Annotated in this window: 56 protein-coding genes and 1 riboswitch (2 of these 57 only partly in view); of the genes, 25 read left to right on the plus strand and 31 right to left on the minus strand. The window is 74.9% G+C overall.

Features of this window, described 5'->3' with window-relative positions; genetic code table 11:
• Positions 1-693, minus strand: partial view of an amidohydrolase gene (locus O2V63_RS11380; protein ID WP_269167633.1) — the 5' portion only. The gene continues 432 nt to the left of window position 1, outside the view; the window shows 693 of its 1,125 coding nt (coding positions 1-693); the start codon lies at positions 691-693; its stop codon lies off the left edge, out of view.
• 53 nt (positions 694-746) lie between these two features.
• Here O2V63_RS11380 and O2V63_RS11385 point away from each other — a divergent pair, with 53 nt between their 5' ends.
• On the plus strand, positions 747-1,622 hold the full coding sequence (locus O2V63_RS11385) for an oxidoreductase (RefSeq protein WP_269167634.1): 876 nt from the start codon (positions 747-749) through the stop codon (positions 1,620-1,622).
• Here the strand turns inward: O2V63_RS11385 and O2V63_RS11390 are convergent.
• Positions 1,597-2,760, minus strand: coding sequence for an MFS transporter (locus O2V63_RS11390; protein WP_269167635.1), 1,164 nt, complete (start codon positions 2,758-2,760; stop codon positions 1,597-1,599). The genes O2V63_RS11385 and O2V63_RS11390 overlap by 26 nt on opposite strands.
• 24 nt (positions 2,761-2,784) lie before the next feature.
• On the opposite strand from O2V63_RS11390, the gene O2V63_RS11395 reads away from it, so the two are divergent.
• The 3 genes from O2V63_RS11395 to O2V63_RS11405 all read left to right on the plus strand — a co-directional run bounded on the left by O2V63_RS11395 (position 2,785) and on the right by O2V63_RS11405 (position 5,891).
• On the plus strand, positions 2,785-3,390 hold the full coding sequence (locus tag O2V63_RS11395; protein ID WP_269167636.1) for a TetR/AcrR family transcriptional regulator: 606 nt from the start codon (positions 2,785-2,787) through the stop codon (positions 3,388-3,390).
• Between the two features lie 84 nt (positions 3,391-3,474).
• Positions 3,475-4,452 carry a YihY/virulence factor BrkB family protein gene (locus tag O2V63_RS11400; protein WP_269167637.1) on the plus strand — a complete coding sequence of 326 codons (978 nt, stop codon included), beginning with the start codon at positions 3,475-3,477 and terminating at the stop codon, positions 4,450-4,452.
• 44 nt (positions 4,453-4,496) lie between these two features.
• Positions 4,497-5,891, plus strand: a complete 1,395-nt coding sequence (locus O2V63_RS11405) for a glutamine synthetase family protein (RefSeq protein WP_269167638.1) — start codon at positions 4,497-4,499, stop codon at positions 5,889-5,891.
• Between the two features lie 84 nt (positions 5,892-5,975).
• Here O2V63_RS11405 and O2V63_RS11410 read toward each other — a convergent pair whose 3' ends face one another.
• Positions 5,976-6,533 carry an RNA polymerase sigma factor gene (locus O2V63_RS11410; protein WP_269167639.1) on the minus strand — a complete coding sequence of 186 codons (558 nt, stop codon included), beginning with the start codon at positions 6,531-6,533 and terminating at the stop codon, positions 5,976-5,978.
• Positions 6,530-7,375 (minus strand): hypothetical protein, encoded by an 846-nt coding sequence (locus tag O2V63_RS11415; protein ID WP_269167640.1) that lies wholly within the window; start codon positions 7,373-7,375, stop codon positions 6,530-6,532. The genes O2V63_RS11410 and O2V63_RS11415 overlap by 4 nt, the downstream gene beginning before the upstream one ends.
• A 349-nt stretch (positions 7,376-7,724) precedes the next feature.
• Here O2V63_RS11415 and O2V63_RS11420 point away from each other — a divergent pair, with 349 nt between their 5' ends.
• Both O2V63_RS11420 and O2V63_RS11425 read left to right on the plus strand, forming a co-directional pair.
• Positions 7,725-8,207: an Hsp20/alpha crystallin family protein gene (locus O2V63_RS11420; RefSeq protein ID WP_269163829.1), complete on the plus strand. Its 483-nt coding sequence runs from the start codon at positions 7,725-7,727 to the stop codon at positions 8,205-8,207.
• A gap of 65 nt (positions 8,208-8,272) precedes the next feature.
• Positions 8,273-8,617, plus strand: a complete 345-nt coding sequence (locus O2V63_RS11425; protein WP_166755593.1) for a helix-turn-helix domain-containing protein — start codon at positions 8,273-8,275, stop codon at positions 8,615-8,617.
• Between the two features lie 9 nt (positions 8,618-8,626).
• On the opposite strand, the gene O2V63_RS11430 is transcribed toward O2V63_RS11425, so the two are convergent.
• From O2V63_RS11430 to O2V63_RS11440, 3 genes are read right to left on the minus strand one after another with little or no spacing between them, the layout of a single operon-like run.
• Positions 8,627-9,565 carry a quinone oxidoreductase family protein gene (locus O2V63_RS11430; RefSeq protein ID WP_269167641.1) on the minus strand — a complete coding sequence of 313 codons (939 nt, stop codon included), beginning with the start codon at positions 9,563-9,565 and terminating at the stop codon, positions 8,627-8,629.
• A gap of 42 nt (positions 9,566-9,607) precedes the next feature.
• On the minus strand, positions 9,608-10,558 hold the full coding sequence (locus O2V63_RS11435) for a M56 family metallopeptidase (RefSeq protein WP_269167642.1): 951 nt from the start codon (positions 10,556-10,558) through the stop codon (positions 9,608-9,610).
• Positions 10,559-10,560: 2 nt separating this feature from the next.
• Positions 10,561-10,920: a BlaI/MecI/CopY family transcriptional regulator gene (locus O2V63_RS11440; RefSeq protein ID WP_269167643.1), complete on the minus strand. Its 360-nt coding sequence runs from the start codon at positions 10,918-10,920 to the stop codon at positions 10,561-10,563.
• A gap of 155 nt (positions 10,921-11,075) precedes the next feature.
• Here O2V63_RS11440 and O2V63_RS11445 point away from each other — a divergent pair, with 155 nt between their 5' ends.
• From O2V63_RS11445 to O2V63_RS11465, 5 genes are read left to right on the plus strand one after another with little or no spacing between them, the layout of a single operon-like run.
• Complete coding sequence (locus tag O2V63_RS11445; protein WP_269167644.1) at positions 11,076-12,641, plus strand: cytochrome ubiquinol oxidase subunit I; 1,566 nt, start codon at positions 11,076-11,078, stop codon at positions 12,639-12,641.
• A gap of 29 nt (positions 12,642-12,670) precedes the next feature.
• Positions 12,671-13,699 (plus strand): cytochrome d ubiquinol oxidase subunit II, encoded by a 1,029-nt coding sequence (gene cydB / locus O2V63_RS11450; RefSeq protein WP_269167645.1) that lies wholly within the window; start codon positions 12,671-12,673, stop codon positions 13,697-13,699.
• Positions 13,696-17,142 carry a thiol reductant ABC exporter subunit CydC gene (gene cydC / locus O2V63_RS11455; RefSeq protein WP_269167646.1) on the plus strand — a complete coding sequence of 1,149 codons (3,447 nt, stop codon included), beginning with the start codon at positions 13,696-13,698 and terminating at the stop codon, positions 17,140-17,142. The genes cydB and cydC overlap by 4 nt, the downstream gene beginning before the upstream one ends.
• 38 nt (positions 17,143-17,180) lie before the next feature.
• Positions 17,181-17,921 (plus strand): ANTAR domain-containing protein, encoded by a 741-nt coding sequence (locus O2V63_RS11460; RefSeq protein ID WP_269167647.1) that lies wholly within the window; start codon positions 17,181-17,183, stop codon positions 17,919-17,921.
• A gap of 30 nt (positions 17,922-17,951) precedes the next feature.
• On the plus strand, positions 17,952-18,329 hold the full coding sequence (locus O2V63_RS11465; protein ID WP_269167648.1) for a DUF1801 domain-containing protein: 378 nt from the start codon (positions 17,952-17,954) through the stop codon (positions 18,327-18,329).
• A gap of 6 nt (positions 18,330-18,335) precedes the next feature.
• On the opposite strand, the gene O2V63_RS11470 is transcribed toward O2V63_RS11465, so the two are convergent.
• Entirely contained in the window at positions 18,336-19,010 is a 675-nt protein-coding gene (locus O2V63_RS11470; protein ID WP_269167649.1) for a hypothetical protein, read from the minus strand.
• A gap of 19 nt (positions 19,011-19,029) precedes the next feature.
• Here O2V63_RS11470 and O2V63_RS11475 point away from each other — a divergent pair, with 19 nt between their 5' ends.
• Positions 19,030-19,299 (plus strand): hypothetical protein, encoded by a 270-nt coding sequence (locus O2V63_RS11475; RefSeq protein WP_036337054.1) that lies wholly within the window; start codon positions 19,030-19,032, stop codon positions 19,297-19,299.
• Between the two features lie 56 nt (positions 19,300-19,355).
• Here the strand turns inward: O2V63_RS11475 and eutC are convergent, their stop codons facing one another.
• The 4 genes from eutC to O2V63_RS11495 all read right to left on the minus strand — a co-directional run bounded on the left by eutC (position 19,356) and on the right by O2V63_RS11495 (position 24,518).
• Positions 19,356-20,129, minus strand: a complete 774-nt coding sequence (gene eutC, locus O2V63_RS11480) for an ethanolamine ammonia-lyase subunit EutC (protein ID WP_269167650.1) — start codon at positions 20,127-20,129, stop codon at positions 19,356-19,358.
• A complete protein-coding gene (locus O2V63_RS11485; RefSeq protein WP_269167651.1) occupies positions 20,126-21,538 on the minus strand; it encodes an ethanolamine ammonia-lyase subunit EutB in 1,413 nt (470 codons plus the stop codon). Before O2V63_RS11485 ends, eutC begins: the two co-directional genes overlap by 4 nt.
• Positions 21,535-22,998: an ethanolamine permease gene (eat, locus tag O2V63_RS11490; RefSeq protein WP_269167652.1), complete on the minus strand. Its 1,464-nt coding sequence runs from the start codon at positions 22,996-22,998 to the stop codon at positions 21,535-21,537. Before eat ends, O2V63_RS11485 begins: the two co-directional genes overlap by 4 nt.
• Positions 22,999-23,066: 68 nt before the next feature.
• Entirely contained in the window at positions 23,067-24,518 is a 1,452-nt protein-coding gene (locus O2V63_RS11495; protein ID WP_269167653.1) for an MFS transporter, read from the minus strand.
• A gap of 218 nt (positions 24,519-24,736) precedes the next feature.
• On the opposite strand from O2V63_RS11495, the gene O2V63_RS11500 reads away from it, so the two are divergent.
• Positions 24,737-25,696, plus strand: coding sequence for a hypothetical protein (locus O2V63_RS11500; RefSeq protein WP_269167654.1), 960 nt, complete (start codon positions 24,737-24,739; stop codon positions 25,694-25,696).
• A 4-nt stretch (positions 25,697-25,700) separates the two neighbouring features.
• Here the strand turns inward: O2V63_RS11500 and O2V63_RS11505 are convergent, their stop codons facing one another.
• From O2V63_RS11505 to O2V63_RS11550, 11 genes are all read right to left on the minus strand, one after another.
• Complete coding sequence (locus tag O2V63_RS11505) at positions 25,701-26,303, minus strand: TIGR03086 family metal-binding protein (protein WP_269167655.1); 603 nt, start codon at positions 26,301-26,303, stop codon at positions 25,701-25,703.
• Positions 26,304-26,335: 32 nt separating this feature from the next.
• Complete coding sequence (locus O2V63_RS11510; protein ID WP_269167656.1) at positions 26,336-26,983, minus strand: response regulator; 648 nt, start codon at positions 26,981-26,983, stop codon at positions 26,336-26,338.
• Entirely contained in the window at positions 26,980-28,218 is a 1,239-nt protein-coding gene (locus O2V63_RS11515; protein ID WP_269167657.1) for a sensor histidine kinase, read from the minus strand. Before O2V63_RS11515 ends, O2V63_RS11510 begins: the two co-directional genes overlap by 4 nt.
• Before the next feature lie 77 nt (positions 28,219-28,295).
• Positions 28,296-29,498 carry a hypothetical protein gene (locus O2V63_RS11520; protein WP_269167658.1) on the minus strand — a complete coding sequence of 401 codons (1,203 nt, stop codon included), beginning with the start codon at positions 29,496-29,498 and terminating at the stop codon, positions 28,296-28,298.
• A gap of 185 nt (positions 29,499-29,683) precedes the next feature.
• The gene (locus O2V63_RS11525; protein ID WP_269167659.1) at positions 29,684-30,097 is read right to left on the minus strand and encodes a hypothetical protein; all 414 of its coding nucleotides are present in this window, start codon (positions 30,095-30,097) and stop codon (positions 29,684-29,686) included.
• On the minus strand, positions 30,094-30,240 hold the full coding sequence (locus tag O2V63_RS11530) for a hypothetical protein (RefSeq protein WP_036337061.1): 147 nt from the start codon (positions 30,238-30,240) through the stop codon (positions 30,094-30,096). The genes O2V63_RS11525 and O2V63_RS11530 overlap by 4 nt, the downstream gene beginning before the upstream one ends.
• A 20-nt stretch (positions 30,241-30,260) precedes the next feature.
• Positions 30,261-31,250, minus strand: coding sequence for a siderophore-interacting protein (locus tag O2V63_RS11535; protein ID WP_269167660.1), 990 nt, complete (start codon positions 31,248-31,250; stop codon positions 30,261-30,263).
• Between the two features lie 258 nt (positions 31,251-31,508).
• Positions 31,509-31,886: a hypothetical protein gene (locus tag O2V63_RS20845; RefSeq protein ID WP_442929020.1), complete on the minus strand. Its 378-nt coding sequence runs from the start codon at positions 31,884-31,886 to the stop codon at positions 31,509-31,511.
• Positions 31,814-35,275: a TM0106 family RecB-like putative nuclease gene (locus tag O2V63_RS11540; protein ID WP_269167661.1), complete on the minus strand. Its 3,462-nt coding sequence runs from the start codon at positions 35,273-35,275 to the stop codon at positions 31,814-31,816. Before O2V63_RS11540 ends, O2V63_RS20845 begins: the two co-directional genes overlap by 73 nt.
• Before the next feature lie 105 nt (positions 35,276-35,380).
• On the minus strand, positions 35,381-36,190 hold the full coding sequence (gene phaZ / locus O2V63_RS11545; protein WP_269167662.1) for a poly(3-hydroxyalkanoate) depolymerase: 810 nt from the start codon (positions 36,188-36,190) through the stop codon (positions 35,381-35,383).
• A complete protein-coding gene (locus O2V63_RS11550; RefSeq protein ID WP_269167663.1) occupies positions 36,187-37,953 on the minus strand; it encodes a PHA/PHB synthase family protein in 1,767 nt (588 codons plus the stop codon). Before O2V63_RS11550 ends, phaZ begins: the two co-directional genes overlap by 4 nt.
• Before the next feature lie 364 nt (positions 37,954-38,317).
• Here O2V63_RS11550 and O2V63_RS11555 point away from each other — a divergent pair, with 364 nt between their 5' ends.
• Positions 38,318-39,433, plus strand: a complete 1,116-nt coding sequence (locus tag O2V63_RS11555; protein ID WP_269167664.1) for a LacI family DNA-binding transcriptional regulator — start codon at positions 38,318-38,320, stop codon at positions 39,431-39,433.
• Here O2V63_RS11555 and O2V63_RS11560 read toward each other — a convergent pair.
• The 3 genes from O2V63_RS11560 to O2V63_RS11570 form a co-directional block, all read right to left on the minus strand.
• Entirely contained in the window at positions 39,385-40,359 is a 975-nt protein-coding gene (locus O2V63_RS11560) for an iron-siderophore ABC transporter substrate-binding protein (RefSeq protein ID WP_269167665.1), read from the minus strand. The genes O2V63_RS11555 and O2V63_RS11560 overlap by 49 nt on opposite strands.
• 125 nt (positions 40,360-40,484) lie before the next feature.
• Positions 40,485-41,702 carry an acetyl-CoA C-acetyltransferase gene (locus O2V63_RS11565; protein WP_269167666.1) on the minus strand — a complete coding sequence of 406 codons (1,218 nt, stop codon included), beginning with the start codon at positions 41,700-41,702 and terminating at the stop codon, positions 40,485-40,487.
• Between the two features lie 126 nt (positions 41,703-41,828).
• A complete protein-coding gene (locus O2V63_RS11570; RefSeq protein WP_269167667.1) occupies positions 41,829-42,614 on the minus strand; it encodes an SDR family NAD(P)-dependent oxidoreductase in 786 nt (261 codons plus the stop codon).
• A gap of 158 nt (positions 42,615-42,772) precedes the next feature.
• On the opposite strand from O2V63_RS11570, the gene O2V63_RS11575 reads away from it, so the two are divergent.
• The 3 genes from O2V63_RS11575 to O2V63_RS11585 all read left to right on the plus strand — a co-directional run bounded on the left by O2V63_RS11575 (position 42,773) and on the right by O2V63_RS11585 (position 45,428).
• Positions 42,773-42,997, plus strand: a complete 225-nt coding sequence (locus O2V63_RS11575; RefSeq protein ID WP_269167668.1) for a hypothetical protein — start codon at positions 42,773-42,775, stop codon at positions 42,995-42,997.
• Positions 42,998-43,001: 4 nt separating this feature from the next.
• Positions 43,002-43,111: riboswitch (TPP riboswitch) on the plus strand.
• Positions 43,102-44,112, plus strand: coding sequence for an alcohol dehydrogenase catalytic domain-containing protein (locus O2V63_RS11580; protein WP_269167669.1), 1,011 nt, complete (start codon positions 43,102-43,104; stop codon positions 44,110-44,112). It overlaps the preceding riboswitch by 10 nt.
• A 44-nt stretch (positions 44,113-44,156) precedes the next feature.
• Complete coding sequence (locus O2V63_RS11585; protein ID WP_269167670.1) at positions 44,157-45,428, plus strand: MFS transporter; 1,272 nt, start codon at positions 44,157-44,159, stop codon at positions 45,426-45,428.
• A 7-nt stretch (positions 45,429-45,435) separates the two neighbouring features.
• On the opposite strand, the gene O2V63_RS11590 is transcribed toward O2V63_RS11585, so the two are convergent.
• Together O2V63_RS11590 and O2V63_RS11595 are read right to left on the minus strand one after the other, a co-directional pair.
• A complete protein-coding gene (locus O2V63_RS11590) occupies positions 45,436-46,335 on the minus strand; it encodes a potassium channel family protein (protein WP_269167671.1) in 900 nt (299 codons plus the stop codon).
• A 42-nt stretch (positions 46,336-46,377) separates the two neighbouring features.
• Positions 46,378-47,070: a maleylpyruvate isomerase family mycothiol-dependent enzyme gene (locus O2V63_RS11595; RefSeq protein ID WP_269167672.1), complete on the minus strand. Its 693-nt coding sequence runs from the start codon at positions 47,068-47,070 to the stop codon at positions 46,378-46,380.
• 129 nt (positions 47,071-47,199) lie between these two features.
• Between O2V63_RS11595 and O2V63_RS11600 the strand changes: the two genes are divergently transcribed.
• Positions 47,200-47,487 (plus strand): UBP-type zinc finger domain-containing protein, encoded by a 288-nt coding sequence (locus O2V63_RS11600; protein WP_269167673.1) that lies wholly within the window; start codon positions 47,200-47,202, stop codon positions 47,485-47,487.
• Here the strand turns inward: O2V63_RS11600 and larA are convergent.
• Positions 47,484-48,755, minus strand: a complete 1,272-nt coding sequence (larA, locus tag O2V63_RS11605; protein WP_269167674.1) for a nickel-dependent lactate racemase — start codon at positions 48,753-48,755, stop codon at positions 47,484-47,486. The genes O2V63_RS11600 and larA overlap by 4 nt on opposite strands.
• Positions 48,756-48,852: 97 nt before the next feature.
• On the opposite strand from larA, the gene O2V63_RS11610 reads away from it, so the two are divergent.
• Together O2V63_RS11610 and O2V63_RS11615 are read left to right on the plus strand one after the other, a co-directional pair.
• Positions 48,853-49,224, plus strand: coding sequence for a PaaI family thioesterase (locus tag O2V63_RS11610; RefSeq protein ID WP_269167675.1), 372 nt, complete (start codon positions 48,853-48,855; stop codon positions 49,222-49,224).
• Between the two features lie 29 nt (positions 49,225-49,253).
• A complete protein-coding gene (locus O2V63_RS11615; protein WP_269167676.1) occupies positions 49,254-50,231 on the plus strand; it encodes a phosphotriesterase family protein in 978 nt (325 codons plus the stop codon).
• A gap of 4 nt (positions 50,232-50,235) precedes the next feature.
• Here O2V63_RS11615 and O2V63_RS11620 read toward each other — a convergent pair whose 3' ends face one another.
• Both O2V63_RS11620 and O2V63_RS11625 read right to left on the minus strand, forming a co-directional pair.
• Positions 50,236-50,694 (minus strand): hypothetical protein, encoded by a 459-nt coding sequence (locus tag O2V63_RS11620; protein WP_269167677.1) that lies wholly within the window; start codon positions 50,692-50,694, stop codon positions 50,236-50,238.
• 148 nt (positions 50,695-50,842) lie between these two features.
• Complete coding sequence (locus tag O2V63_RS11625) at positions 50,843-51,781, minus strand: ferritin-like domain-containing protein (protein ID WP_269167678.1); 939 nt, start codon at positions 51,779-51,781, stop codon at positions 50,843-50,845.
• Between the two features lie 213 nt (positions 51,782-51,994).
• Here O2V63_RS11625 and O2V63_RS11630 point away from each other — a divergent pair, with 213 nt between their 5' ends.
• From O2V63_RS11630 to O2V63_RS11650, 5 genes are all read left to right on the plus strand, one after another.
• On the plus strand, positions 51,995-52,804 hold the full coding sequence (locus O2V63_RS11630; protein ID WP_269167679.1) for a TetR/AcrR family transcriptional regulator: 810 nt from the start codon (positions 51,995-51,997) through the stop codon (positions 52,802-52,804).
• 147 nt (positions 52,805-52,951) lie between these two features.
• A complete protein-coding gene (locus O2V63_RS11635; RefSeq protein WP_269167680.1) occupies positions 52,952-53,752 on the plus strand; it encodes a PRC and DUF2382 domain-containing protein in 801 nt (266 codons plus the stop codon).
• 169 nt (positions 53,753-53,921) lie between these two features.
• Complete coding sequence (locus tag O2V63_RS11640; protein WP_269167681.1) at positions 53,922-54,593, plus strand: hypothetical protein; 672 nt, start codon at positions 53,922-53,924, stop codon at positions 54,591-54,593.
• A gap of 219 nt (positions 54,594-54,812) precedes the next feature.
• Entirely contained in the window at positions 54,813-55,052 is a 240-nt protein-coding gene (locus O2V63_RS11645; RefSeq protein WP_269167682.1) for a hypothetical protein, read from the plus strand.
• Between the two features lie 134 nt (positions 55,053-55,186).
• Positions 55,187-55,389, plus strand: partial view of a DUF4011 domain-containing protein gene (locus O2V63_RS11650; RefSeq protein ID WP_269167683.1) — the 5' portion only. Its footprint extends 5,839 nt past the window's final position; only the first 203 of its 6,042 coding nucleotides appear in the window; the start codon lies at positions 55,187-55,189; its stop codon lies off the right edge, out of view.

A 55,389-nucleotide genomic window follows, 5' to 3' on the forward strand; every position in this document is an offset into this window, starting at 1 on the left:
GTACCCGACGTGGAACTGCACGGGCATCCCGAGGTCGATGCCGGACCAGACCAGGAAACGGTGCAGCACCGGGTCGGCGACCCGGAACGGGCTCCCACCGGCCAGCAGCCGGTCGGCGGCCCGCGCCACCTCGGTGTCGTCCGGCCGGGCGCCCTCCAGGGCCAGCCCCACCCGGTAGGCGGCGATCGACTTCACCCCGGCGGCCTCGGCGGTGCGGGCGGCCAGCCGGGTGCGGAACCGCGCGGGGAAGTCCCCGGCCGCGCCGCCGGCGGCGAGCACCTCCTCGGCGAGCGCCTCCAGCCGCACGATCTCCCGAGCCTGCCCCCCGGCCAGGGTGGCCAGCTCGGCCGGGGAGGTGATCGGCTCGGGCAGGTACCCGGTGTCGACCAGGAACGTGGCGGTGCCGGTCGCCGCGAGCATCCGGCGGTTCACCTCGTCGGCGCCGAGCTCGGCGCGGCGGTCGAGGTACTCCTCGGCCGGGGCGTGCGCGGGCAGGTCGAGCACCGGTGGGCACCACCGGCGGACGGCGAGGCCGACCTGGGAGTCGAACAGCGAGCCACCGAGCGCGCTCGGCCCGGCCGCCTCGGTCAGCATCGACTCGAACCCGGCCCGGTTGAGATCCCGGCGGACCAGGCCGTGGCAGTGGTGGTCGACCAGCGGCAGGCCGGCCAGGTCGGGGTCCAGGTCGCTCACCGGGCCAGTCTGGACCGCGCGCCGGCCGGGCGCCGCCTGCCTACAGTCGGGGCATGCCCTCCTGGAGCACCGCGGACATCCCCTCCCAGACCGGTCGCACCGTCGTGGTGACCGGCGCGAACAGCGGCCTGGGCCTGGAGACCGCCCGGGCCCTGGCCGTGGCCGGGGCCCGCGTGGTGCTGGCCGTGCGGGACACCGCCCGCGGCACCCAGGCTGCGGCGAACCTGCCGGGTGAGGTGGAGGTGCGCCGGCTCGACCTGGCCGACCTCGCCTCGGTGCGCGAGTTCGCCGCGGGGTGGACCGGCGACCTCGACGTCCTGGTCAACAACGCCGGCATCATGCAGGTGCCGGCCGGGCGCACCGCCGATGGCTTCGAGCTGCAGTTCGGCACCAACCACCTCGGTCACTTCGCGCTGACCGACCTGCTGCTGCCGCACGTGACCGACCGGGTGGTCACGGTCTCCTCGATGCTGCACCGGTCGGGGCAGATCGTGCTCGACGACCTCAACTGGGAGCGCCGGACGTACTCGGCCACCGGCGCCTACGGGCAGTCCAAGCTGGCCAACCTGCTGTTCACCCTGGAGCTGCAGCGCCGGCTGACCGCGGCGGGCTCGACGGTGCGCGCCCTCGCGGCACACCCGGGCTGGGCAGCCACCAACCTGCAGGGCCGAACGGGCAACCGGGTGAAGGACGCCGCGATGGCGGTCGCCAACCGCGCACTGGCCACCAGCGCCCAGCAGGGCGCGCTGCCGACGCTGTTCGCCGCCGTCGCCGACCTGCCGGGTGGGAGCTTCGCCGGGCCGGACGGCACCACCATGCGGGGTGCGCCGACGCTGGCCGGCCGCAGCCCCGCCGCCTCGGACCCGGTGATGGCCGGCCGGCTGTGGGCTGCGTCCGTCGAGCTCACCGGCGTCGACTCCCCGGCCTGAGCACCGCCCGTTCCGCGGCCGGCGCCGCCGCGAGGACCAGGGCCGCGGCCACCACGAAGGCGGTCCGGGTGCTCGTCGCATCCGCGACGGCGCCGAGCACCAGGGCACCGGCGGCCTGGCCCACGGTGAGGCCGATGAACAGCACCGCCGCGGCCTGCGGCGCTGCGGCGGGCAGCCGGTGAGCACCCCAGACGATGAGCACGCCGCTGAGCGCGACGAACGCGGCACCGAACCCGGCGAGCGCGAGCGCCACGACGGCGGGTGAACCGGGCAGGACGGCGAGTGCCAGGGTGGCGGCCGCCGCGGTCCCGGCCGAGCACGCCCAGGCCCGGCGCAGCCCGACCCGCAGCACCAGGTCGCCGCTGAGCCCACCGATCAGGCCGGCACCGCCGAGCACGCACCAGAGCAGCCCGGTGGTGCCGGCGGACAGCCCGCCGGCGACGGTCATCAGGTCCCGCCCGAAGGTCCACACGGCGGCGCCGCCCGCGCCCGCCAGTCCGGCGGCGACCAGGGGCCGGACGAGGTCGCGCAACGGCGCCTCGGGGCGGGCCTCCGGGACGGTGGGCCAGCGGCTGTTCCGGTCGGCCCACGCGGTGACCAGCACGGCCACGAGGGCGAACCCGGCCCACGCCGCCCGCCACGCGTCCGGCACGGCGAGCACGAGCAGCCCACCGACGACGACGCCGGCCCCGGTGCCGCTGTTGACCAGGGCCTGGGCGCGCGGCTGCACCTCCGGCCGCACGGTCGAGGCCACGGCAGCGACCAGTGCCGGGCTGGCCGCCCCGGCTCCGCTGCCCGCGACGAGCGCCCCGACCGCCAGGGCCGGGACCGACCAGGAGGCAGCCACGAGCAGCGAGCCCAGGGCAGCGGTACCGCCGGCCAGCCACAGTGCCTGTCGCGCGCGGGCGCGCCCGGCCAGTCGCTGGCTGACATGGGCGGCGAGGCAGTACGCCAGATAGCTGGCCGCCGCGATGGCCCCCGCGGTGCCCGGGGAGAGCCCGAAGGCGGCACGGAACTGCGGCAGGTAGAGGCCGAAGCCGTAGCGGGCCAGCCCGTAGGTGACGGCGATGACCGCCAGCCCGGGCACGACCAGAGCGGCCGACCGGTACTGCGACGGTGACTGTAACGATCGTTTCATCATAACGAGCGTTACAGTAGACGCATGACCCCACGTCCCGCGACCCAGCCGGCTCGCGAGCGGTTGCTCACCGCCGCCGGCGAGCTCTTCTACGAGTCCGGCATCGCCGCGACCGGGGTCGACGCGGTGCTCGCCCGCGCACAGGTCGCCCCGGCGACGATGTACGCGCACTTCGCCGGCAAGGACGGGCTGGTGGCGGCCTACCTGGAGCAGCGGTACGAGGTGTGGGGCCGGACCTGGGACGAGGTGCTCGCCGAGCGCACCGACCCGGTCGACCGGCTGCTGTCGCTCTTCGACGCCGTGGTCCGGTACCGCGAACGCGAGGGCAGCAGGCGCGGGTGCGGGTTCCTCGCCGCGGCAACCGAACTACCGGCCGACCACCCGGGCCAGGCGTGGTTGCAGGCGGACTCCCGGCTGCTGACCGACCGACTGCGGGAGCTGTCCGTCGCCGCCGACCTGACCGACCCGGACGAGGCCGCCGCCACCCTGATGCTCTGCTACGACGGCGCACTGGCCCGCTCGGCGCGGGAGTGGACCACCCCGGAGCTCCACGCGGGAGACGCGATCCAGCGAGCCCGCGAGCTCGCCGCCGCCTGGCTCGCGATGCGCGGGCACACCCCGGCGAGCTGAGCCACGCCGTCACCTCGTGGCCGGGGTGCACGCACGGCCGACTTCGCGTGGTGCGCAACCAGGATGCCGTGATCCACTGCCGCGGTGTCCGTTGTCGAGAAGCTCGACCGGCTGCAGCGCCGGCGCCGCGCGGCTGGGTTCCCCATCGCCGTCATCTACAAGTACGTCGACGACTCCGGCCCCTACCTCGCCGCGCTGATCACCTACTACGCCTTCGTCTCGCTGTTCCCGCTGCTGCTGCTGTTCTCGACCATCCTGAGCAACGTCCTGGTGAACGACCCCGAGCTGCAGCAGCAGCTGCTCGAGTCGGCAGTGAGCCAGTTCCCCGTGGTCGGCCAGCAGATCGGGGAGCCACGGGGCCTCAGCGGCGGCGTGCTCGGGGTGGTCGTCGGCATCCTGGGCTCGCTGTACGGGGCCCTCGGAGTCGCCCAGGCGATCCAGTACGCGATGAACACCGCCTGGGCAGTGCCGCGCAACAGCCGGCCGAACCCGTTCCTGGCCCGCGGCCTCAGCCTGCTGCTGGTCGCGACCGCCGGGCTCGCGGTGATCGGGACGACGGCGTTGGCGACCTTCACCGCCGGCCACGCCGGCTCGATGGGCGGGACGTCCCGGGTCCTGACCGTCGTCGGGTCGGTGCTGATCAACGCCGCCGTCTTCGTGTTCGCCTTCCGACTGGCCACCGCCCGACCCCTGACGATCCGCCAGGTGCTCCCGGGGGCGTTCATCGCCGCCGTGCTGTGGCAGCTGCTGCAGACCTTCGGGGTCACCTACGTCAGCCGGGTCATGACCACGGCGAGCGCCACCAACGGCGTCTTCGCCCTGGTCCTCGGCCTGCTCGCGTTCCTGTACCTGGCCGCGGTGGTCGGCGTCCTGTGCGTGGAGATCAACGTGGTGCGGGTCAACCGGCTCTGGCCGCGGGCACTGCTCACCCCGTTCACCGACGACGTCGACCTCACCCCCGGCGACCGGCGCAGCTACACCGGCATGGCCAAGGCCCAGCGGACCAAGGGCTTCGAGACGGTGCACGTCTCCTTCGACCCACCCGACCGCAGCACGGACTGAGCACAGCACGGACCGAGCGCGACCCGACCGACACCGGAGGGCACATGGAACTGCACGAGCGGGACGAGCGACGGGCCGCGGCCGAGGCGGTGCTGGACGACCTGGCGAGTGCGGGGGTGGTCGGCGTCGTCCTGCCCTGGGTCGACACCAGCGGCATCACCCGGATGAAGTCCGTGCCGCTGGCGAAGCTGCCCAGCGCCGCCCAGTGGGGCGCGGGCATGAGCCAGGTCTTCGACGGCTTCCTGGTCGACGACTCCATCGTCGCGGGCACCCACGCCGGCAGTGCGATCGGCGACCTGCGGCTGCACCCCGACCTGTCCGGACTCCGGGTGCTTGCCGCTCAGGACGGCTGGGCGTGGGCGCCGGTCGACCGGTACACGCAGGACGGCGCACCGCACGTGCAGTGCTCGCGTTCGCTGCTGCGCCGGCTGGTCGGTGAGCTCGCCGAGGAGGGGCTGAGCGTGCAGGCCGCCATCGAGGTCGAGTGGGCGCTCGGCGAGGGTGCGGGGCCACCTGGCTCCGACCCCCGCACCTTCCGGCCGGCGCTCGCCGGGCCCGCCTACGGCATGACCCGGCACATCGAGGTCTCCGACTACGCGCGGGACCTGCTGGAGGCACTGGAGGCCCAGGGTGTCGCGGTCGACCAGTTCCACCCGGAGTACGCCGCCGGTCAGCTGGAGGTGTCGGTGGCCGCGCAGGACCCGGTCGCCGCCGCCGACACCTCGCTCCTGGTGCGCAGCACCATCCAGGCGGTCAGCATCGCGCACGGGCTGCGCGCGTCGTTCTCCCCCAAGGTGACCGCCGACGGGGTGGGCAACGGCGGCCACGTGCACCTGTCGCTGTGGCGCGGGACGGAGAACCTGATGAACGGCGGGCCCGGGACCTTCGGGTTGACCGAGGACGGCGAGGGGTTCACGGCCGGGATGCTCGCCCACCTGCCCGCGCTGCTCGCCGTCGGCTGCCCGAGCGTCGCCTCCTACCTGCGCCTGGTGCCCTCGCACTGGGCCGGCGCCTACGCCGTGTGGGGTCTGGAGAACCGGGAGGCCGCCGTCCGCTTCGTCACCGGGCCGAGCGGCAACCGACAGGCCGCGGCCAACGTCGAGGTCAAGTGCGTCGACAGCGCGGCCAACCCGTACCTGCTGCTGGCCGGGCTGCTCGCCGCCGGCCAGGCGGGACTGCGGGCCGGCTCCGTCCTCCCCGACCCGGTCGCCATCGACCCCGGCACGCTGACCCAGGAGGGACGACGGGAGGCGGGGATCGTCGCACTGCCGACCTCGCTGGAGGAGGCGGTGACCGCCTTCGAGGGGGACGGCGTGCTCCTCACCGCCTTCGGTCCGGAGCTGGCGACCACGATCGCCGAGGTGCGGCGAGGGGAGATCGCCCTCTTCGCGGGGACGTCGCCGGAAGAGCTCACCGCCGCCGTCCGCTGGCAGTACTGAGGGTCACCCGCCCAGTTGATCATCGGCGAACGGCTGCCCCCTGCGGCGGGTCGGGCAGCCACTCGCCGATGATCGACCTGATCGTCAGGCCCGGACCGATCCGGTGGTCAGCGGTGCAGGCACGGCAGGCGACCCGCCGTCCGGGTCGTCGAGCAACTCCTGCAAGCGCGGGTGGCGGGCCAGCCGGCTGCGGGCCCGGTGCAGTCGCACCCGCGCCGTCCCCGCAGTGATGCCGACGACGCTCGCGGCCTCCGCCGGGCTCAGCCCCTCCCAGGTCGTCAGCGTGACCAGCTCCCGATCCAGGTCGCTGAGGGTCTCCAGGACCAGCCGCACCACCTCGGCCCGCCGGTCGTCGGACGTCGGGCCGCTCGGGTGTTGCTCCTCGAGGACGTCAGCCCCCGACTCGGCCGACCGCAGGACGGCGCGGTGATGGGCAGCGATCAGTCGCCGGGCCACCCCGTACAGCCACAGCCGGCGCTCGCCCCCGGAAGGCAGGTCGGTACGACGCCGCCAGGCGATCAGGTAGACCTCGGCGAGCAGGTCGGCGGCGTCCTCGGCCGGCGCACGCCGGGTCAGGTAGCCCAGCAACGGTGCGCGGGTGTCGAGGAACAGCGTCTCGAACTGCGCCTGCTCGTCGCTCATCGCACACCGTGGTAGCGGTAGCCGGGGTCCGCGTCGATGACCGGCAGGACGTCGTAGGAGCACGCGTGGGATTCCGCCACCGTGTCCAGCACGGCCTGGCGATCCCCCGAATCAGCGGCTTCGGCGAGCGGACGGAGCCACCACCGGTAGGAGGTGGACCGATCTGGCGCCGAGTCCGCCGGGCGGGGCTCGCCGTGGTCCTCCGCGAAGGTGAGAAAGGGCTCCCAGGACACCGCGTCGGCGAGCACCTCCGCCGTCGCCGCGCGCGCCGCGGCGTCACCGGTGTCGTCGGCGGCCACCCACGCATCGGCCCACGTGCAGACCGCGGCGCCGGCGATCGACGAGCGCAGATGGCTCTCCGTGATGGCTGCGCCGGGTTCCGCACGACCGTGGAAGTCCAGCGCCAGGCCGCGCTGGGCTTCGTAGCCGGGTGCGAAGGCGATGTCGGCGGTGACCTCCTCGACCACCTGCCGCAGATCCGCGCCTCCTCGGTCGAGCATCTCGCCCGACCCCCCGGCCCCCACCTCCCAGCCGGTCAGCTCCTCGCCGGTCCTGGTCGAGAGGAACTCGGCTGCTGCCGCGGTGCCACCGCCGGCCACCGCGACGACCAGCGCTGCGGTCGCCAGGCGGGTCGCCCGGCGCCGACGGCGGGCGGCCACCTGCCGGTCACCGATCAGCGCCAGTCGTCGCTGCTGCAGGTCGTCGCCGGTAGACGTGCCGGCACGCATCGCCGTCTGCACCCTCGACCACGCCTCGGCGAAGAGCTGCTCGTCGTTCCCCGGGTCCTCCGCCGCGGCGGAGCGCAGCAGTGCGTCCAGCCGCCCGTCGTCCTGGTGGTTCATCCTGTCGCCCTCCGGATCGGGGTCCGCGGTGCGCGACCCTCTCACCGCAGACATGTCCGGGCGTTACAACCGACCGAAACCCTGTGGCCCTCGGGTCGAACGCCGCGACACGTGCGCACTGCACGTGGTCCGGACGCATTGCACGGTCTGCAGCCCTTGCAGAGCGACCACAAGCCGTGCACTGCGACCTCACCCGGCCAGATCTTCAGCGGCCGCTGGAAGATTTTTGCAGCGGCTGCGTTCACTCTCCTGCGCAGCCGAGGTAATCTCCACTTGCCGCTGGAGGTTCGTCAGAGGCGGCGACATCAGAAGACCGAACCAGCACGACATCCGGAGGTACACAGCCATGATGCTGACTTCCTACGACCCCTTCGCCGCGACGTCCGCCGCCTTCCGCGCGCTGGACCAGCTGACCGGCCGATCCGGCACGACCACCGCCCGCCCGCTGGCCGGCATGCCGATGGACGCCTACCGGGTGGGCGACAACTTCGTGGCCCACTTCGACCTGCCCGGCGTCGACCCCGGCTCGATCGACCTGTCGGTCGAGGGCACCACGCTGACCATCAGCGCCGAGCGGTCGGTGCCGCAGATCGAGGGCGCGCAGTGGCAGGTCGCCGAGCGTCCGTTCGGCAGCTACACCCGGCAGCTGGTCCTCGGCCGCAGCCTGGACACCGACCGGCTCGAGGCGAGCTACCACGACGGCGTGCTCACGGTGAGCATCCCGGTCGCCGAGAAGGCCAAGGCCCGCAAGATCACGGTGACCCGCGCGGACACCCCGGCCGCGGTGGAGGCGCACACCATCGAGGGTGAGCAGCCCTCCGTCGAGAGCTGATCGACAGCAACCCGGGAGGGGCGGGACCCAGCGGTCCCGCCCCTCCGGCGTCTTCCGGAGGACCCATGAGCACCGACCCGCTCCAGCCCCTGGACGACCCCGACCACCCGGTGCTCACCATGAGCCAGGCGGCCGACCTGCTCGGCGTCCAGGCGGCCTTCCTGCGCAGCCTGGACTCCTCCGGCGTGCTGCACCCGCACCGCTCCCCCGGCGGGCACCGGCGCTACTCCCGGCACCAGCTCCAGCTGGCCGCCCGGGTGCGGGTGCTCCTCGACGACGGCCACCTGCTCGGCTCGGCCCAGGTCATCGTGCAGCTGCAGGACGACCTGGCCGAGGCCGTCGCCGACGCCGAGCACGCCCGCGACGAACGGGACGCCGTCCGTCAGGAGCTCCGCGACCGGCGCCGCTGAGCCGGTGGATCAGGGCTCGAGCACCAGCTTGCGGTGGGCGAAGGAGGTCTGCCGCTGCCAGACCGCGGCCACGTCGGCCAACGGTGCCCGCTCGACCTCCACGGCGATCCGGCCGTCGGCGGCGTGCCCGGTGAGCTCGGCCCAGCCCCGGGCGACGACGTCCTGCGGCACGTGCCGGGTCGTGTAGCCGAGCAGGTCGACCATCGCCTCCCGGAAGCCGCCCGCGACCACCTCCGCCGCCGGCGCCGCCGAGTGCCCGATCTGCACGTGCCGCATCCCCATCCGGGCAGCCGCCATGGCCGCCAGCGCAGGCTGACCCCAGACCGGGTCGATGGTCACGTCGACCCCGCCACCGGCCGCATCCCGGATCCGCTCGCCGAGTGCTGCGGTGGACTCGTCGCCGGTGAGCTCGACGGTGGCGTCGGCACCCAGGTCGGTCAGCCGCCGGAGCGACTCGGCGTCCCGGGCAGCCGCGACCACCCGGCCGGCACCGAGCACCTTCGCCGCCTGGACGGCGATCGTGCCGAGCACCCCGCTGGCCCCCAGCACGAGCACCGTCTCCCCCGGCTGCAGCCGGGCCCGCCACTGCAGCGGCAGCCACGCTGCCAGCCCGGCGATGCCGAGGGCGACCGCGAGCCCGTCGTCGAGCCCCTCGGGCACGTCGAACAGCGAGTCGGCCGGTACCAGCGTGCGCTGCGCCATCGAGCCGAACGGAGCGACGCAGCCGTTGAAGTACACCCGCCGGCCCTCGACCGTGCCGACGCCCTCGCGCCCGGCGACGGACGGGAACGGTGGCTTGGTGACGAAGGCGCCGGCGGCGATGGCGACGTCGACCGGGTTGACCCCGGCGACCCGGACGTCCACCACCACCTGCCCGGGGCCGGCGGCGGGCTCGTCGAACGAGTCGAAGGTGGGGGTGCCGGGCTCGGTGAGCACTGCTGCGTCCATCGAGCTGACGCTAGGCGAGCGGAGGCCGCTGCGCGCTCCGGCTCAGAGCAGCGCGGGGAGCAGCAACAGCAGGGTGGGCACCAGGAGCAGGGCGACCGCGCTGGCGAGTGCGGCCCAGCGGGCCCGGGTGGGCAGCGGGTCCGCTGGTGCGAGCAGCCGGCGCACCCGGACCGCGACCGGTCCCCCGGTGACCGCGAGCGCCCCCTCCGGCACCTGGCCCCCTGCCCCACCGGCGGCGGCCACGATCGCGACGGCGAGGGTCCGCCGCGGGTCCGGCCCGGAGAGCGAGCGCAGGGCGACGTCGTCGGCGCGCATCTCGACCAGGTCGCGCACCCCGTCGTGCGCCCGGTCGGCCGCCGGCAGCACCGGCAGCGCCGCCCGCCAGGCGACGAAGGGCAGCAGCAGCAGGTGGTGGTGCTCGCGCAGGTGCGCCCGTTCGTGGGCCACGACGGCGTCCAGCTGCGCACCGTCCAGCTCGGCCACCATGCCGGAGGAGAGCACCAGCAACGGGCGCGCCCCGGGGATGCAGAACGCCACCGGTGCGGGGTGGTCGAGCAGCAGCGTCTCCTCCGCCGACGCCCGCTCCCCCGACGACGCGCCGGGCCGGACGAGCAGTTCCAGCAGCGCGCGGTGCCGCCGCCGGGTGCGCGCGGTGCGGACGCCGGAGAGCGCGAGCACCCCCAGCAGCTCCAGCGTCAGCACCGCGGCGAGGGTCTGGGCGACCCAGTGGTCACCGCGCACCGGTTCGGCGCTGGGCTGCCGGGTCACCCAGTGCCACCACGCCTCGGGGAGCGAGTGCCCCCAGGGCGCGAGCCCGTGCACCAGCAGCGCGCCGATGATCGCCAGGCCACCGGCCAGGCCGATCGCCTGCCAGCAGACCAGGGCCGCGAGCGGGTCACGCCGGGGCCAGCGGGCCCGGGCCAGCGCGGCCGGCACCGGCCAGGCGAGGAGCGCGGCGAGGACGCCGAGCGCCAGGGCGGTCGCCGGGAGCACGCTCAGCGAACGCCGGTGGCGTCCGGACCGGCCGCTGTGCCGCCGCCGAGCAGTTCACGGAGCATGGCGGCGTCCTCGGCGTCGACGCTGCCGACGAACCGGGCCAGCGCTGCTTGCCGGTCACCCGCCTGGCCGAGCACCTCGTGCATGAGCTCGGCCGCGTGCGCCTCGCGCGTGGCCCGGGGGGCGAAGCGCCGGGGGCGCCGGTCGTCGTGGACGACGAAGCCCTTCTGCTCCAGCCGGCTGAGCACGGTGTGCACCGTGGTCAGCGCGAGCCCGCGGTCGGCCAGCTCGGCCTGCAGTTCGGGCGCGCTGATCGGACCGGCGGCCGCCCACAGCCGGTCCATGAGTGTGCGCTCCAACTCACCAAGTGAGGCCATTGGTCCCTCCTCTGTCCGGTGTCTCACAGCCGATGGTCTCTGCGGGTCGTAGACGAGAAGTTCTACGAAGCGTAGAAATGAGTTCTACGACATGTAGAAGACTACGCGCCGTCGTAGGAGACAGGGAGGCAACAGTCGTGGACGTCCTGGACGTAGCGCGCTGGCAGTTCGGGATCACCACCGTCTACCACTTCATGATGGTCCCGCTGACCATCGGGCTCGGGATCCTGCTGGTGGTCATGCACACGATGTGGGTGCGCACCGACAACCCCGAGTGGCTGCGGATGACCCGGTTCTGGGGTCGCATCTACCTGATCAACTTCGTCCTCGGGGTGGCCACCGGGCTGGTCCAGGAGTTCCAGTTCGGGCTCGCCTGGAGCGAGTACAGCCGGTTCGTCGGCGACGTCTTCGGGTCGCTGCTCGCCCTCGAGGCCCTGCTGGCCTTCTTCCTCGAGTCGACCTTCCTCGGCCTGTGGATCTTCGGCTGGGGCCGGATCCCGAAGAAGGTGCACCTCGCCGCGCTCTGGGCGGCGGTGATCGGCTCGATCGTCAGCGCGTACTTCATCATCGCGGCCAACTCGTGGATGCAGCACCCGGTCGGGGTCGTGACCAACGACGCCACCGGGCGGCCCGAGCAGGTCGACTTCCTCGCCGTCCTGACCAACAACACCGCGATCGCCGCGTTCAGCCACACCATCGTCGGCGCGCTGATGGTCGCCGCCGCACTGCTGGTCGGCATCGGCCTGTGGCACCTGCGCAAGCGTCGGCTGGCCGGTCTCTCCCCCGAGGACGTCGACCACAGCGTGTGGCGCCGCTCGGTGCGGATCGGCGGGTTCGCCTCCCTCATCGCGTTCGTGCTCGTCGCGGTCACCGGCGACTACCAGGCCAAGCTGATGTACCAGCAGCAGCCGCTGAAGATGTCCTCGGCCGAGGCGCTCTGCGAGACCGAGGCGCCGGCGCCGTTCTCGGTCTTCGCCTTCGGCAAGCTCGGCAGCAACGAGTGCGACGACGTCCACTCCTGGACCGTCCCGGCGCTGCTCTCCTACCTGGCGCACGGTGACTTCGAGACCGCGGTGCCCGGTGTCAACCAGCTGCAGGAGGAGTACGCGGCGGCCTACGGGGCGACCTACCCCGACGACCCGTCCTTCGGCGACAAGGCCGGCGAGCCGATCGACTACACGCCGCTGCTGGCGGTCACCTACTGGAACTTCCGGCTGATGATCGGCATGGGCATGGTCTCGGCCGGCGTGGCCGCCTACGCCCTGTGGGCGACCCGGCGCGGCCGGGTGCCGACGTCGAGGATCGGGGTCTACGGCTCGCTGCTCGCGGTGGGCGCACCGTTCGTCGCCAACGCCTCGGGGTGGATCTTCACCGAGATGGGCCGTCAGCCCTTCGTCGTCTACCCGAACCCCGACGTGCCGCGCGAGGAGCAGGTCTACTTCTTCACCGCCCAGGCCGTCTCCCCCGGCGTCAGCGCGGCCGAGGTCTGGACCTCGCTGATCGCCCTGACGCTGGTCTACGGCGCCCTGGCCGTGGTGGAGCTCTGGCTGATCGTCAACTTCGTCCGCCGCGGGGTCACCACCAGCGACGGCGCCCCGACCCCGGGCCACACCCCCGACGGCGACCCCGACGCCGACGTCACCCCGGGCAGCGCGAGCACCCGCCGGGCCGACGACGACGACGTCCTGTCCTTCGCCTACTGACCGGCCCTGAGACCGAGAGAGACACTTCCATGGACCTGCAGACACTCTGGTTCGCCGCGGTCGCCGTGCTCTGGACCGGCTTCCTGCTGCTCGAGGGCTTCGACTTCGGCGTCGCCGCCCTGCTGCCCGTGATCGGGCGCCGCCCGGCCGACCGGCACCTGATGCTCCGGTCGATCGGCCCGCTGTGGGACGGCAACGAGGTCTGGCTGATCACCGCGGCCGGCGCCGTCTTCGCCGCCTTCCCCGGCTGGTACGCCACCTGGCTGCCGGCGCTGTACCTGCCGTTCGTGCTGGTGCTGTTCGGCCTGATCATCCGGGCCGTCGCCTTCGAGTGGCGGCACTCGCACCACACCGAGCAGTGGGACAGCACGTGGACCAACGTCATCGTCACCGGATCGCTCATCGCCGCCCTGGGGGTCGGCGCGGCGCTGGGCGGCACCACGCTGGGCCTGCCGATCGACGGCGACGGCATCCGGGTCGGCGGCGCGTTCGCCGGCGTCACCTGGTCCGCACTGCTGGGCGGGGTCGCCGTGCTGGCCTACTCGATGGTGCACGGCGCCGTCTTCCTGGCGCTGAAGACCGAGGGCCCGGTGCGGCTGGCCGCGCGCGCCTTCGCCCGCCGCTGGTCGCTGGTCGCAGCGGTGCCGCTGCTGGCCTGGGCCGGGCTGGTGCAGCTGCGCGAGGGCACCGCCGTCACCGCGGTGCTGTGGCTGGTCGCCGCACTGGCGGTGCTGGTCGCCTGGGCGAGCATCCGGGTCGACCGGGAGGGACCGGCCTTCAGCGCCTGGGCGGTCGTCATGCTCGCCTCGGCGGCGACGATCTTCGGCGCCGTGTACCCGGTGGTCGTCGTCTCCTCCATCGACCCGGCCTTCGACGTCACCATCGCCGAGGCCTCGGTCAGCGACTACACGCTGACCGTGATGACCTGGGCGGCCGGCATCGGGCTGCCGATCGTGCTGGGCTACCAGGCCTGGACCTACTGGGTGTTCCGCAAGCGGCTCACCGCCGACCCGGAGACCCCGCACGCCGACGCCACCGAGGAGCAGGTGCGCGCATGACCCCGCGTCCCAGGAGGGGCCAAAGTCGCGATTTTGGCCCCACGGATGGGCGGGGGCCGCTGGGGGCGCTCGCCGGGGTGCCCGGGCTGACCGGGGCGCTGGTGCGGGCCGCGGTGGCCGCGCTCGGGCAGACGGTCGGCGTGGTCCTGCTCGCGGCCGGGCTCGCCCGGGCGGTGGCGGACGTCGCCGACGGCGTCACCCCGGGGACGTCGCTGCTCGTGGCGCTGCTCGGCGTCGGGATCCGGGCCGCCGCCGGCGGACTGGGCAGCGTGCTGGCCACCCGGGATGCCCGGCGGGCCGAGGACACCCTGCGCCGCCGGCTGCTCACCCGGTTGCTGGCCGGCGAGGGTGAGGCGGTCGCGGCCGCCGGCGGCACCGGGCCGGCCGCGGTGCTCGCCAGCACCCGGCTGCACGACCTGGGTCCGGCGCTGGCCACCTACCTGCCGGCGATCGCACAGACGATCGTCGTCCCTCCGGTGCTGCTGGTGGTGCTGGGCCTGACCGACTGGCTCTCCGCGCTGCTGGTGGCGCTCACCCTGCCGCTGGTGCCGCTGTTCATGGCGCTGGTCGGGCTGCACACCCGGGACCGGACCGTCGAGGCGGCCCGGGCGCTGGACCGGATCGCCGGGCACGTCGCCGAGCTGGTCCGCGGCCTGCCGGTGCTGGTCGGGCTGGGCCGCGCCGCCGACCAGCTGTCCGCCCTGGCCGAGCTCGGCGAGACCCACCGCCGGCGCACGCTGGCCACCCTCCGGATCGCCTTCCTCTCCTCGCTGGTGCTGGAGGTGCTCGCCACCCTGTCGGTCGCGCTGGTCGCGGTGACCGTCGGCGTGCGGCTGGTGCACGGGGACATGGGCCTGGACGTCGGCCTGCTCGCCCTGCTGCTCGCCCCCGAGGCGTTCGCGCCGCTGCGGGCACTGGGCGCGGCGCACCACGCCTCCGAGGACGCCGCCGAGGCCGCCGCCGCCGCCCGCGCCGTGCTCGCCGCCCCCGCCCCCCGGCCGGTGCTGGCCGCTCCGCCCGCCGGGCAGCTGCGCGGGGTCACCGTCGACGGCCTCACCGTCTCCTTCCCCGGCCGCGGCCGGCCGGCCGTCGACGGCGCCTCGTTCGAGGTGGCGCCGGGCGAGCTGGTGGCCCTGCGCGGGCCGAGCGGGTCGGGCAAGTCCACCGTGCTCGCCGTGCTGACCGGCCAGCTCCTCGACGGGGCCACCGCGCAGGTCGACGGCGTGGTGCTGGCGCCTGCGGACGTCGCCGTCGTCCCGCAGTTCCCGCACACCGTCGCCGACACCGTGCTCGACGAGCTGCGCCGGCACGCCGGCGACGTCCCCGACGAATGGGCCACCGACCTGGCCGACACCGCGCTGGCCTGGCTCGACGCCGGGCACCTGCGCGAGCGCGCCTGCCGCACCCTCTCCCCCGGCGAGCTGCAGCGGGTCGCGCTGGCCCGGGCGCTCGTCCGGGTGCAGCGCGGGGCCCGGGTGCTGCTGCTGGACGAGCCGACGGCGTCGCTGGACGCGGCGAGCACCGCCCTGGTCGCCGAGCTGCTGGTCCGCCTGCGCGGCTCGCTCTGCACCGTGCTGGTCACGCACTCCCCCGCGCTCGCCGCGCTCGCCGACCGCGCCGTCGACCTCCCCGGCCCCGACGCCCTGCCGCCGCTCACCAGCGTCCCGGCGCCCGAGCGCACCGGCAGCACCCAGGACGCCGGCGCCCCGCTCCCCGCCGCCGTCGCCGAGCCGGGCGCCGCTCCCGAGGCGGACCGTGGCACGGTCGGTCTCAACTGGCCGCGGCGGGCGGTGGTGCGGGCGGTCGCCACCGGCTCGGCGTCGGCTGCGTCGGCGGTGGCGCTGATCGCGGTCTCGGGCTGGCTGATCGTCCGGGCCGCCGAGCAGCCGCCGATCCTCACCCTGCTGGTGGCCACGGCCGGGGTGCGCGGCTTCGGGCTGGCCCGCGCCGCACTCCGCTGGCTGGAGCGGCTGGCCGGTCACGACGCCGCCTTCCGGCTGGCGTCGACCACCCGGCTGCAGGTGTGGCGCGCGCTGGTCGCGCAGGGCCCGGCCGCCGACCGCACCCCCGGCCGGGCCCTGGCCCGGGTCGTCGGGGACGTCGGCCTGCTGCAGGACCTCTCCGTCCGGGTGGTCACCCCGCCCCTGGTCTCCGGCATCGTCCTGGTCGGGACGACGGCGGTGCTGGCCCTGCTCGACCCGCGGGCCGGCGCACTGGTCGCCGCGCTCGTCGGGGTCGCGGTGCTGGGCGTGCTCGGCGTGCACCGCTGGGCCGACCGGGGCGGCGCACGGCACGCCGCAGAGCTGCGCACGGTGACCCTGCGGGAGACCAGCGCAGCCCTCGAGGCCGCCGGGGACCTGCGGGCGCACGGCCTCACCGGCGAGGCCGTCGACCGGCTCGACCGGCTGGGCCGCCGGCAGGGTCGCGCGGCCCAGGTCGGGGCCACCGCCACGGCGCTGGGCGACGCACTCGCGGTGCTGTCCACCGGTGCCGCCGCCGTCGGTGCGCTGGCCGTCGCAGCCGTCGGCGTCCGCGCCGGGGAGCTCTCCGCACCCACCGCCGCCGTCCTGGCGCTGGCGCCCCTGGCGCTGCTGGAGTCGCTCATCGCACTCGGCGCCGCGCGGCGGCACCGGCTGGCCTGGCACGACGCGCGGGCCCGGGTCGAGTCCGTGCTCGCCGAGCCGGTGGCCGCCGACCCGGCGCCGGCCGAGCGGATGGCCCCGCCGCGGCCGGTGCGCGAACTGGCGCTGGAGCACCTCACCGCCGGCTGGCCCGGACGCCCGGCGGTGCTGCGCGACCTGGACGCCGTCGCCACCGCCGGGTCCGACTGGCTGGTGGTCACCGGCCCGTCCGGGTCGGGCAAGTCGACGCTGCTGTCGGTGCTGATGGCCTCGCTGCGCCCCGCGGCCGGCGCCTACGTCCTCGGCGACGGACGCCGCCCGGTGCCGGCCGACCGGCTGACCCGGGCCGACGTGCAGGGCACGATCGCCTGGTGCCCGCAGGAGGCACACGTCTTCGACGCTCCGCTGCGGGCCAACCTCGCGCTGGCCCGCCCCCGCGGCGAACTGGCCGGAGCCGACGGCGAGGAGGCGATGCGCCGGGCCCTGACCGACGCCGGGCTCGGTGCGCTGCTGGCCACCCTGCCCGCGGGGCTGGACACCCCGGTCGGGGCGGGCGGCACCTCGCTGTCCGGTGGCGAGCGGCGGCGGCTGGCGGTGGCGCGGGCGCTGCTGGCCGACCGGGACGTCGTGCTGCTGGACGAGCCGACCGCCCACCTGGACCCGCCGACGGCCGCCGCCCTGGTGGCCGACCTGCGCCGGGCGCTGGCGGGCCGGCTGGTCGTCTGCGTGACCCACGACCCGGCGGTGGCCGAGGAGCACGACAGCGTCCTGCGGCTGGACGGGGCGGTCCCCGAGCACGCGCCGGCACCGGCGCGCCGCTGACCGGTTTGCCGCGGCTCCCGCTGCGGCACGTCTCCGGCATGCCCCTGGCCCAGCGCTTCGCCGCCGCGGCCGCGGCGGAGGCGGCCGCGGCAGAGGACGACGAGGGACACCTGCTCCCCGACCAGCTGGCCCGGGCCACCGTCCAGGTGCTCGCGATCGACGGTGCCGGTCTCAGCGTGCTGACCGGCACCCGGGGCCGCTGCCCCCTGGGCGCGAGCTCACCGGAGGCCGGCCGGGCCGAGCGGCTGCAGTTCACCGTGGGCACCGGCCCCTGCCTGCTGGCACATGCCTCCGGTGAACCGGTGTTCGCCGCCGAGCAGGACCTCCGCCGACAGTGGCCGGAGTTCGCCGACGTGCTGGTGGCCACCACCCCCTACCGCGGCGTCGTGTCCCTGCCGATCCCGAACGCACTGGCCGGCGCCGGTGCGCTGGACCTCTTCCTCGTCGACCCCGACGACGTCCTGCGGCTGGACGTGTTCGACGCCCTCGCCATCGGCCACCTGGTGTCCGGCGCGCTCAGCGACGCCGTCGCGTGGTCGGCGCGGTCGGGCGCCGCGGGCCCGAACTGGCTGTACAGCCCGGCCGCGGTGCGCCGTGCCGCCGTCTGGCGCGCGGTCGGGTCGCTCAGCGCGTCGCTGGACGTCGATGCGGCAACCGCGCTGGCCGTGCTGCGCGCGCACGCCTGGGCCACGGGCCGCTCGGTCGACTCGGTGGCGGCGGACCTGGTGAGCGGCCGGCTGGTGACCGCCGACGTCCTCGGGCGGCCCGGCGGAACCTGACCGGACCCGCGGATGAGGCACGCTGGGCACATGGCGCAGAACCCGACGGTCGAGGAGTTCCTCGCCACCCTGGACCACCCGCGCGCCGACGACGTCCGCCGGATCCGCGCGGCGATCATGGCCTCGGACGCCGAGCTCACCGAACACGTGAAGTGGCGGGCGCCGAGCTTCTGCGCCCGGGGGGTGGACCGGGTGACCTTCCGGCTGTTCCCGGCCGACCACCTGCAGCTGGTCTTCCACCGCGGCGCGAAGCCCCAGGAGACCGCGGGCTTCGAGTTCGGTGACGACACCGGGCTGCTGCGCTGGGCCGACACCGACCGCGCCGTGCTGTCACTGGGCGACTCCGCCGACGTGACCGCCAAGCTGGACGCGATCGTGGCGCTCGTGGAGCGCTGGGTCCGGGTCTGAGCCGGCTCAGTCGCAGGGCGGCCCCGCCGGGACGTCCACCTGGATCTCCGGGCCCAGCTCCGCGTCGACCAGCGGCAGGTCGTCACCGGACCAGAAGCTGCCCGGGTCGTAGGCGTTGAGCGGCCGGTTCTTCAGCAGCAGGCCCATCGCGGTGTAGGTGGTGGCGACCAGCTCGGCGCAGAAGACCGTGTCGTTCGTCTGGTGCCGGCGCAGCTTGCCGTTGACCCAGCCGTGGGCCAGGTGCCGGGTGGTGGGGAACGGCTTGCCGTCGAGCCGGGCGATGGTGCGCAGCACGGCGTCCTCCATCTCCCGGGGCACCCCGCCGTCGTCGGCCGGGCCGACCAGCTGGCGCAGCCAGGCCTGCTGGCCGTAGCGCTTCTTCCAGACGCAGACCGCATCCGACAGGTCGTGCAGCTGGACCCCGCGCTGATGGCGGCCGGACCACACGTCGGCCAGGGAGTGCCCCAGTTCGGCGTGCCAGAGCAGCGGCGGGAGGTCCTCGATGACGACGGCCATGCCGACGTGGTTGACCGGGGCGTTGGTGACGGTCTGGATGGCCCGGTCGGCCACCGACCCACCTCGGAAGACCCAGACGTCGCCGGTCCGGGTGAGCTCGACGGCGTCGTGCAGCGGCAGGACGCGGGCGGACGAGGTGCGGAACCCAGCGCGAGAGTGAGCCACACCACTACCGTAACGGCTCATGCGCCTCTCGAAGCTGCTCGGAGTCGCCGGGATCGTCGGCGTTGCCGCGACCGGCACCGTCCTGCTCCGCCACGAACGCCACCGCCGGGCCTACTCGCCCGAGGAGGTGCGCGCCCGGCTGCAGGGCCGGGTGGCGGAGGTCGCGACCGCCGACGCCGACCCGGACCTCGTCCCCGACTGGCCGGCCGAGGTCGAGCGGCCGCAGCGCCACCCGATGGAGGCGCTGCTCAGCACGGTGATGCGGGTCGGCCCCCTCCGCCGCTTCTGACGGCCCTCTCAGGGGCCCGCCCCGAGCTTGCGGGGGGTGGGGGGAGAGAGGGTCCTTCAGCCCGCGCCCGGCGGGAGCGTCGTCCCCTCGTCCTTGAGCACGACCCCGGAGGCCCCCAGCTGGCGGGACGCCTGGAGCAGCCCGGCCAGGGTGTCGGCGGCCTGGGCGTAGCCGAGGCCGTGCGGTGGCCGCACGTTGGAGATGCAGTTGCGCTCGGAGTCCGCCCGACCGGGCCGCGGGCCGTGGGTCAGGTAGAGGCCGAGGCTGTCGGCGGAGCTCAGCCCCGGCCGCTCCCCCACCAGGACGACGACGATCCCCGCACCCAGCGCCTCGCCCACCGGGTCGCCGAGGGCCACCCGGGCCTGGTGGGCGAGGACCAGCGGGGCGACCGACCAGCCGGGCAGCCGGGCCAGCACGGCGGCCACGGTGCCGGCCGCGTGCTCATGCACCGCCCGCGGGGACAGACCGTCGGCGAGCACCAGCGCCAGGTCGTGCGTGCCGCCGGGCAACCGGGTGTCCGGGGCCAGCCGCCGCCCCAGGTCCGGCCGCTGCAGGTAGGTGGTCCGGTCCGGTGCCTGGCTGTGCACCTCCAGCACGTCGAGCCCGACCCCGGCCTCGGTCAGCGCCGTCCGCACCCGGTCCGGGTCCAGCGCGGTGTGCACCGCGTCGCGGGCGGCCGCGTGCGCGGCGCGGAACTCCAGCTCCCGGGACGTCGGCAGCCCGTCACCGGCCCGGCCCAGCGCGACCCGCGCCCGGGTGGCGTCCCGCAACACCGCCCACGGGTCGTCCGAGGGGCCAAAGTCGCGATCTTGGCCCTGGACGTCGGTCATGGGCGGGCGGCGGCGAGGAGGGCGCGGGCCGCGGGCGCCTCGGGGGTCAGCTCGCGGACGTGGCCGGCGTCGTCGAGCAGGTCCATCGTCGTCAGCCACGCCTCGAACTCCGGCGCCGGCCGCAGGTCCAGCACCGAGCGGGCGGTGAGGACGTCGGTGAAGGACAGCGACTGGTAGTGCAGCATCACGTCGTCCGACCCCGGGACGGCGATGACGAACGAGCAGCCCGCCGCGCCGAGCAACAGCGTGAGGACGTCGGTGTCGTCGCCGTCGACGTCGGTGTGGTTCGTGTAGCAGACGTCCACGCCCATCGGCAGGCCCAGCAGCTTGCCGCAGAAGTGGTCCTCCAGCCCGGCCCGGATCACCTGCTTGCCGTCGTAGAGGTACTCCGGCCCGATGAACCCGACGACGGTGTTGACCAGCAGCGGGTCGAAGTGCCGGGCCACCCCGTAGGCGCGGCACTCCAGCGTCTGCTGGTCGACCGGGCCGTCGACGCCGTGGTGCGCGTCGGCCGACAGCGCCGAGCCCTGCCCGGTCTCGAAGTAGGTGACGTTGTCCCCCACCGTCCCCCGGCGCAGTTCCAGTGCCCCGGCGCGCGCCTCGGCGAGCAGGTCGAGGGTGACGCCGAAGCCACGGTTGCCGGCCTGGGTCCCGGCGACGGACTGGAAGACCAGGTCGACCGGCGCACCGGCCTCCAGCGCCCGCAGCGTCGTCGTCACGTGGGCCAGCACGCAGGACTGGGTGGGGATCTCGTACCGGCTGATCACCGCGTCGACCAGCTCCAGCAGCGCGATGGTCTGCGCCGGGGAGTCGGTGGCCGGGTTGATCCCGATGACGGCGTCGCCGCTGCCGTGCAGCAGCCCGTCCAGGATCGCCGCGGTCACCCCGACGGCGTCGTCGGTGGGGTGGTTGGGCTGCAGCCGGGAGGCCAGCCGGCCGGGCAGCCCGAGCGTGCTGCGCAGGCCGGTGACCACCCGGGTCCGGCGGGCGACCGCGACCAGGTCCGCGTTGCGCATCACCTTGGAGACGGCGGCGGCCATCTCCGGGGTGAGCCCGCGGGCCAGGCCGGAGATCGCCGCCTCGTCCCGCTCGGCGGCACGCGCCAGCAGCCAGTCGCGGAACTCCCCCACCGTCAGTGCGGAGACGGGCGCGAAGGCAGCCGGGTCGTGGGTGTCCAGGATCAGCCGGGTGACGTCGTCCTCGTCGTAGCCGACCACCGGCTCGGTGAGGAAGGTGGCCAGCGGGACGTCGGCCAGCACGTGCTGGGCGGCGACCCGCTGGGCCTGCGACTCCGCGGCGACCCCGGCGAGCACGTCGCCGGAGCGGGCCGGCGTCGCCTTCGCCAGCACCTCGGTCAGCGAGCGGAACTCGTGGGTGTGCCCGCCCAGCGTCGTCCGGCGAACCGTCATCGCACGTCCTCCTCCGCGGCGGCCAGCAGCGCGAACTCCTCCTCCGGTGCCGACGCGACCAGGTGGTGACGGCTGTAGAGGGCGAAGTAGCCGAGGAACACCGCGTAGGCGACCAGCGTCCACGCCGCGGCGACGGGGTCGACCAGGAAGGTCGCCAGCACTGCGGCGGCGGCCAGCACCAGGGCCACGCCGGTGGTGACCGTCCCGCCGGGCGTGCGGTAGGGCCGGTGCAGCTCCGGCTCCCGGCGGCGCAGCACGATGTGGCTGACCATCATGAGCACGTAGGAGACCGTCGCGCCGAAGACCGCCATGTTCAGCAGCATCGCGCCCTGCCCGGTCAGCGAGAGGGCGAAGCCGATGGCACCGGGGACCAGCAGGGCCAGCACCGGCGCCTTGCGGGAGTTGGTCACCGACAGGGCCCGCGGCAGGTAGCCGGCGCGGGACAGCGCGAAGGTCTGCCGGGAGTAGGCGTAGATGATCGAGAAGAAGCTGGCGACCAGGCCGACCAGCCCGGCGTAGTTGATCACCGTGGTCAGGCCGCTGGACGCCCCGGCCACCTCCAGCGCCTCCACCGGCGGGTTGCCGCTGGCCGCCATGGTCTCCGCGCCGCCGGCACCGGCGGTGAAGACCAGCATCAGCACCGCCAGCACGAGCAGCAGGCCCATCGCGGCGACGATCCCGCGGGGCATGGACCGGGCCGGGTCGCGCGCCTCCTCCGAGGCCAGCGGCACGCACTCCACGGCGAGGAAGAACCAGATGGCGAACGGGAACGCCGCCCAGACGCCCATCAGCCCGAACGGCAGGAACTCCGAGGCGCCGGCGGCGTCGGTGGGCGCGATGTCGGTCAGGTTGGCCGCGTCGAAGGCAGGCACGGCTCCGACCAGGTAGAGCACCAGGCCGGCGACGGCGACCGCGGCGATCACCAGCATCACCTTCAGCGCCTCACCGACGCCGAGCAGGTGGATGCCGATGAACAGGGCGTACGCGGCGAGGTACACCCACCAGCCGTCGGTGATGCCGAACAGGCCGAGCGACTGGACGTAGGCGCCGATGAAGGTGGCGATCGCCGCGGGGGCGATCGCGTACTCGATCAGCACCGCCACCCCGGTCGCGTAGCCACCCCAGGGGCCCAGCGCCCGGCGGGCGAAGGTGTAGCCGCCGCCCGCGGTCGGCAGCGCCGAGCCCAGCTCGGCCAGGCCGAAGACCATCGCCGAGTACATGACCGCCATCAGGACGACGGCGATGAGCAGTCCGCCGAACCCGCCTTCGGCCAGCCCGAAGTTCCAGCCGGCGTAGTCGCCGGAGATGACCGCGGCGACACCGAGCCCGGCGAGCAGGACCCAGCCGGCGGTCCCGCCGCGGAGCTGCCGCTTCGCCAGGTAGCCGGCGTCGACCGTCTCCGCCTCGACCCCCCGCCCCGGTCCGTGCGATGCGCGGGCGGGTGCGGGTTCGACGGTCATCTGCGGTCCTCCGGCTCGTGGCCCCTGGGATCAGGCGGGAGCCAGCGTGTTCCCCTCGCCTCCGCCGGTCAACGGGGTGCGACGTCCTGGAACACGTTGTTCACACCCGGCCGGCTCGCGTGCTCCCAGCCCGCCTCCAGCAGCTGGAGGTCACGGACGTAGCTGCAGGCACCGACGTGCGCGCGGGCCGCTGCGGGGCGCAGCACCACACCGACCGGGCGCAGCACGACCGCCACCGGACGCCGGCCGAAGAGCACCGGCTGGGTCCAACCCCGCCGGGGCAGCGGCGGGCGCCGCACCTGCTCGCCCTCGATGCCGAGCACCAGCACCGCGGCCAGCACCGCCATCAGCGCCACCGTGCCCAGCGCGGTGGGCAGCCCGGCGTGCTCGGCGAGGAAGCCGATCACCGGCGGGCCACCGAGCAGGCCGGTGTACCCGACCGTGGTGGACAGCGCGACGCCCGAGGGCCCGCCGAGCGCACCGGCCCGGGCGATCGCCAGCGGGAAGACGTTGGCCAGCCCGAGCCCGACGAGCACGAAGCCGGCCAGGGCGACCGGCAGCGACGTCGTCGTCACCGCGGCCAGCGCACCGGCCGCGGCCAGCAACGAGCCGCCGACCAGCAGCCGCCGCTCGCCCAGGGCGAGCACCAGCCGCCCGCCGGCCAGCCGACCGGCGGCCATCGCCGAGGAGAAGCCGGCGTACCCGGCGGCCGCCAGGGCGGGGGCGGCGGCCAGCTGCTCGCGCAGGTGCAGCGCACCCCAGTCACTGAGCGCGCCCTCGCCGTAGGCGGTCGCCCCGGCCACCGCACCCAGCAACACCAGGACGCCGGTGGGACGGGCGCCGCGCGTGTCCTCGGCGGCCGGCCCCCGCGGGTCGGCCGTCGGCTCCGGCCGGTCGCCGCGGACGAGTACCGGCCCGGCCCAGGCCATCGCGACCAGCCCGACGATCGCCACGCCGGCCAGGTGTGGGGCGACCCCCGTCACGGCCGAGGCCAGCCCGCCGACGAGGGCACCGACCAGACCACCACCGCTGAAGGCGGCGTGCAGCCCGGACAGCAACGGCCGCCCGGCGCGCGCCTCGACCTGCACCCCGACGCTGTTGGCGGCGACGTTCACCGCACCGGTGACGGCGCCGAACAGGAACAGCCCGGCACACAGCGCCGGGAGGGTGCCGGCCAGCCCGGGCAGGACGGCGCTGAGGCTGGCGGCGACGCCGGCCAGCGCCGCCACCCGCCCGGTGCCGAACCGGGTGCACAGCGCACCGGTGACCTGCATGCAGGCGAGCGCACCGAGCGACAGGCACAGCAGCGCGACGCCCAGGGCGGTGTGGCCAGCGCCCGTGGCGGCGCTGACGTCGGGCACCCGGGCGGCCCAGCTGCCGAAGACGAAGCCGTCGAGACCGAACAGGACGGCGACGGCCACCCGCAGCCGGCGCAGCGAGGGCGGGGTGGACGAGGAGACGGCCCGGGCGAGCACCGAACGGAGCAGCCCCGGGGCACGGGAGGGCACAGAGATGACCATGGGAGACCTTCAGGGAGTGGACGCGCAGCACCGCGGAACGGCTGGCGGGGGTCGGGGAGCACACGACCTCGGGCGCTGTCTCCCACGGTGCCACTCGGATGTGCACGATGCGTGTCCATCCGGGGTCCACCCGGGGTGAGAGCGCCCACGGTGTCGTACCGCACGTCCCGGCCGCCTCTGCGGTTGCCGGAGCGGCGCGGGAGAACGAGGGTCAGGGCATGACCGGGACCTTCGCTCGTGGGCTGCTCGCCGGCGCCGCCGGCACCACTGCCCTCAACGCCCTCACCTACGCCGACATGCTGCGCCGCGGCCGTCCGGCCAGCACCGTGCCGGGCCAGACCGCCGCCGCGCTCGCCGACGCCGCCGGGGTGGAGGTGCCGGGCAGGGGCGCGGAGCGGCAGGCCCGGACCACCGGCCTCGGTGCGCTCCTGGGGATCGGCAACGGCCTGGGCGTCGGCCTGCTGGCCAGCCTGGCCCGTGCAGGCGGGGTGCGGATGCCCGGGCCGGTCGGTGCGGTCGTCGTCGGTGCCGCGTCGATGGCGGCCACCGACGGGCCGACGGCGGCGCTGGGCGTGACCGATCCGCGCACCTGGGCGTCCTCGGACTGGGCGGCCGACGCGGTGCCCCACCTCGCCTACGGTGCGGCCGTGCAGGCGGTCGTCTCCGCGCTGCCGACGCGGGAGGAGCGGGTCCTCGTCAAGCAGCGCGCCTCGGCCGGGCTGGTCGCCCGCTCGCTGCTGCTCGGCACGGCGGCCGGGTGCCGCAGCTCCCTCGGGCTCGCCGCGCCGACCCTCACCGCCGCCGACACCGGCGTCGTCAAGAAGCTGGGCTCCTTGCTCTCCGTGGGCGGCGAGGTCTACGCCGACAAGCAGCCGGGCATCCCGGCACGGACCAGCCCCGCGGTCCTCCCCTCGCGCCTGGCCAGCGGGGCCGGCGGCGCCGGGCTCCTCGCCCGGCGTCAGGGGCAGAACGCCGCGCTGCCGGTGCTGGCCGGCGCCGCCGGTGCCGCGGCCGGCTCCTTCGGCGGCCTGGCCTGGCGGCGCTGGGCAGCGGACCTGATGCCGGACTGGCAGGCCGCGCTGATCGAGGACGGCGTGGCCGTCGTCCTGGCGCTGTCCGCCTGCCTGCCCGGCCGGCGGCGCTCGACCAGGCTGCGCGTGGTCAAGATGGCCGACTGACCGGTCAGGCCCGCCAGCCGGGGTCCCGGCCGGCGAGCCCGAGCGCCCGGTCGAAGGCGGGGGCGTCGGCCGGCACGGGCACCGCGGGCCCGTACCAGCCGCCGTCCCGGCCCATCGGCACCAGCGGCTCGACCGCCGCCAGCACCGCCTCCCCCAGCCCGGCCGGGACGTCGTAGCGGGCGCCGATCGCCCGGGCCAGGTCCCAGCCGTGCAGGGCGAACTCGGCGAGCATCAGCGGGCCGACGACCTCGGCGGGCATCGGCGTCGTGCCGAGCAGCGTCTCGCCCTGCCACGCGGCACGGTCGGCCCATGTGTCGGCCGCGGTGTCCAGCTCGACGGGGACGGCAGCGGCCCACTGCTCCACCGGCACACCGTCCAGGAACGGCGCCGGCCGCAGGCTGCTCCCGTCCTGCTCCAGCGGCATGCCGGTCGCCGACCGCTGGGACAGCAGGGCGGCCCACGCCAGGTGGTCGACCAGGGCGCGGACGTCGTAGTCGCCGCACGGCGTGGGCGCGGTGAGCTGCTCGGGGCGGACGGCGACCAGCGCGGTGGCGGCCAGGCCCGAGGCGGCGCGTACCGCGGCGGGCGGGCTGAGGAGCGAGGTCATGGAGGCAGCCTGCACCCTGGCCGCCCGGTGACTCAGCCGGGGACGAAGCCCGAGCGGTAGGCCAGCACCACGGCCTGCGTCCGATCCCGGGCCCCGGTCTTGGCGAGCACCCCGGCGACGTGGGTGCGCACCGTCTCCACGCCCAGGAACAGCTGCCCGGCGATCTCGGCGTTGTTCAGCCCCTGGGCCATCAGCCCGAGCACCTCGCGTTCCCGCTCCGTCAGCCGCGCCAGCCCCGGCACAGCCACCGGGTCGGCGGCGCGCACGTGCCGGCGGGCCAGTTCCCGGACGGCGTCGGGGAACAGCAGCGACTCCCCGCGGGCCACCGTCCGGATGCCGTGCAGCAGCTCCTCCGGCGTCGACCGCTTGAGCAGGAACCCGTCGGCGCCGGCAGCCAGTGCGTCGAAGACGTGGTCGTCGTTGGAGAAGGTGGTGAGCACCAGCACCCGGGCGGGTGAGCCGGCCCGCACCAGCGCCCGGGTGGCGGCGATCCCGTCCAGCCGGGGCATCCGCACGTCCATCAGGACGACGTCCGGCGAGGTGCGCCCGACGAGGTCCAGCACGTCGGCGCCATCCCCGGCCTCCCCGACCACCGACAGGTCCGGCTCAGCGCCGATCACCGCGGCCAGGCCGCGGCGGATCATCGGCTCGTCGTCTACCAGCACCACCCGGACGGTCACCGGACCGCGCTCCGGGCATGGACCGGCAGCCGGACGGCGAGCTGCCACCGGCCGTCGGCGGCGACGCCGGCCCGCACCTCGCCCCGGAGGTCACGCACCCGTTCCCGCACGCCGCGCAGTCCACGCCCACCGCCGGACCCGGCGGCCGCGGCGCCCGGCCCGGTGTTGGCCAGCACCAGCTCCAGGTCGTCGCCGGCGGCGTCGACCACCAGCCGGCAGGCGGTGCCCGGGGCGTATCGCAGCACGTTGGTCAGCCCCTCCTGCACGATCCGGTAGGCCTCCCGGGAGACCAGCGCCGGCAGGCTCTCGACCGCACCGCGTACCTCCACCGAGACCACTGCGCCGGCTGCCCGGGCGGTGCCGACCAGCTCGGCCAGGTCGCGCAGGTCCGGGGCCGGGGCGACGTCGGCGGCGGCCTGTTCCTCCTCGCGCAGCAGGCCGAGCACGTGGTCCAGGTCGACCAGCGCCCGCCGCGTGGCGTCCTCCGTCGCCCGGATGGCCTCCTCTGCGGCCACCGGGTCGCGGGTGAGCAACCGGCGGGCGGCGCCGGCCTGCACGCTGGCCAGGCTCAGCGCGTGCCCGACGCTGTCGTGCAGCTCGCGGGCCAGCCGGTCCCGGCCGGTCAGCACCGACACCGACGCCTCGGCCGCAGCCAGCCGTTCGGCCGTGGAGCCGGCCAGCAGCCGGGGGGCGACCGCGGCCAGGCCCCGGCCGAGGAGCTCCCCGCCGGCCACGACGAGCGCCAGCAGGCCGGCGGCCAGCACGACCCGGGCCGGCCACGCAGCGGGCACGGCCATCCCCAGCAGGTCCTCCGCCCCCGCGCCGCCCGGCACGGCCACCAGCACCACCGCCGACGGCACACCGATGACCAGCAGGGCACCGGCGACCGTGCCGGCCAGCACGTGCAGGGCCAGCAACAGCGCGGTGCGGGCTCGCTGCGGCGCGGTGGTCGACGGCCCGGGGCGGTGGGTGAACCCACGGGCCAGCAGCCCACCGACCGCGACCGCCTCCACCGGCCGGACCTCGGCGAGCGCGCCGACCGCCACGACCGGGGCGGCCACCAACAGCGCCACGAGCACCCCGATCAGCACCGGAGGCAGGCCGGACGTGACGATCACCTGCACCGGCCAGGCCAGCACGATCCCGACCGCCACCCCGATGGCCCCGCCCAGCAGCAGGTAGAGCCAGCGGTGCAGCGACTGGGCCACCGTCCGCCGAACCACCTCTCGAGCCACGACGCCATCCTCTCCGGCCGGACAAGACCCCGACGACGCCCGCGCCACCCGATCGGCGCGGGCGTCGAGGGCGCCGGTCAGTCGCGCACCGACAGCGCCGGCTCGCCCTGCCCGCAGGTGGCGCACGTGCCCCGGCGCCGGAGCGCGTAGCCGGTCACCGCCGCGGCCAGCGCCAGTCCCCAGGGGAGCGTCGGGAAGACCAGCACGAGAGCAGCGTCGCCCAGGTCGCCGGCCAGCAGCTGCTCCACCGCCATCGCCAGGAACGCCGGGCTGGCTGCCAGCAGGGCCACGGCGACCACCCCGCCGGCCAGCACGGGGACCCGCACCGGCACCGGGCGGCCGCGCAACCCGGGCACCCAGCGCGGCCAGACCTCACCCCACGGCCGGATCAGCCCGAGCGTGAGCACCGCCCCGCCGAGCGCGGCGAAGCCGAGGCCCAGCCCGAACAACCGCAGCTGCGGCTCCAGCACCCCATCAGTGGGCATGCCCAGCGGCCACGGGGTCAGCCAGGTCATCCGCAGCAGGGCGTACGGCAGCGGACCGGCCACGGCGATCCAGGTGGCCACTGTCCCCCAGCGCCGGGCCGCGGCCGGCAGGGTCCACGCGGCAGCGGGGCGCCCGCAGACCGCGCACCGGCCGGTCGCCGACCGTCGCAGCAGCATCGCGGTGGTCCCCCAGATCGTGGCGCCGGCCAGCAGCAGCGCCAGGTGCAGGTGCGGCATCGCGTGCTCGGCGAAGCCGGAGCCCAGCTCGCCGGCGAGGTCGGTGACCGTGCCCGGCCGCAGCAGCCCGGCGGCCACACCGGCGGCGACCAGCGCAGCCACCCCGATCAGCCACGGCCGGGTGCGCCGGTCCCGCGCCGCCCCGACGGTGAAGACCGCCAGGAAGGTGACCGGGCCGACGATCGCGGCCAGGTAGCCCAGCAGCACCAGCGAGCCGAGGTCAGCGGCGAGCCCGCCGAGGACCGCCGCCTGCACCGCCATGGCGGCCACCAGCAGGGGCGACCCGTCCCGCCGGCGGGACAGCCGGACGAGGAGCAGGCCGGCGCCGGAGAGGACCAGCAGGGTCCACGCCGTGGACGTGCGATCGAGCAGGGAGAGCACGCCGTACCGCTCGTCGGCGTCCAGTCCGGGCCAGCTGCCCGGGTCCAGCAGCCAGCGCAGGGCCAGCAGGGCGTGCAGCACGCTCCAACCGACGCCGGCGGCCAGCAGCCGGCGGACGGTGGGCGTGCCGTGGCCGACCGCATGGGCTGGGGCGGCGGGTGCAGGGTCGAGGGTCACGGTGGACCTCCGGATCAGCGGCCCGGGTGGGTCCCGGGGTCGCCGTCCAGCGTCGTGAGCGCGCTGGGCCACCGGCTCCCCCGCTCGGGGGACGTGCCTCCGCCGTGCGGGTGGCCCAACCGTGCGGGTGGCTCAGCCGTGCGGGTGGCTCAGCCGTGCGGGTGGCTCAGCCCTCGGCGGGTGGCTCAGCCCTCGGCGGGGTCGGCCGCTCGGTCGGCCGCGGCCAGCAGCCAGCCGGGCCCGGTGGTCCGGGCGACGGCGGGGAGCCGGTCGCGCAGCCCGCGGTCGGCGGTGACCACCAGCAGGTCGTCGTCGCCGTCGGCGAGGTCGGCGGCGGTCTCGGCCAGCGCGTCGTCGCCACTGCCGGGCGCCCGGACCACCCGCAGGCCGGCGGGGGCCGCGACGTCCCGGGCCTTCCCCTCGACCACCGCGACCAGTGCGGTCACCGGTACCGGCTCGCCGTCGGGCCCGGTCAGCTCCCGGCCGGGCAGGGCGGCGAGCCGCTCCAGCAGCCGGGCGGTGGCGCCGGCCCGGTCGCGCCACCAGCCGTCGGGCCGGGCACCCACGGTGTTGGCGACGTCGACCAGCAGGGTCGTCATCGTCGGCGGGACGCACCGAGCACTGCGGTGGCGACGAAGAAGAGCAGGCCGACGATGGCCAGCCAGAACAGGCCCTCCACGATCACGCCGACCACGGTCACGGCGACCCAGACGAGGAGCAGCAGGAGCAGGAGACGGAGCACGGGTCCGACCGTAGCGGGGGTCAGCTGCCCTCGGCTGCGCCCAGCCGCCAGTAGCCCATGAACGCCACCGAGGTGCGGGGCACGCCGAGGTCGCGGACCAGGCGGCGGCGCAGCTTCTTGACCATGCCCGCCTCCCCGGCCAGCCAGGCGTAACAGCCGTCGGCGCCGCCCTCGTCCGGCACCTCCCAGAGGACGCCGCCCTCCAGGTCGACGTCCTCGACCTCCTGCCCGGCGGTGCGGGCGGCCACGCCGAGCTCGCAGAGGGCGGCGTGCACCGCCGTGCCGAGCGCCTCGCCGGGGGCCCGGCTGCCGCGGACGAGCCAGCGGACCTCCACCCCCGGCGGCACGGCGAGCGACAGCACATCGCGGGCCTCGGGGACCTCGAGCACGGCGATGGCGCGTCGGCCGGCGGGCAGCCCCTCCACGATCGCGCTGATCGCCGGGACAGCGGTCTCGTCCCCGGCGAGGAACAGGGGGCCATCGGCCGGTGGGGCCCACTCGACCCCCCAGGGCCGGCCGGACCCGCCCCGGCCGGGGCGGGGCCGGTCGGGGCCCAGCACGACGATGGGGTCGCCCGGGACGGCGGCGGCGGCCCAGCTGGCGGCCGGGCCGGAGTGGCCCTCCTGGACCCCGTGCAGCACCACGTCGACGTCCAGCTCCCCGAGCTCCGGGCGGGCGGCGCGCACGGTGTAGGTGCGCAGGTAGGGGCGGCGCTCGTCCGGGAGCGCGCAGTAGTCCTGGTACCAGGTCGGGCCGTCGGTGAGCAGGTCGGTGACCGGGGCACCGTCCCGGGAGAGCACCAGCTTGATCCGCTGGTCGTCACCGGCCGCACCGAAGCCGGTGAACTCCGGGCCGCGGAGGGTGAGCCGCAGGAAGGTCGGGCTCAGCCGCTGGACGCGCCCCACGGTGGCGCTGAAGAAGCGGTAGCTCGGCGCGGCGACCGCCGGTTGCGGCTCGGTGAGGTTCTCGAGTACCGCCGTCCCGGCACGTCCGGTCACCGCCGTGGTCATCGCTGCTCCCGCGCTCGTCGTGACCGGCTCGTGCGCAACCGGACGATGGTGAGGCTAGCCTAACCAGACCATCGAGGGAATCCCCGGAGCAGGAACGGCGGCCCGGAACGGCTCATCGACCGTGCGCTGCCCGCCCCAGCACCGCACAGATCGCGTCGGCCACCGACTCCGGGTCCTCGTGCTCCCAGAAGCGCAGCACCCGCCATCCCAGACCGGTCAGCACCGCGTCGGTGCGCCGATCACGGGCGACGTTGGCGGTCAGCTTCGCCGCCCATCGGCCTCTCTGCAGGGGCCCGCCGCGAGCTTGCGAGCGGTGGGGGGCAGAGAGGTCCTTCGACCGTCGATGAAGACGACGAGGCGCCGGCCCTTCCACACCAGGTCGCCTCGTGCCCGGGTCGCGCCACAGGGCCGGACGTCGACCCGGTAGCGGACCCCGCGGGCGTGCAGCCGCCGCCGGACGGCGAGCTCCGGCGCGGTGTCCCGCCTCCCCTGCCGGCGGAACCGGGCCCGCACCGGAGCCGACGAGGCGTCCGGGGCGCGCCGGAGGTCGACCGCCGCCGTGTTCACACCTGGGCGACAGCCGGGGCCGGCGGTGCGGACCGGGCCGCCGCGGTGGCGATCTCGACCAGCCGGCACAGGCCGTTGACCAGCCGCAGCTGCTCCGGGGTCTGCACCGGCGAGGTGAGCAGAGCCGGGCTGCCCACGAGGTAGGCGACGGTCTTCGCCCGGGACAGCGCGACGTTCAGCCGGTGCCGGTCGAGCAGGAAGTCCAGCCGCCGGGGCACGTGGGCACCACTGGAGGCGGCCAGGGAGAAGACCGCCACCGCCGCCTCCCGGCCCTGGAACTTGTCCACCGTGCCGACCTCCACCTCACCCAGCCCGACCGCGGCGAGTGCGCTGCGCACCTGGTTGACCTGCGCGTTGTACGGGGTGACGACCAGGACGTCGGCCGGCCCCATGACCCGCTCGACCCCGCCGGTCCGCCAGCTCCGGCCCATCAGCCCGGCGACGAGCTCGGCGACGACGGCCGCCTCCTCCAGGGACGCCGAGCCGTTGCCCTCGTGCACCACCGGCACCCAACCGATCCCGGCCGGCGCCGCCCACCGGGCCGGGGCGTCGAGCTCGTTGCCGGCCGTGACCGGCGCCGGCTGCAGCTCCCCGCCGTAGGACAGCCCGGAGACCACCCGGCACAGCGCCGGTGCCATCCGCCAGCTGCGGTCCAGGAACACCCCCCGGTCGGCGGGGAGCACCTCCTGCTCGCCGAGCACGTGCTGCAGTGCGGAGACGTCCGCGCCGTCGGGGTGGATCCCCCGGCCCGGCTGGCGGAGCTGCTGGGGGTCGCCGAGCAGCACCAGGCTGGCCGCGGCCCGGCTCACCGCCAGGGTGTTGGCCAGGGACAGCTGCCCGGCTTCGTCGACCACCAGCACGTCCAGCCGGCCGGCCAGCTCCGGGCGGGCGAACAGCCACGAGGTGCCGGCCACCAGGTCGACGTCGCCGCCGTCGAGTGCGTCGACGACCTGCCCGTTGGAGCCGACGCACTGCACGTCGACGTCGCCGCACCGCTGCAGCTCGTCGGCCTTCTGCAGCGCCCGGACCGGCACCGCGGCCTCGCGGGCGGCCGCCATCACCGCATCGAGCAGGTTGCCGATCACCTTGTGGCTGGAGGCGGTCACCCCCACCCGCTTGCCGGCGCGGATCAGGTCGACGACGGCCCGTGCCCCGGTGTAGGTCTTGCCGGCTCCCGGCGGGCCCTGGACCGCGAGCACCCCGCCGTCGAGCAGTCCGGCCAGCCGGCGCACCGCGGCCGCCGACTCCTCTCCCGGCTCGCGCTGCGGCGCCGCGGCGAGCAGCCGCGGCGGTCGGCGCAGCAACAGGTCACGGGCCGACCGCGCAGGCCCGGGGGCGTCGATGCCGCTGACCGCGACCTGCTCACCGAGGTCGGTGAGCGCGGCCCGGAACAGCTTGTCGCTCGGTGGCGAGGTGGGCAGCAGCCCGGTCGGGTGCTCGAGTGCGGCGGCCGCGCCGCGCGCCAGCACCACCCAGCCGGCGGTCGGGTCGATGTCGACGACCGAGCTGGTCAGCCGCTTCCCGTCCGGGTCGGGCAACAGGTGCTCGTACCGGCTGCCGGCCGACACCTTGGTCTCCTGCGGCGGGAAGCGGTAGCGCCAGTGCTGCGACCGCTGGGCCGCTCCGACCAGCTCGGGTGCCTCCAGCGGGCCCAGGGCCGGGGTCTCCCGCTCCAGGTCGTCGGCCGCGAGGTCGCGCAGCCGGAAGTACTCCCACCAGGCCGAGCGGGCCTCCCGGGCGTGCCACCCCAGCTGCTGGGCCAGCAGCCAGGTGGCCTCCTGTTCCGGGGTCCGGTCGGTGTCGGGCAGCCCGGCGGTCAGCCGGAGCTCCAGCTCCTCGCGCAGCTCCTGGGCCGCGGCGTTCTCGGCGGAGCCGTCCGGGTCGCCGTCCTCCGGCCGGCCCAGCCGCGCGCCCGAGGCGAGCAGCTCGGTGCGCCGGGCCTCCAGCCAGTCGCGCAGCTCCCGGGTGGAGACGCAGTCGTCGCGGTTGTAGGCCTCGATCTGGTCGAGCAGCGCCTGGTCACGGGTGGCGAGCCAGCGCTCGAAGGCGACGATGCTCTCCCCGGCGTCCGACACGTCGGCGCCGTGCGTGCGGGTGTGCCCGCGGTAGTAGTCCTCCACCTGCTTGATCGAGTACGACTCCTTGCTCAGCCGCAGCCCCTGGCGCACCACGGCGTAGAGGTCGACGAGGACGTCGGCCCGCAGCAGCCGGTCGACCTCGGCCTCCCGGGTCTGCAACCGGCCCGACAGCGTCTTGAGCCGGGTCGGCTCGTAGGGCGCGTAGTGGAAGACGTGCATCGCCGGGTCGGCGGCGTGGGCCGTGGTCAGGTGGTCGACCAGCGCCTCGAACGCGAGACGTTCGGCAGCGGACTGGTCGTCAGCGGCCGGGTCGCAGCCCCAGAAGGCGGTGAACTCCCCGGCGGTGTCCAGGACCCCCCACAGGTACTCCAGCCCGGCGTCGCCGGCGAACGGATCGCCCTCGATGTCGAAGAACAGGTCGCCGGCGCTCGGCGGCGGCAGCAGTTCGAAGCCGCGCCCCGGCTCGCGCGGCAGGAACTCGTAGCTCGGCAGCCCGGACTCGCGCTCCTGCACCTGCAGTCGCGCCTGCTGGGTGAGCCGCTCCCGCGAGCTGCGGCCGATGGCGTCGGGCAGCTCGTCGGGGGCGCGGGTGGCCAGCGCGGTGACGGTCGGGACACCGGCCTCGACCAGCGCGGTCGCGTGGTCGCGGCGCATGAAGGCCACGAGGGACAGCGAGTCCTCCTCGCGCCAGCGCGCCGTGCAGGTCTCCCGCCAGGGGCAGACGCCGCAGTGCGCGTTCGGATACGGCGGCGCCAGCTCCCCGTCGGCGAGCCGGGACAGGAACCGGGTGCGGGCGGCCCGGGTGTAGGCCTCCGCGTCGGAGTACCGGAAGACCAGTTCCTGCTGGTCGCCGGTGACCACGGTGAGCAGCTCGGGCGGCACGCCCTGCAGCCCGGCCAGGAGGTCGCCGTACAGCGCCATCTGCAGCAGGGCCGGCACCTTGATCCGGCGGGCGAGCTTGGTGTCGGCGACGTCGTAGGCCCAGGCCCCCAGGTCGCTGACCCGGTCGGTGCGCTTGAGCAGGAAGTCGGCGTGCCCGCGCCAGGTGCCGTCGAAGAAGGTGGCCTGGTAGACGACGTCCGCGCCGGCGCGCATCGCGGCGAGCGTCTCGTCCTGGGCGCGACGCAGCCCGGCGGCGTCCTTGCCCGACGGCCCGGTGACCTCCACGACGGACAGGCCCCGGTCGCGCAGCCGCTGCACGTGCCGCTCCTCGTGCGCCATGCCGTGGGCGGCGACCAGCTCGGTCATCGGGTCGACCGCCGGCGGGCGGCTGCGGGAGCCGCGGGCGACCTCGAGGGAGAGCCGGGTGAGGTGCTCGCACTCGATGAAGCCGGTCAGGTCACTGGCACTGACCACCAGCGCGCCGTCGGACTCGTACACCGTTGCCCCCGTCCCCTCCCCCGGGTGGAGGAGCTGCCGCGACCGTACGGCGGGGGTACGACACGTCGGCGGAGGCGCCGACCAGACCCGGTCCCAGCCGCCGGGTCAGCTGAGGAAGCGGTCCACGACCGGCGCCAGCTCCGGGGCCTCGGTGACCAGGGCGAGGTGTCCGCCGCGGTAGAGGTGCAGCTCCGCACCCGGGATCATCCGGACCATCAGGCGGGGGTTCACCTCGGGGATGATCGGGTCGTCGTCCCCGGCCAGGACCAGCGTCGGCTGCTGGATCAGCCGGAGCAGCGGCAAGCTCGTCCAGCCGGCGCCGGCGGCCAGCTGGTAGTAGTAGCCGCGCCGCGGACCCAGTCGCGACCGGGCGTGCAGCGCCTCGGCGGCACGCTCGGGGTGCTGCCGCATCGTGCCGCCGTAGATCTCCCCCGCGATGTCGCGGGCGTAGTCAGGGTCGCGGTGCCGCCGCGGGGTGAGCATCTTGGACAGCACCCGTGGGTGCGCCGGCACCATGAGCGATCCCGTCCCGGTGGCGGCCAGCACCAGCCGCCGACAACGCCGCCGGTGCTGCACGGCGAACTGCTGTGCCAGACCGCCACCCCAGGAGAAGCCGAGGACGTCGACGGCCTCCCGGTGGCCCAACTTGGTGAGCAGCCCTGCGACGACCGGTGCGAACGTCATCATCGTGTAGGGCATGACCGGCTTCGGGGACCCGCCCACGCCCGGGACGTCGAAGCGGATCACCTCACGCCGCGGGTCGAGCGCGTCGACGAAGGGCTGCAGGACCTCCAGGCTGGCGCCGATGCCGTTCAGCAGCATCAGCGGCGGCAGCGTGCCGTCGCCGGGCCGGACCGCGACGCGCAGCGTCCGGCCCCCGACAGTGAAGGTGCGCAGCTCCGGTCCCCCGCTCACTTGTCGAACACGTACGTGCCGGGTGCCGTGCCCAGGGTGGGCCGCCCGCCGCCGAGCTCCGTCGGGGCGGGGACCTCCTCGCCGGACCGCTCCGCCACCCACCGGGTGTAGTCGGTCCACCACGAGCCCTTCTCGGTCTGTGCCGAGGCGAGCCACTCGTCGGCGTCCGGGACGTTGGGCGAGGCCGTCCGCCAGGTCGACTTCGGGTTGGTGGGCGGGTTCACCAGCGAGGCGATGTGCCCGCTGGTGGAGAGCACGAAGCGGCTGTCGCCGCCGAGCAGCTGGGTGGTCGCGTAGCAGGACTGCCACGGGCAGAGGTGGTCGGCGATCCCGGCGACCACGTAGGCGTCGACGGTGACCGCGGACAGGTCGACCGCCGTGCCGAGCATGGTCGCGGCCCCCGGCTTCGTCAGGGAGTTGCTCACGGCCATCTCCAGGAAGCCCTGGTGCAGCGCCGCGGTCATCCGGGTCGTGTCGGCGTTCCAGAAGAGGATGTCGAACGCGGCCGGCGGCTTGCCCTGCAGGTAGTTGTTGACCCAGTAGTTCCAGATCAGGTCGTTGGGCCGCAGCCAGGCGAAGACCTCCGCCAGCGTCGCGCCGTCCAGGTACCCCTTCTTCGCCGACGCCCGGGTGGCCGCCTCGGCGGACTTCTCGTCCAGGAACGCCCCCACCGTGCCGCCCCGGGCCTGGTCGAGCACGGTCACCGCGAAGGTGGCCGACGCGACCCGGTCCTGCTGCCCGACGGCAGCCAGGTGGCCGAGGACCATGGCGGTGATGATGCCGCCGGAGCAGAAGGACATCAGGCCGGTCTTCTCCGCACCGGCGATCCGCTCGGCCGCGGCCATGGCGTCCAGCACCGCCTGCCCGTAGGTGTCCAGGCCCCAGTCGGCGTGCCGGGCGTCGGGGTTGCGCCAGGACATCATGAAGACCTGCTGCCCGCCGCCGACGACGTGCTCGACGATGCTGCGGCCCTCAGCGAGGTCGGCGATGTAGAACTTGTTGATCGTCGGCGGCACCATCACCAGTGGGACGGCGTGCACCGTCGGCGTGGTGGGCTGGTACTGGATCAGTTCGAAGACCGGCGTCCGCAACACGACGACGCCGGGGGTGCGCGCCAGGTCCTTGCCCACCTCGAAGGCGTCCGGCTCGACCATCGAGGGCACCCGGGGCGCCGAGGACAGGTCACGGACCAGCCGCCTGGTGCCGGACACCGCGCTGCGCCCGCCCGTGTCGATCGCGGTCTTCCACGCCGAGGGGTTCAGTGCCGGGTTGTTGCTGGGCGCCAGGGCCTCGACGATGTTGGTCACGGAGAACCGGATCCGCTCGTCGTGGGCCCAGGGCAGGGCTGCGTCGTCGACCAGTCGGGTCGCCGTCTGCGCCGTCACCAGGTGCGCCTGCATCGCCCGCTTCAGCACCGGGTTGCCCGACCAGGCGGGATCGACGTACCGCTTGTCCTTGGCGTTCGGCGCCACCTCGGAACGGCCGAGCCCGATGCGACCCCACTCCCCGACGAGCCGGCCGGTGTGGCCGAGCACCGTGCGCGGACGGCGGGCCAGCGCCGCGGTGAAGCGGAGACTGCTGCTGACCGGCGGTACCAGCCGGCGCAGCGGCCCGAGTGCGGCGTCGGTCAGGATCATGTCCAGCCCGGTGGCCGACTCGGCGATCCGCTCCGGCTCGGCATCGGGATCGCCGCCGGTGGTCGACGCCGCCACCGGTACGGACCGTGCGATGCCCTGCCCGGACGAGCGCGCGGGGCCGCTCACGTCGCACTCCTCGGGCCGAGCTGGACTGACCGTGCTGGGGTGGTGCGGAGCTGGCACACGAGGGCTCCTCGTCTCGACACGCTGGCGGTCACGCGATGGTCCATCCGGGCGTACTGGACGTGATGCCCATCACACAGCCCGCAGGCCGGGTGAGCAACCGGGCGGGCCCGACGGCGAGCCGCGTTCGGCGTGCCGTGGGTGTCGACGTCCCGAGGTCCGCTGACCGGGCCAGGCGAGGACCCAGGGCTCCGTACATCGAAGGACACATCGATGAATGTGCCGCACCCGGACAGCACACCTACACCTGCCGCCTGCTGACGGGCCAGCGGCTTCCCCCTTTCTCCACTTCGGTAGAAAGCACCCTGTGTCCGCGACGTTGAGCTCCGTGGCCGCGGCCGCGGGGGTCAGCACCAGCACCGCGAGCCGTGCCCTGTCCGGCCACCCGGCCGTGCTGCCCAGCACCCGCGCCCGGGTGGAGGCAGCCGCCGCGACCCTGCACTACGAGCCCAACCGCACGGCCAGCGCACTGCGCACCCGGCGGACCGGACTGATCGGCCTGGTGGTCAACAGCCTGCGCACGGCGACCTTCCACACGATCGCCGAGACCCTGCAGGGCTGGGCCGCCGAGCACGAGTACCAGCTGCTGGTCTGCACCACCGGGGGCGACCCGGCGCGCGAGGCCTCGTTCCTGCAGACGGTCCGCCAGCACCACTTCGACGGCGTGGTGATCGCCGGCTCCGGCGCGAACACCGACCTGGTCAACGCCCTGGTCCAGGCGGGCCACGCGGTCGTGACGATGAACCGCGAGGTGCCCGGATCCCTGGCCCCGTCGGTGATGTCCGCCTACGAGACCGCAGCCCGGCTGGCCACCGAGCACCTGCTCCAGCTGGGGCACACCCGGATCGCCGCGATCGAGGGCCCGCCGGCGGTGACCTCCGGCCGACTGCACGACGCCGGTTTCCGGGCCGCGATGGCGGCGGCCGGCGTGCCGGTCCTGGACGAGCTGGTGTGCCGGGGGCCCTTCACACCGGACTTCGGCCGGTGGGCCGCCGCCGAGCTGCTCAGCCAGCCCGAGCCACCGACGGCACTGCTGGTGACCAACCACGAGGCGTCGTTCGGGGCACTGCCGGTGATCGGCGACAGCGAGCTGCGGGTGCCCGACCAGCTGTCGGTGATCTGCACGGAGGACGAACCGTTCTACGAGTGGTGGTCGCCGCCGGTCACCACCGTCGACAACCGCGCCGCCCTGCTCGCCGTCCGCGCGGCCGACCTGCTGCTCGGACAGCTGACGACCGCCGGACAGGACGTCCCGCCACCCCGCACCGAGCTGGTGACCCCGGTGCTCGTCGAGCGCGGGTCGACCGCGCCATCACCTGCGCGGCCGCCGGGCCGCCGCGGAGATGTCCACGGCGGCCCGGGGGTGCACTCAGCTCAGCCGACCACCTCGGACAGCTCCGGCGCGAAGCCGTCCAGCAGGTAGGGCAGGCTCAGGGCGCTGGCGAACTGCAGGGCCGCGTAGTCCTCGTCCTCGATGAAGATCGACCGGCCCTCGGTCACGGCGGGGAGCCCGGACAGCACCGGGTCGCCTTCGATCCCCGCCCGTTCGGCCTCGGAGCCGGACTGGAAGACCAGCACGTCGGCGTCCAGCATCCGGGCCTCCTCGCGGCTGACGGTCCCGTAGAACTCGCTCTGCGCCGCGGCGTCCAGGGCCGGGTCGACGACCATGCCCAGGTCCAGGAAGAACCGGGTGCGGGTGTCGTCGGACGTGTGGAAGGGGTACTCCCCGCCGTACGCCGGGCCGGAGAGGGTCACCGTCTTCCCCTCCAGCTCCGGGTGCTCGGCCCGCGCCGCCGCGATCTGCTCCTCGACGTCGGCGATCAGCTCCGCCGCGCGGTCGGGCTGACCGAGCGCCTCGCCGGTGATCCGGGTCTGCTCCTGCCAGGGGGTGCCGAAGGCGATGTGCTCCTCGGGCTGCACGACCGTCGGCGCGATCGCGCTGAGCGTCTCGTACTCGTCCTCGGTCAGGCCGGCGGTGACCGCCATGATCAGGTCCGGGTCGAGCGCCGCGATCTGCTCCGGGTCGACCTCCGCCCGCGGCAGGATCTCCGGATCGGCGTCCCCGGCAGCCTCGTCGGCCCAGGGGAAGAAGACGTCGTCCTCGGGGCCGAAGGCGTAGCGGACGGCGACCGGGACGACACCGAAGGCGAGGATCGCATCCTGCTCGGTGTAGCCGAGGGAGACCACCCGCTCGGGCTCCTCCGGGATCGTCGTCGTCCCGTAGGCGTGCTCGATGGTGACCGGGAAGGCGGCCTCGGCTGCCGAGCCGGCGGCGGCCTCGGCCGGCTGCTCGTCGGACTCCGACGAGCAGCCGGCCAGGACGGCGACCGCGAGGACGGGAAGGGCCACAGAGCTGGTGAACGTACGTCGCGCGAGCGACCGGGAGAGCAACATGGTGCTGTTCTACATGAGGGCAGCCTTACCTAAGTAATCGGTCGTCGCCCTCGTTGCCCGATCGAGACCCACGGATGGGCTCAGACGACCCGCTCGAACACCGCGGCAAGCCCCTGCCCACCGCCGATGCACATCGTCTCCAGCCCGTAGCGGGCCTCCCGGCGGCGCATCTCGTGGGCGAGCGTGGCCAGGATTCGGGCACCGGTCGCCCCCACCGGGTGTCCCAGGGAGATGCCGGACCCGTTGACGTTGACCCGGTCGCGGTCGTCCGCGCCCAGCCCCCACTCCCCCAGGCAGGCCAGCACCTGACTGGCGAACGCCTCGTTGAGCTCGATGAGGTCCATGTCGGCCAGGGTCAGCCCGGTCTGCTCCAGCACCTTGGCCGTCGCCGGGACCGGACCGATGCCCATGGTCTCCGGCGGCACGCCCGCCACGGCCCAGCCGGTCAGCCGGACGAAGGGCTGCCAGCCACGGCGGTCGGCCTCGGCGCGGGTGGTCACCACGCAGACGGCGGCGCCGTCGTTCTGGCCGGAGGCGTTGCCGGCCGTCACCGTCGCCTCCGGGTCGACCCGGCCCATGACCGGGCGCAGGCCGGCCAGGTCCTCCATCGTCGTGTCCGGGCGGGGGTGCTCGTCCTCGGTGACCGTGCGGGCCGGCGTCTTGCGGGTCCCGGGCACCTCGACGCCGATGATCTCGTCGGCGAACCGGCCCTCGCGGATGGCGGCGCCGGCAGCCTGCTGGGAGCGCAACGCCCAGGCGTCCTGCTCCAGCCGGTCGACCGAGTACTCACGGCGGACGTTCTCCGCGGTCTCCAGCATGCCGCCGGGTACCGGGTGGTGGAGGCCACCGGCGGTCTCCCGGGCCCGCGCCAGCCGGTCGTGCAGCATGACGCCGTCGCCCTTGGCCCCGGTGCGCAGCCCCAGTGCGTAGTGCTCGACGTTGCTCATCGACTCCACCCCACCGGCGACGACGACCTTGCCGGCGCCGGCCGCCACCTGCATCGCGGCGTAGATGACCGCCTGCAGGCCGGACCCGCAGCGCCGGTCGATCTGCAGGCCGGGCACCTGCACGCCCAGGCCGGCGTCCAGGGCGGCGATCCGGCCGATCGCCGGGTTCTCACCGCTCGGGCTGCAGTTGCCGAGGATGACGTCGTCGACCTCGCCCTCCCCCAGCCCGGTCCGCTCCACCAGGCCCCGCAGCGCAGTGGCGGCGAGCTCGTTGGCGGACAGACCGGCGAAGACCCCGCCGAAGCGACCGACGGGAGTGCGGACCGGGGAGCAGATGACGACGTCGTCCATGCCCCGACTCTGCCAGCTCACCGCCGCCTCGGTGCAGCGGAGCCGACCACTGACCGGAAGCCGGTGCCGCCCGGAGCGCCGACGACGCCCCTGCCGGCGGACCGGGAGGGGCGTCGTCGGAGCGGATCAGTCGCGCGGCTTGGCCATCGCCTCGTGCGCGGAGCTCTTGAGCGAGTCGGGGAGCACCTTGTTCGCCGCGCCCTGCACCTTCGTCTTCAGCGAGGCGGCGAGCACCTTCTCCTCCCCCGCCATCAGCGCCTCGAAGCCCTGCGCGGCGACCTCGGCCGGGTCGTCCTTGGGGCCCTGGCCGATGGCGGTGTCATCCAGGTCGGCCCGGGAGAAGAACTCGGTGTCCGTGGGGCCGGGCATCAGCGCGGTGATCGTGACGGCGGAGTCCTTGAGCTCCTGCTGCACGGCCTCGGTCAGCGACTGGACGAAGGACTTCGAGGCGTTGTAGACCGGCTGGTAGGCCCCGGGCATGGTCGCCGCGATCGAGGAGGTCACCAGCACCCGGCCCGCGTTGCGACCGGTCATCTGCACGAGCACCAGCTTCAGCAGCGCGGCGGTGGAGACCACGTTGAGCTGCATGACCTCCAGGTCGTCGGCCCAGTCGGTGTCGACGAACGCACCGCCACGGCCGACGCCGGCGTTGAGCGCGGCGGCGTCCAGCGGGCGGCCGAGGCCCTGCACCCGGGTCCACAGCTGCTCGATCCCGTCGGGGGTGCGCAGGTCGGCCTGGACGGCGGTCACCTCGGCGCCCTCGGCGCGCAGCTTCGCGGCCGCCGTGTCGATCGTCGGGTCCTCGGCGTCGATCACCAGGTCGAAGCCGTGCTGGGCGAACTGCTTGGCGAGCTCGTACCCGATCCCGCTGGAGGCGCCGGTGACGAGGGCGAGGGGCTTGGTGTCGGTCATGCACCTCGCCCTACCCGCCCCCCGGGCCGGGCTCACCCACCGCGACCTCCTTTCCGGCCGCGGGGGCTGGTGGCCGCACCCAGGGTCAGGGGGTGCGGCCGGACCGACCCTGGCACCCCCTGCTGACGGTCTCCTGTGCACCGGCTCAGACTCGGCCCATGACCGAGGACGCAGGGCCGGCCGGGGACGCCGGCGTGATCTGTTCGGCGAAGGGCTGCCGGGAGCCGGCGACCGTCGTGCTGGTGTGGAACAACCCGAAGGTGCACACCCCCGAGCGGGAGAAGACCTGGACGGCGTGCGAGGCGCACCGCGAGCAGCTCTCCCACCACCTGGCGATCCGGTCGTTCCTGCGCCGCGTCGAGCCGGTCACCCCGCTGCGGTAGCTTCAGCGGCGCACACGGGAGCCCGGGCGCGGGCTGAGAAGGCGGACGACCACCGCCGACCGTCCACACCTGATCCGGTTCATGCCGGCGGAGGGAGCTGCTCGATGCTCGCTGCTCGTTTCCACGCACCTGGCCGACCCCTGGCCCTGGACGACGTCCCGGTGCCCGAGCCCGCCCCCGACGAGGTGCGGGTGCATGTCCGCGCGGCCGGGGTCTGCGGCACCGAACTGCACTTCACCGACGGCCTGTACGCGCCGTCCCGGACGCCGATGACGCTGGGCCACGAGGCCGCGGGCACGGTGGAGGCGGTCGGATCGGCCGTCACCGGCTGGGCCGAGGGCGACCGGGTCGCCGTGTACTACTACCTCTTCTGCGGCACCTGCCGGTGGTGCCTGCGCGGTCGGCAGAACCTGTGCCTCACCCCGCGCGGGGTGCTCGCCTTCGCCGCGGACGGCGCCTTCGCCGAGCAGCTGGTCGTGCCGGCGCACTGCCTGGTCCGGCTGCCCGACGAGCTGCCGTTCGAGGCTGCCGCACCGCTGTGCTGCGCCGGCACCACCGCGGTGCACGCGCTCACCGAGGCCGCGGTCGAGCCCGGTGACGTGGTCGTCGTGCTCGGCGCCGGCGGGGTGGGACTGGCGGCGGTGCAGGAGGCCCGCCGACGCGGCGGCCTGGTCGTGGCCGTCAGCCGGGACGACGCCCGCAGGTCGGCCGCCCGGTCTGCCGGGGCGGTGGCCGCAGTCGCCCCGGCCGAGCTCGCCGACACCGTGGCCCGGCTGTCCGGCGGGCAGGGTGCCGACGTCGTCGTGGAGCTCGCCGGGGTGACGGCGACCCTGGAGCTGGCGACGGCGGTGCTCGGCCGCCGCGGCCGGCTGGTGCTGGTCGGCTACAGCGCCGACGCCCTGACGGTGAGCCCGCTGGCGCTGGTGGTCGCCGAGCAGCGGGTCATCGCCAGCGTGGGCAACACGCTGGCCGAGCTGGAGCAGGCGGTGGCGATGGCCGCGGCCGGGCAACTGGCGCCGCCGGTGGCCGGCACGCTGCCGCTGACCCAGGTGAACGAGGCGCTGGACCGGCTGCGCGCCGGGGACGTCGCCGGGCGGCTCGTGCTCACCCCCTGACGCCCCGCAGCGGCGTTCCGGGCCGCGTGTGAGGATCGGCGCTCGTGCGACATGGCAGCAAGGACGTCCCGCTCCCCCGCGAGGTCGGCGTCCTGGCGATCGTCGCCTTCGTCGTCGCCCTCGGCTTCGGCATCGTCGCCCCGGCGATCCCGCTGTTCGTCCGCGACTACGGGGTCGGCACCACCGCCGTCGGGTTCGCCGTCAGCGCGTTCGCCTTCTTCCGGTTCGTCTCCGCCTTCGCCGGGGGCTCCCTCGTCGAGCGGATCGGCGAGCGCGCCGTGCTCGCCGCCGGGTTGGCGATCGTCGCGGTTGCCACCGCCGCGGCCGCCCTGGCCGGCAACTTCCCGCTCTTCGTCGCCCTGCGCGCCGCCGGCGGGATCGGCAGCGCGATGTTCACCGTGGCCGCCCTGTCGCTGCTGCTGCGCACGGCACCGGCGGCCCAACGCGGCCGGGCCGCGGCCACCTACCAGGGCGGTTTCATCCTGGGCGGCATCGCCGGCCCGGCGGCCGGCGGGTTCCTCGCCGAGGTCTCCCCGCGGCTGCCGTTCTTCGTCTACGGCGGCTTCCTGCTGGTCGCGGGGGTGGTCGCGCTGGTCCTGCTGCGCCCGGCCGCGCTGCCCCCGGCCGCCGGGGCGGCCGCCGACCCGGACCCCGCCGCCGACCCGGACCCCGCCGCTGACCAGGTGCGCGGCGGCGGGCCCTCGGCCGTGGCCGTGCCCCCCGCAGGCGCTGAGGGTGGCGGGCTGCGCGCGGCGCTGCGGTCCCGGGCCTACGTCGCGGCGCTGGTGGCCAACCTGGGCGTGGGCTGGGTGCTGTTCGGCGTCCGCAACTCCCTGGTGCCGCTGTACGTGACCGAGGAGCTGGGCAAGACGGTGGCCTGGGCCGGCGCCGGGCTGCTCGCGGGGTCGGTGGCGCAGGCGATCGGGCTGCTGCGCGCCGGGCGGCTGGCGGACAGCTGGGGCCGCCGTCCCTCGCTGCTGCTCGGTTCGGGGCTGGCCACCGCGGCGATCGCCGTCCTGGTGCTGCCGCCGAGCACCGCGGCGTTCCTGCTCTCGATGGCCACCTTCGGGCTGGGCGCCTCGCTGCTGGCCAGCGTGCCGGCCGCGGTGGTCGGCGACGTCAGCCCGGCCCGGGGCGGCCGGGTCGTGGCGGTCTTCCAGATGGTCGCCGACCTGGGCGCGGTGGCCGGGCCGCTGGTCGCCGGCTGGCTCACCGACGCCTTCTCCTACCAGGTCGCCTTCGCGGTCAGTGCCGCCGTGCTGGGTGCGGCGCTGCTCGCTGCGCTGGCCATGCCGCGGGACCGCCCCGTCGCCTGAGCTGCGGTCAGCCGCGCGCAGCCACCCGATGACCGTGGTCGGCCGCGTAGGCGTCCAGGACCTCGGCCACGGAACCGCCGCCGTTGAGGAAGTGCGCGTCGACGATCCGGCTGAAGTCGGCGACGGCGTGCCCGAGGAGCTCGCCCCCCACCCGCACGTCGGCCCGCGGGGCCGTGCGTGCGGCGGCGCTCAACCGGACCGCGAACCCGATCATGGCCGGCAGCGAGGACTCCTCCTCACCGTCGCGGAAGTAGTAGGTCTCGGCGTACTGGGTGAGGTCGATCCTGGCCTGCGCGAGGTCGTCGGCCAGGCCGGCCAGCACCGGGGCGGCCAGCTGCCCCTGTGGATCGCTGAGCAGGGCGACGGAGTCGACCCGGCCCAGCAGCGACAGCCGGAGTGCCAGGGCTCGGCGGCGGACCAGCGCGGGGTGGATCTGCAGCACCCAGCTGACCGCGGCGGTGAGCAGCGCGAAGCCGAGCAGCGCCTGCACCGGGACGACGATCCGCAGCCACTCCGCCGTCGGCACGATGTCGCCGAAGCCCAGCGTCCCCAGGGTCACCGTCGAGACGTAGAGCGCGTCGAGGTACTCGCGACGCCGCTGCGGCTCCAGCTCACTCCCCAGCGCGAAGCCATCGGTCAGGTGCGGCCAGTAGACCAGCGAGAAGCCCACCACGGTCAGCGCCACCCAGGCGAAGACGACGACCACCAGCGCCAGGGGGCCGGCGAGCACGCTGACCCGGCCACGCGCCCGGGCCCGGCGCCCGGCCCGCCAGACCGCCGTCATCAGCCGCCGGCTCAGCTGCCCCCGCCCGCTGGGGTGCCACAGGGTGTGGAAGACGTCGCGCATCACCACGAGCAGCACGGCGGCCCCGACCGCGCTCACCGCCCCGGCCTGCGCGCTCCCCACGTGCTCAGCCTGCCGACCGGCCCGGGCCGGGCCGACGGCGGGTCAGAGCCAGGGAGACAGTGTCGGGAGCGGACCGTCGGCCTGCAGCTCCTCCCCCGCACTGCGGCCGGTGACCCACGCCGCGACCGCCGGCAGCGGGCCGGCGACGGCCAGGGCGCCGGTGCCCCATTCCCGGTCACCGGCGAACAGCGCGACGTCGGGCACCGAGTCGCGGCGGTCCCACATCCGGAAGACGTCGTCGACGAGCGCGGCCAGGACGTCGTCCGGGAGGTCGGTGAAGGCGACGCCCTCGTCCAGGTCGACCGCGTGCACCCACACCTCCCGGCAGCGCATCCAGGGCACCTCCGCGGCCGGTACCTGGCGCCCCTGCGCGGTCCGCACCTGGGCTGCCCACGCCTCCGCGGGCAGGCCCCGGACCGCGGCGGCCAGCCGGCCGGTCGCCGCGACCACGGCAGCGCGCAGCTCGGGGGCCGGCAGCTGTGCCGCCTCGTCGATCTGCGCGTCCCGCGCTTCCATCGAGGGGTACATCGGCGTCTCCACCCCGGTGCGCGCCCAGGTCAGCAGGTTCACCAGCGCGTCGGCGTTGGCCGCCAGGTGCGCCAGGAGGTGCCGCCGCGACCAGCCGGTGAGCAGGGACGGCGCGTCGAGCTCCTCGTCGGTCAGCCGGCCCAGTGCCGTCCCGAGGAGCCGTTCGCCGTCCTCCCACCAGCCGAGCGTCTCGACCGGCGCGGTCATCGACGGGTTCCGGGCTCGTGCGCGGGCGCGTCCATGACGCCACCCTGCCGCGCCGGGCGCCGGTGTGCCAGAGCTGGCGCTTCAGGACTACCGCCGTGCTGCTCCGCCCGGTTGGATGACGCTGTGCCGATGAACTGGCGGGTGGATCGGGGCGCCGTCTGCGGGCACGCCGACGGGCTGCCGCAGGCACCCGGCCCGGCCGATGCGTGCGCGGACTGCCAGCGGACCGGTGGGCAGTGGGTGCACCTGCGCCGCTGCCTGAGCTGCGACCACGTGGCCTGCTGCGACAGCTCACCGCACCGACACGCCACGGCGCACTGGGACGCCACCGGCCACCCCGTGGTGGCGTCGGCCGAGCCGCGCGAGCGCTGGGCCTGGTGCTACCCCGACCAGGCCCTCCTCCTCCCCGCCCCTTAGCCCTTCACGTACGGGATCGTCTGCGGGCCCTCCGGGAGCACGCAGACCCGCGCGCCGGGGCCCGCCTCGGCGACCGCCTCGGCGACGGTGGCTGCGATGTCGGTCGTCTGCGCCAGGTGCGCCTCGGCGAGCTGGGCGTCGGTGAGGTGGTCGGTGTGCATCACGACCCGGTGCGCCGACTGGATCCGCGCCTGGATCTGCACCTGCCACTGGTCGGGCACGGTCTGCTCCCGCGCGGAGATCAGCTCCAGCAGCGCCTCCGGTGACGCCGCCGAGGTGAGCACCTCGCGGTAGGAGCCGTGGTCGGGGAAGCCGTCCTCGCAGGCGGCGGCGCAGACGATCAGCCCGTCGGGCCGAGTGACCTGCGCGGCCGCGGACATGCCCTTCACCGACTGGTACAGGTTCTGGTCCAGCGGGAAGCCCGAGCCGGTGGTGACGACCACGTCGAACGGCGCGTCCACCGGCGCCATCGCCACCTCGCGGGCCCGCTCGATCGCCACCGCGTGCATCCGGAGGGTGTCCCCGCCGAACGCGGCGATGATCTCCTGCCGGGTGTTGAGCACGACGTCGAAGGAGTAGGTGACGTCCGTGGCCGCGGTGATCGCCCGGACGTCGTCGTGCACCGGGTTGCCCTGGGTGACACCCCAGGTCGCCCGCGGGTCGCCGATCCGCCTCGCGTCGTGCAGCACCAGCACCGTGTCCAGCGCGGCCAGGCCGGGGGCGACCATCTTCGGTCCACCGGAGAAGCCGGCGAAGAAGTGCGGTTCGACGAAGCCGGTGGTGATCCGGACGTCGGCGTCCACCCACTGCTCGTCGAGCCAGACCGGGACCCCGTCGCCGAAGGTGCCCATCCAGCGGTGGGTGTCGCTCGCCCGCGAGTCGTGGTTGACGATCCGGACGGTGTCCACGACCTCGTCGCCGAACATCGCCCGCAGCTCGGCGTCGGTGTTGGCCCGGTGGGTGCCGGTGGCGACCAGGACGACGACGTCCTCGGTGCGCACGATGCCGTCGAGCTCCTCGAGCACCGCCGGGATCATCAGGTGGCGGGGCTGGGCGCGGGTGCCGTCACAGGCGGAGATCGCCACCGTCTGCCCCGGCCGCACCCGCTCCCGCAGCGGCGGCCCGTCCACCGGCTCGCGCAACGCCCGGCGCAGCTCGGCGGCGACGTCCGGGGCGGCCGGGTGCTGCACCGGGGTGATCACCGCCGCGTCGTCCGGCAGCTCGACGGAGAGCCCTCCGCGCCCGTAGGCGAGCGTCACCTGCTGCACGTCGTCCTCCTGGGAGCCGGGTGCCCCATCAGACCACCTGCCCGCGCTTCCCACCGGGCGACCGTGTGCCGCCGACCGCCCCGGGTAGCTGCGGTGGATGAGCGACACGAGCTTCGTGGAGACCCTGGGCGTGTACGACCGCACGGCGGACGACGGGACGGCGCAGCTGCGGCTGGACGTCACCGACCAGCACCTCAACGAGGCCGGCACGCTGCACGGCGGGGTGCTGGCCACCCTCGTCGACACCGCCATGGGCCACGCCGTGCGCAGCCGCACCGGGGAGGACGACGTCCCGGCCACCAGCCAGCTGACCGTGACCTACCTGCGCCCGGGCGGGCCCGGCACCCTCCAGGTCACCGGCCGGGTCAGCAAGCAGGGCGAGCACCTGACGGTGTGCGAAGCCGACGTCGAGCAGGATGGCCGCAGCCTGGTGCATGCCGTCGCCACGTTCGCGGTGCTGCACCGGTGACCTGACCCGCGTCGAGCAAGGGAGCTCGCATGCCCACCGTGCACACCGTCCGCGGCCCGATCGACACCGCCGACCTCGGCCGCACCCTCATGCACGAGCACGTGTTCGTGCTCTCCACCGAGCACCAGCAGAACTACGGCACCGGCGACTGGTGGGACGAGGAGGAACGGGTCGCCGACGCCGTCACCAAGCTGAACGAGCTGAAGGGTCTGGGGATCGACACGATCGTCGACCCGACGGTGTGGGGGCTGGGCCGCTACCTGCCGCGGGTGCAGCGGGTGGCGGCGCAGACCGAGCTGAACATCGTCGTGGCCACCGGGCTGTACACCTATGACGAGATCCCGTTCCAGTACGCCCACCGCGGGCCGGGAACCCTCATCGAGACCCCGACCGACCCGATGGTCGACGACTTCACCCGCGACGTCCGCGACGGCATCGCCGACACCGGCGTGCACGCCGCCTTCCTCAAGTGCGCCGTCGAGACCAAGGGGCTCACCCCCGGCGTCGAGCGCACCCTGCGGGCCGTCGCGGCCACCCACCGGGAGACCGGGGCACCGATCACGGTGCACACCTCGGCCGCCGCGCAGACCGGCCGGCTGGCGGTCCAGGTGCTCCGCGAGGAGGGCGCCGACCTGACCAAGGTGGTCATCGGCCACGCCGGTGACAGCAACGACCTCGACCACCTCAAGGAGCTGGCCGACGCCGGCTGCATCCTGGGCATGGACCGGTTCGGCCTGGACCTCTACAACCCGACCAGCGCGCGGGTGGACACGATCGTCGCGCTGGCCGAGCAGGGGTACGCCGACCGGATGGTGCTCAGCCAGGACGCCAGCTGCTACATCGACTGGTTCCCCGGGGAGGCGCGCACCGCGATGACCCAGGCGATGCCGAACTGGAACTTCACCCACGTGCCGCAGGACGTGCTGCCGATGCTGCGGGAGCGCGGAGCGAGCGAAGGGCACCTGGACCAGATGCTGGTCCAGGTGCCCCGGCGGTACTTCGAGTAGCGGGTCAGGCGGGCCGGCGGCCGGCGAGCCGGCGGGCCGCGGCGAGTGCGTCGGCGTCCAGTGCGTCGACGTCCCCGCTGCGGCGCGCTGCCGCCTGGCCGTCCAGCCAGCTGATGTGCCGTTCCCAGGCGGCCCGCGGTGAGATGCCGAGCGCCCGCCCGATCTGCTGCCAGTCGGCGCCGCCGCGTAGCGCCGCCCGGATGCCGAGCTGACGGTGGGCGTGGGCCTTCCGGGCGACGACCTCGCCGAGGGCGAGCAGCTCGAGGGCCTCGTCGACGTCCAGCGAGGTACCGAGGGCCTTGAAGCTGGCCCAGTCGTCGTCGTCGTCCGCACGGTCGTTGGGGCCGTCGATCGCGACGTTGTCGCGCCGGCTCAGGAAGTTCAGCCGGGTCACGGCGGTCACGAGCGAGAACTCGCTCTCCAGCACCTCGGGGGTGGTGGCGACCTCAGGCACAGTGGTCATGAGGATCAGCATTTCCCGAAGCCGCCAGGCTGTAACCCGATCGTGACCAGCGTCTCGTACGCGACCGAGTGGCCTCGCACACGGTGGTCGGCCGGACGCGGGACGTGCCCGGCTCCGACCCGCCGCACGGCGGGCTGGAGCCGGGAGCTCAGTCCGCGACGCCGACTGCCTCCTTGGCCAGGGCGGCCAGCCGGGTCTGGACCGCGCTCACCACGCTGGAGCGCGCCTTGTGCGCCTCCTCGTAGCGGACGATCGCGTTGATCTGCTGCGGGTCGTCGAGCGCCTTCACCGCACTGGCGATCTGCGCGGTCGACATCGAGTCGTAGCCGGTGATCGGCAACTCGTCGGCGGTGAGGTCACCCAGCTCGCGGCGGGTGGCGGCGACCGCCTCGGCCGCAGCGCTGTCGCCCTCTCGCTCGGCGATGCGCTCGGCCCGGCGGAGCGAGGCGAGCCGGCCGACGGCGAGGGTCTCCCGCACGGCACCGGTGAGGGCACCGGCCTGCTCGCCGGCGTGCTGCACGGTGTCCACCGCCCGGTTGACCGTGGTGGCCGCGAACCGGACCGGCAGGTTCGCCAGCTTGGTGGCGCCGCCGGCCACCCGCTGGAACGGCGTGGCCACCAGCGCCGCGGGGCCGCCGAGGGCCTGCTCGGCGAGGACGACGGTGAGCCACTCGACGGTGGCCGAGTGTGCCGTCACCAGCCGCTCGGCCAGCGCCTGCACCTCCGACTGCCCGGCGGTGTCGGCCAGCACCTTGAGGTAGGTGGCGCGGTCCAGGAGCTGGTGCTCCAGCTGGAGGTCCTGCAGCAGCGCCTCGTCGATCGGCTCCGCCTGCTCCAGCGTGCCCTTGACCAGGGCGCCGAGCCGGCCGAGCACGGGCGTGACGACGTCGGTCACCCCGCCGAGCTCGCGCAGCTGGTCGGCGATGGCGGTGCGGCGCTCGGCCGCGTGCTGGGCGTTCTGCTCCAGCTCCCGGCGGACGGCGTCGGTGCGCGCCTGGGCGACCCGGATCCGGGCGATCTGCTCCTCGGTGTGGGTGAGCGCCAGCAGAGCGCGGAGCTGGGTGATGAGGGGGGTGGTGTCGGTCATGGGGACTCCAACGGGTCGGGTGTGACCGGACCCCGGCTGCATGCCCAGCCCGACCTGGGTGCTAACAACAGCAAGCGGTCGGCCGGCGATGACGGTCGTCACATCCGGTGCACGAGCAGCTCCCTCGCACTGGGTAGCTGCTCGGACAGCCGTGCCGCGAGCGGGCGAGGGCGTGGACAGTGGAGGGACACGAGGAGGTGAACGGTGGCGACGATGAGTGACCAGACGAGTGACCAGACGAGTGACGACGTGCGCGACCCTGACCTGGTGGCCGTGCAGGAGGGCCCCGAGGCGGCCAGCGAACTGACCCGCCCGGCCGGGCTGGACCGGGAGAAGATCCTGCAGGCCGCCATCGACTTCATCGACGAGGAGGGTCTGGCCGCCCTCACCATGCGCCGGCTGGGCTCCTCGCTCGGCGTCGAGGCGATGGCGCTCTACCGCTACGTGCCCGGCCGGGAGGACCTGCTCGACGGGGTGGTCGACCGTGTCGTGGAGACGCTCTGGGACGACGAGGACGGCGACGACGTCTACATCGGGGACCACTCCGGCTGGCAGGACTACCTGGTCCGGCTGGCGCACGGGATGCGCCGGATCGCCCTCGCCCACCCGGCGGTCTTCCCGCTGGTGGCCAGCCGTCCGCCGGCTGCGCCCTGGGTGCGCCCACCGCTGCGCAGCCTGCGTCTGGTCGAGTCCTTCCTCGGCACGCTGCACGACGGCGGTTTCTCCGACCAGGCCGCCGTCGCCGCGTACCGCGCCTACTCCAGCTTCCTGCTCGGCCACCTGCTCCTCGAGGTCACCCAGATCGGCGCGCAGGTGAGCCTGCTGGACCAGCCCGAGGGCGATCCGCAGGCCCAGCGGGAGACCGACCTCGCCGAGTACCCGAGCCTGGCGCGGGCGGAGCCGCTGCTCGGTCAGGACAAGTCGGCGGCGGAGTTCGAGGAGTCGTTGGAGAACCTGCTGGACCGGCTGGAGCGGGTGCTGCACGAGGCGAAGAACTCCGGCGGCGACGTCGGCGACCTCTGATCGCACCCGGCCCCGGCCGAGGAGGATCCGGGAATCTGACCTTGCTCCCGTTTACGGCGTAAACGGTCGGGCACAGAGGCGTTCGGCGACCGGCCGTCCCGAGACGGTCCGCACCGGTCCACCCAGAACCCCTGGAAGGGAACGCCCGTGATCACGCAGCAGGACATCACCTCCATCATCGGCAGCAACGCCGTGGACGCCGACGGCGACAAGCTGGGCAAGGTCGGCCAGGTCTACCTGGACGACCAGACCGGCAGCCCCGAGTGGGCCACCGTCAGCACCGGCATGTTCGGCACCTCGGAGACCTTCGTCCCGCTGACCGACGCCACGGTCGCCGACGGGACCCTCCGCGTGCCCTACCAGAAGTCCAAGGTCAAGGACGCCCCCCGGGTGGACGCCGACCAGGGTCACCTCAGCCCCGAGGAGGAGACCGAGCTCTACCGCTACTACGGCGTCGGCATCGCCACCGAGACCGCCCGGGTCGACACCGCCCGGACCGACACGGTCGGGACCGACGCCAACCGCCACGGCACCGTCGGCCACGACACGTCCGGCCCGACGACCGACGACGCGATGACCCGCTCCGAGGAGCAGATCCGGGTCGGCACCCAGCAGGTCGAGGCCGGCCGGGCGCGACTGCGCAAGTACGTCGTCACCGAGGACGTGACGACGACCGTGCCGGTCTCGCACGAGGAGGTCCGGCTCGAGCGCGAGCCGATCACCGACGCCAACCGTGACGAGGCGCTGGCCGGCCCGGCCATCTCCGAGGAGGAGCACGAGGTCGTGCTGCACGCCGAGCGTCCGGTCGTCGCCAAGGAGACCGTCCCCGTCGAGCGCGTGCGCCTGGACACCGAGACGGTCACCGAGCAGGAGACGGTGACCGACACGGTCCGCAAGGAGCAGATCGAGAGCGACGTCGACGGCGTCCGGGACACCGACCGCCGCTGATCCACCGGGTCGGCCCGCCACACGGCGGGCCGACCCCGCACCACCCCGCGACCCCGCACCACCCCGCGACCGCGCCGGCCAGCCCCGCCCGCCGGTCGCCCTGTACTCGTCACGGTCGGCGTGCGGCTGCTCGCCCGCCGATCGTGGCGACCTCTTCCCTGGAGCCCCCATGACCGGCAGCACCGCTCCTTCCGACCCGTCCGACCGCAGCACCCCGGTCGGCGACAAGACGACCAGCTTCCGCAACAACGACGTGGACCCCGGCACCGGCGCCCGCGCCAGCCGGGGCACCGCCCACGACGCCGTCGACCGTCAGCACGACCGATTCGGTGGCATCAAGTGGGGTGCCGCGTTCTTCGGCTGGCTCTCCGCGAACGGCCTGGCCGTCCTGCTCATCGCGGTCATCTCCGCGGCTGGGATCGCCATCGGGCTGACCGAGGGCGTCCCCTCCGTCGACGAGGCCGCGTCCAACGCCAGCGGCATCGGGATCGGCGGTGGCATCGCGCTGCTCGTCGTCCTCTTCCTGGCCTACCTGGCCGGTGGCTACGTCGCCGGCCGGATGGCCCGCTTCGACGGTGCGCGTCAGGGCATCGCGGTGTGGGTGGTCGGCCTGCTGGTGGTCCTCGCCCTGGCCATCGCCGGGGCTGTCCTCGGCTCGGAGTTCAACGTGCTCTCCGACCTGAACCTGCCGCGCATCCCGATCGACGAGGGCACCCTCACGACCGCCGGCATCATCGCCCTGGTCGCCGTCCTGCTGGTCACGCTCCTCGGCGCAGTGCTCGGCGGCAAGCTCGGTGAGCGCTACCACCGCAAGGTGGACCAGGCCGGCTTCGCCGCCTGACCGGCCCGGACCAGCCCGCTGGTCCGTACGCACAGCAGTTCCAGTACCGCCACCGTTGGCCTGGGGGAAGGCCAACGGCGGCGGTACTGCTGTGTCCGGGGTCGGTCCAGCCGGGCCACCGGACGCCTGCCGGGGTGGCTGGGGCTGATGAGGTGACACCCCGGACACGGCCTGCGTGTTGCACGCGTCGCAGCCGCCGGCATCTCACATCGTGGCGCCATGGCCTTCCCCTACCGCACGGCCCGGGCCGTGATGATGGTCGGCTCGCTGAACGACCCGGCCGGCCAGACGGCACGGCTCATCGGACCGGCGCACGCCACCCTCGGGCTCAGCGGGGCGCGCGGCCGTACCGCCCTCTGCGGCGCCTACGTGGCCCGGGACGAAGCGGTGCCGTGGCCCCCGGAGGCCGAGCTCTACGACGCCCTCTGCACCGACTGCGACACCCTCGCCCGGCTCTGAGGGCCGGTCCGAGGCGACGCCGCACCGACGAGCTGGTCGGCGCACCCCGACCTCACCGGACATCGGCTGTCACACCCGCCCCACGAGCGGCTCGCCTGAGCGGAACGGTCCGTCCGAGGAGGTACACAGACTCCATGCGCAACGCGGCCGACCTCCAGGTGAGCTCCGAGGGCCCGGCGGCGGCGTCCTCGCCGTCGGTCTCGGTCGAGCTCGGGGTCAGCCCGGTGGTCAGCTACGCGCTCGCCACCCTCGCCGTGCCGGTCGTCTCCCGGCTCACCCTCGCCGGCAGCACGTCGACCGTCCGCGAGGCGGTGCTCCGGCTGTCCGTGCAGGACGC

This window comes from Modestobacter sp. VKM Ac-2977 (assembly GCF_026968045.1).
Classification (GTDB): domain Bacteria; phylum Actinomycetota; class Actinomycetes; order Mycobacteriales; family Geodermatophilaceae; genus Modestobacter.

Excerpts from the sequence above, each read along its gene's own strand:
- O2V63_RS11580 (WP_269167669.1), top strand. The coding sequence starts at position 43,102 with ATGCTCGCTGCTCGTTTCCACGCACCTGGCCGACCCCTGGCCCTGGAC.
- O2V63_RS11475 (WP_036337054.1), top strand. The coding sequence starts at position 19,030 with ATGCGCCTCTCGAAGCTGCTCGGAGTCGCCGGGATCGTCGGCGTTGCC.
- eat (WP_269167652.1), bottom strand. The coding sequence starts at position 22,998 with ATGACCGTCGAACCCGCACCCGCCCGCGCATCGCACGGACCGGGGCGG.
- O2V63_RS11525 (WP_269167659.1), bottom strand. The coding sequence starts at position 30,097 with ATGACGACCCTGCTGGTCGACGTCGCCAACACCGTGGGTGCCCGGCCC.
- O2V63_RS11620 (WP_269167677.1), bottom strand. The coding sequence starts at position 50,694 with ATGACCACTGTGCCTGAGGTCGCCACCACCCCCGAGGTGCTGGAGAGC.
- cydB (WP_269167645.1), top strand. The coding sequence starts at position 12,671 with ATGGACCTGCAGACACTCTGGTTCGCCGCGGTCGCCGTGCTCTGGACC.
- O2V63_RS11500 (WP_269167654.1), top strand. The coding sequence starts at position 24,737 with ATGACCGGGACCTTCGCTCGTGGGCTGCTCGCCGGCGCCGCCGGCACC.
- O2V63_RS11570 (WP_269167667.1), bottom strand. The coding sequence starts at position 42,614 with ATGACCGACACCAAGCCCCTCGCCCTCGTCACCGGCGCCTCCAGCGGG.
- O2V63_RS11390 (WP_269167635.1), bottom strand. The coding sequence starts at position 2,760 with ATGAAACGATCGTTACAGTCACCGTCGCAGTACCGGTCGGCCGCTCTG.
- O2V63_RS11640 (WP_269167681.1), top strand. The coding sequence starts at position 53,922 with ATGACCGGCAGCACCGCTCCTTCCGACCCGTCCGACCGCAGCACCCCG.
- O2V63_RS11575 (WP_269167668.1), top strand. The coding sequence starts at position 42,773 with ATGACCGAGGACGCAGGGCCGGCCGGGGACGCCGGCGTGATCTGTTCG.
- eutC (WP_269167650.1), bottom strand. The coding sequence starts at position 20,129 with ATGACCGACGTCCAGGGCCAAGATCGCGACTTTGGCCCCTCGGACGAC.
- O2V63_RS11430 (WP_269167641.1), bottom strand. The coding sequence starts at position 9,565 with ATGGACGCAGCAGTGCTCACCGAGCCCGGCACCCCCACCTTCGACTCG.
- O2V63_RS11395 (WP_269167636.1), top strand. The coding sequence starts at position 2,785 with ATGACCCCACGTCCCGCGACCCAGCCGGCTCGCGAGCGGTTGCTCACC.
- cydC (WP_269167646.1), top strand. The coding sequence starts at position 13,696 with ATGACCCCGCGTCCCAGGAGGGGCCAAAGTCGCGATTTTGGCCCCACG.
- O2V63_RS11415 (WP_269167640.1), bottom strand. The coding sequence starts at position 7,375 with ATGAACCACCAGGACGACGGGCGGCTGGACGCACTGCTGCGCTCCGCC.
- O2V63_RS11625 (WP_269167678.1), bottom strand. The coding sequence starts at position 51,781 with ATGACCGACACCACCCCCCTCATCACCCAGCTCCGCGCTCTGCTGGCG.
- O2V63_RS11565 (WP_269167666.1), bottom strand. The coding sequence starts at position 41,702 with ATGGACGACGTCGTCATCTGCTCCCCGGTCCGCACTCCCGTCGGTCGC.
- O2V63_RS11600 (WP_269167673.1), top strand. The coding sequence starts at position 47,200 with ATGAACTGGCGGGTGGATCGGGGCGCCGTCTGCGGGCACGCCGACGGG.
- O2V63_RS11410 (WP_269167639.1), bottom strand. The coding sequence starts at position 6,533 with ATGAGCGACGAGCAGGCGCAGTTCGAGACGCTGTTCCTCGACACCCGC.
- O2V63_RS11495 (WP_269167653.1), bottom strand. The coding sequence starts at position 24,518 with ATGGTCATCTCTGTGCCCTCCCGTGCCCCGGGGCTGCTCCGTTCGGTG.
- O2V63_RS11385 (WP_269167634.1), top strand. The coding sequence starts at position 747 with ATGCCCTCCTGGAGCACCGCGGACATCCCCTCCCAGACCGGTCGCACC.
- O2V63_RS11505 (WP_269167655.1), bottom strand. The coding sequence starts at position 26,303 with ATGACCTCGCTCCTCAGCCCGCCCGCCGCGGTACGCGCCGCCTCGGGC.
- O2V63_RS11420 (WP_269163829.1), top strand. The coding sequence starts at position 7,725 with ATGCTGACTTCCTACGACCCCTTCGCCGCGACGTCCGCCGCCTTCCGC.
- O2V63_RS11595 (WP_269167672.1), bottom strand. The coding sequence starts at position 47,070 with ATGACCGCGCCGGTCGAGACGCTCGGCTGGTGGGAGGACGGCGAACGG.
- O2V63_RS11465 (WP_269167648.1), top strand. The coding sequence starts at position 17,952 with ATGGCGCAGAACCCGACGGTCGAGGAGTTCCTCGCCACCCTGGACCAC.
- O2V63_RS11630 (WP_269167679.1), top strand. The coding sequence starts at position 51,995 with ATGAGTGACCAGACGAGTGACCAGACGAGTGACGACGTGCGCGACCCT.
- O2V63_RS11610 (WP_269167675.1), top strand. The coding sequence starts at position 48,853 with ATGAGCGACACGAGCTTCGTGGAGACCCTGGGCGTGTACGACCGCACG.
- O2V63_RS11615 (WP_269167676.1), top strand. The coding sequence starts at position 49,254 with ATGCCCACCGTGCACACCGTCCGCGGCCCGATCGACACCGCCGACCTC.
- O2V63_RS11405 (WP_269167638.1), top strand. The coding sequence starts at position 4,497 with ATGGAACTGCACGAGCGGGACGAGCGACGGGCCGCGGCCGAGGCGGTG.
- O2V63_RS11425 (WP_166755593.1), top strand. The coding sequence starts at position 8,273 with ATGAGCACCGACCCGCTCCAGCCCCTGGACGACCCCGACCACCCGGTG.
- O2V63_RS11460 (WP_269167647.1), top strand. The coding sequence starts at position 17,181 with ATGCCCCTGGCCCAGCGCTTCGCCGCCGCGGCCGCGGCGGAGGCGGCC.
- O2V63_RS11485 (WP_269167651.1), bottom strand. The coding sequence starts at position 21,538 with ATGACGGTTCGCCGGACGACGCTGGGCGGGCACACCCACGAGTTCCGC.
- O2V63_RS11645 (WP_269167682.1), top strand. The coding sequence starts at position 54,813 with ATGGCCTTCCCCTACCGCACGGCCCGGGCCGTGATGATGGTCGGCTCG.
- O2V63_RS11535 (WP_269167660.1), bottom strand. The coding sequence starts at position 31,250 with ATGACCACGGCGGTGACCGGACGTGCCGGGACGGCGGTACTCGAGAAC.